The sequence below is a fragment of the Sulfitobacter indolifex genome (genome assembly GCF_022788655.1).
GTDB lineage: Bacteria > Pseudomonadota > Alphaproteobacteria > Rhodobacterales > Rhodobacteraceae > Sulfitobacter > Sulfitobacter indolifex.
In genome coordinates this window covers 56680-114056 of the sequence record NZ_CP084956.1, presented here as the reverse complement: position 1 = coordinate 114056, position 57377 = coordinate 56680, and the positions used below count along the sequence as shown (strand labels likewise).

The following is a 57377-nucleotide window of genomic DNA, read 5'->3' as shown; positions in this document are numbered from 1 at the left end:
TCACTAGCCGCTGCCAGTTCTTCTTCTCGTGCCATCAGAGCATTCTCTTCGGCCAGCAGGTCAGCATCAGGTTCAATGTCTTGTGGATAGACGCGCCCAAAACTCCGGAAGGCACCGTAATCGATGGACAAGTGCACTTCGACCCACTTCCAATCTGCTTCGTATACTTTTGCCGCGTCTTGAAGCTTTTCGACCGCAAGACGTTCCAGAAGCTCAGGGTTTTCCATATGGGCTGCCGCATTATCGTCGAAAAGGTCACGTAACAGGACACCACCTGCCGCTTCATAGGCCTCAATGCCGACAAAGCGCCCGATGCTTGAACTGGCAGAATGTGCCGTCTCGGTCAGCTGACGTTTGATGGACTGCGGATGAATGTGATAGCTGTCTTTGACTGCGTTCCAGACCGTCAATTGACGATCATGATCATCGGTCAAGGTGAACGCCATGACGCATTCCAGTGTCAGCTCACCGGCGCGGAATTGCTCGATAAGTTCTGGCGCGATACGGGCCAATTTGAGACGACGGCGCACCAGATCAACACTGACGCCAAACTTTAGTGCAATGTCGTCTTCTTTGCGGCCCTCGGCGATCATCTGCGCAAATGCTTCGAATTGGTCTGCAGGATGCATGGCCGCGCGCTGGAGATTTTCCGTTGTCGAAGTGACAATCGCGTTTTGCTCATCTTCGACCAAACACGAGACAGGATGATCGTTCGGGATGATACCATCAATTGCCAGCTGCTTGAGCGCCTTCAAGCGACGACCACCTGCATCCACTGCGAATTTCCCGTCAGGCAACACATGAACGACAAGGTTTTGCTTGATACCGTTTTCGCGAATACTGGCGAGAAGTTCTGCGTCGTCGGTCGCACTCGCCGCAACTTTGCGCACATTGAGCTGGCTAAGTTCCAACTGATCCAGCGGGATCATGCGGAGGTCCTGGGTCATTGCGATCGCGGTCGTGGCGGCGTCAGCAGTTTTAGTGGCCACCGGCGGCTTTGTAATCTTCGCTTTGGTTTGGGATTTTGCCATGGGTTTCGTCCTTTTGGACGGGCCCGGATGAGACTCTCTCAATCCTTTCAAGCCCGGCAATCGGGCTTCCCTTTCTCTGGCTCTTCTATAAGGGTAACACTGAGCACAGCTTCGAAATTGCTCGTGTCTATCGGCTATATGAATTATCCCATCGAGGATTCGTGTCCACGTGTCACATCTCTAAGGCAATCCGCTCCGATCGCTGTTGACTTCCCAGACGACTTCCATAGACTTCCATCTTAATCAGGGGGGTCTCATGAGCGGTAATTTCTACAATTTCGCAGCAATACGCGGCGTGCAGGCTGGAACCGAATATTATGTGATCATGGTGCCACTTAAGATGGTCCCAAAGATTTTCGAATTCGATAGCCAGGAACTGCCCGCAGACCTGCGCGCTCAACGCGTTTTGTCAAATGTCCGCGTTCCCCAGATTGCATCCTATCTGTCCGAAAACTTCGAAGAATATACCCTTTCGTCGCTTTGCGCATCTGTGGACGGTGATCTTGAGTTTTCCTCTGCCAACGACAGCCTTCAGTTTCGCAATGTCGGCGAACTCAGGCTATCGATGACTGCGAGCATCATCTTGAATGACGGACAACATCGTCGAGCAGCAATTGAAGAGGCTCTAAAAACACGACCCAAGCTAGAAAACGAAACGATTTCAGTTGTTCTCTTTGTGGATGAAGGGTTGGGGCGCTGCCAGCAAATGTTCGCAGACCTAAACAAAAATGCAGTGCGCCCATCTGGGTCGCTGAATGTCCTTTATGACCGCAGGAACCCATTAGCACGTTTGAGCACGCGAGTGCTGGAGGAAATCCCGTTTTTTCAGGAATTCATTGAGTTAGAAAAAACGTCGCTCTCAAACCGAGCCAAAAAGCTCTTCACCTTGTCCAGTCTGAATCAAGCCAACAAATGGCTGGCTGGGCAAGAAGCGGACCGGTTTGGTGAAGACACCGAAAGCACTGTGATCGCCTATTGGGATCAAGTCTCTGAAGTGATCCCAGACTGGCAAAAATTGATGCGAGGTGCGACAACAGCGGGCGATTTGCGCAAAGAAACTGTCCATGCCCATGGCGTCATGCTCCAAGCCTTTGGCGCTTTGGGGGCGCGGCTGATCGCAGCAAAGCCAGACGGGTGTGTTGGTTTTCATTGAGAACTGACCCGGTATTTTCACCGAGATTTGACCCACCCTTTATTGTTTATCAGCGGTCATGATTTGGTCAATGGCTGCGTCTCCTTTCGTGTTTTCTTTGCAGCTTCTGAGCTGGCCTTAAAGCGGTAGCTGTCGTTGCCGGTTTCGAGGATGTGACACCGGTGGGTGAGGCGATCGAGCAATGCTGTTGTCATCTTGGCATCGCCAAAGACCTGCGCCCATTCGGAGAAGCTGAGATTGGTTGTGATGATGACGCTGGTGCGCTCATAGAGTTTGCTCAGCAGGTGGAACAACAGCGCGCCACCTGATGCGCTGAACGGCAGGTATCCAAGCTCGTCCAGGATCACGAGATCGATCTTGGTCATCATTTCGGCCAGCTTCCCGGCCTTGCCGAGCGCCTTTTCTTGCTCGAGCGCATTGACCAATTCCACGGTTGAGTAGAAGCGCACCTTGCGCTTGTGATGCTCAATGGCCTGTACGCCGATGGCCGTTGCGACATGGCTTTTGCCGGTTCCTGGTCCACCGATCAGCACGACATTCTCAGCGTTGTCCAGGAACGCCCCGCGATGCAGCTGTCGTACAGTGGCCTCGTTGATATCGCTGGACAGGAAGTCGAAGCCAGCGAGGTCTTTGTAGGAGGGGAACCGCGCGACCTTTGTCTGGTAGGCGATAGAACGGACTTCCCGTTCAGCGATCTCAGCTTTGAGCAATTGAGATAGCATGGGTATTGCAGCTTCGAACGCAGGCGCGCCTTGGGCGACCAGGTCTTCCACTGCATTTGCCATGCCATAGAGCTTGAGGCTGCGCAGCATGATCACAATCGAAGCTCCTGCAGGGTCATGACGCATGGCGCTTCTCCCCATCCTGCCTCAGATCATCGTAGCGATCCACGTTTGCTTCTGGTGCCGTCTCAAGCGACAGCGCATCGGGTGGATCGATCTCGGGCAGATTACCCTGCTTTCCATCAACTAACCGGTGCAGCAGATTCAGGATGTGCGTCTTGGTGGGTACGCCTGCTTCTAGGGCCAGTTCCACAGCAGCCAGAACTGCATCCTCGTCGTGGTGCAGAACCAATGACAGGATATCGACCATCTCGCGATCTCCGCCTTCTTTGCGAAGCATGTGGCTTTGCAGTTGGCGGAAGGCATCTGGCATCTCAGCAAAGGGCGCGCCGTTGCGCAACGCTCCAGGTTTGCGTTGGATTACAGCGAGGTAATGACGCCAGTCATAGATAACGCGACCGGGCTTACGGTGTGATCGATCTATGATGCGCTCGTGGGAACAGACCGTTTGACCTTCTGCCACTATGACCAGCCGCTCTGGGTAAACATGCAAGCTAACACGCTGATTGGCAAAACTGGCCGGTACGCTGTAACGATTGCGCTCGAAGGTGATCAGGCATGTTGGCGATACGCGCTTGCTGTGCTCGACAAATCCATCAAATGCTGGCGGCAATGCCATCAACAGGGACTTCTCCGCTTCCCAAGCATCGGTAATAGTGCCGGGTAGATCCCGGTGCGGGGTCTCAGCCCACAGGGCGATACAACGATCCTCCAGCCAATGGTTCAACTCATCCATATCCTTGAACACCGGCATAACTTGCCACATGCGATTGCGCGCATCTTGAACATTCTTCTCAACCTGGCCTTTCTCCCAACCGGCGGCCGGATTGCAAAACTCCGGCTCAAAGACGTAATGGCTGGCCATCGCGTTGAAACGGGCGTTGATATCGCGTTGCTTGCCTTTGCCGACCCGATCTACCGCCGTCTTCATATTGTCATAGATTCCGCGTCCCGGTACGCCGCCGAAGACGCGAAATGCGTGCCAGTGAGCGTCAAACAACATCTCGTGCGTTTGCAGGGGATAGGCACGCACCAAGAATGCGCGGCTGTGCGACAGCTTGATATGGGCCACTTGCAGCTTGACCCGCTCGCCACCAACATTGGCCCAGTCTTCGCTCCAATCAAACTGGAAGGCTTCGCCAGGCTGGAACACCAAGGGCACATAAGTGCCGCGCCCCGCCGTCTGTTCCACACGATGTCGATCCGCGCGCCAACTCCGCGCAAAAGCGGCGACCCGCGCATAAGAGCCATCGTAACCCAGCTTCACCAGATCAGCGTGCATCTGCTTCAAAGTCCGTCGTTCCTTGCGAGACTTACGCGTCTGAGCCAAAAGCCAGGCCGACAAACGATCCGCATAAGGATCAAGCTTGCTCGGACGCGCAGGCGTTTTGAACTTCGGCTCACTGGCACCCTCGCGCAGGTACTTCCTGATGGTATTACGAGACAGCCCAGTGCGCCGTGAAATCTCGCGAATTGGCATTTTGTCACGTAATGCCCAACGTCGTATGACACTCAAAAATCCCATGTCGATCACTCCATATCTCCCTGATCAGAATCGTCAGGGCAATGTGTTCACATGGGTCAATTCTCAGTGAAAATTTATGGGGCTACCGGGTCAGTTCTCAATGAAAACCAACATTACCTGACGATGTTGCCGAGCTGAAGGCGATCATCCGTGCGCAACAGGATCAGAATGCGCGGCTTGAGGCCTTGGTCGCCTCCTTCAAAAAGGCGCTCTTTGGGACCAAATCCGAGAAGATTGACCCGGCCCAGTATGAGCTGGAACTCGAAGATATCGAGACCGCCATCGCGCAGGTGGAAGCCGAGATTGATGCAGACGAACGCACAGCAGCGGTCCGGCCAGAAAAACCGCGCCAAATCAACCGGGGGTCACTGCCCAAGCACCTGGAACGGGTTGAGGTGGTCATTGAGCCCGAGCGCGCCTGCGGATGTGGCACTGAGCGTCATGTCATAGGCGAGGATGTCAGCGAACGGCTGGACATCGTCCCGGCCCAGTTCCGGGTGATTGTCACCCGCCGTCCCAAATATGCCTGTCGCTCTTGTGAGGAGGGCATCACGCAGGCTTCAGCATCCGCCCACATCATCGCGGGCGGTATGCCAACCGAGGCCACCTTGGCCCATGTGATCGTGTCCAAATATGCGGATCACTTGCCCCTTTATCGACAAGCCCAGATCTACAGCCGCCAGGGGATCGATCTGGATCGTTCGACCTTGGCAGCGTGGGTCGGGAAATCGGCGTTCGAGTTAACCCCAGTCTACGATGCCCTGATGGCCGACCTGAAGCATTCCACCAAACTCTTCATGGATGAAACGCCCGCGCCGGTTCTGGCCCCGGGACGGAAAAAGACAAAAACCGGATACTTTTGGGCCCTTGCCCGTGATGACAGGCCATGGAGCGGTGAGGACCCACCCGGTGTGGCGTTTACCTATGCGCCCGGTCGTTCCGGCCAGTATGCAGACAACATCTTGAAAGGCTTCAGCGGCACCCTGCAGGTGGACGGCTATGCTGGCTATAACCGCTTGCTCAAACGGCCCGCTCAGGATGTGACACTGGCCTATTGCTGGGCGCACGCGCGGCGTAAATTGCACGATGTCACCCAGTCCGGCGCAGCCCCGATCGCGCAGGAAGGCTTGGCTCAAATCCAAGCGCTCTATCGCATCGAAAAAGACCTGCGCGGCCTGAGCGCCGACCAACGATGCGCTGTACGGCAGGAACACTCAAAACCCATTGTCGAAGCCTTCGGTATTTGGCTCGCCCAAAGCCGCGCCCGCGTCTCGGCCAAATCGCCGACCGGAGAAGCCCTGAAATATATCGCCAAATACTGGGACGGCCTGTGCCTGTTCCTCGACGATGGCCGCATCGAACTCGACAACAACCCTGTGGAGCGCACCATACGCCCCATCGCTCTGAACCGTAAAAACGCGCTCTTCGCAGGACATGATGCAGGCGCACAAAACTGGGCCGTCATCGCGTCCCTGATCGAGACCTGTAAACTCAACGGGATCGAACCGCATGGCTATTTGTCTGGTATCCTGACGGCCATCGCAGGTGGGCACAAACAGACGGACATCAAAGAGTTGCTGCCGTGGAACTACGCCAAATCCGTGTGAACGGCGCACCGCTTACCGACTGATTGACTGCAGCTAAGTAGGTCAGTCATGTCAATACATTTAACATAAACTTCATTATGCGAAAAAGAACAAAGAATGAACACGGGTCCTCTTACCCTCACCGTGAGCTGAACACTAAGCAACCGCCCCCCAAAATGAGGTCTTCTTTCCATGAGACTGTTTCAAGCCATCAAGATAAGCCTCATGCGTATCAAATTGTGCGAAGTCGTCAACTCTCGCGGCTAGGTTCTTGCACTCACGCAAGTGACGCGCAGCATGGCGATACCGTTTGACCCGTGAATTTTGCAACGCAAAATCGATCAAGCCGCGTTTCAAAAGTGTGGCGGCCAGTGGATGGCGATCCTCAAGGGCGTCGGACACCGGTCCCAAAAGCTCATAGTGATTTCCATCAATCTCTGCGGCACGGTTTGTGATAAGAACTGCAGCCTGCTCAATCGCGGGCCAAGTCATCAGAAAATGGAGAGCTGTCGTGAAACTCTCAAACCCAAGCGCGTGTTCAAGGGCTCGGCTCTCTGCTTCGACGTCTTCAAAATCAGGTAGTCCGCTGAGCCATGCGCGTAGATGGTCTGCATTTAGGCTGCGTGCAAAACACGTCCACATAAAGTCCCGCGCCACCTCGGGCTGCCCCATCGCGCGCATCACGCTGATCCGGGTCACTTCCCAGTCATAGGGAATCCATCCGCGATCTTTCTCATCGGGCGCATTGATGGCCTCCCATGCTTCCTCAACCCGCCCCGCTTCAAGAAGACGACGCGCGATTTCAGCAGCAACCTGTGGTGCCTTTCGTGCCAGATCACTTTGTTGGTCAATGTAGGCGTCTACATCACCTTCGACATCCGCAATCTGCTCGAGCGCCATGCGCAGCGCGTAGTTGTTCGACAGATCAATTCCCGAAGTGGTGATCCCAGCTTTAAGGTGCTGCAATCCTTCTGAACCCAAGACTGAAGCAAGACCTGATATCAAAGTTGGATAATGCCCATAATCATCATCGGCCAAGGCCTCCAGCAACTGGTCTGCCAGGACAAGCGGGTCCGGCGCGGCAACCTCGGCCATATCGATCAAGCCTTCACAGGCTTCGTAAAAAATCGACTGCACCTTGCCCGTACTGTCATCGCAACGTTCATAGACCCCATTCGCAAGAGCCACGAACCGCCAAATCAGATCAAACGCCCCTGCTGGATCGACCGGCCCAACTTGAGAAACGATGGCGCGTCTCTGCATGTCTAAGTCAGCCGCGAAAGCATTGCGGCCCTGCCAGTCAATAAACGATCGTGATCTTGCAATGCTACTGAGCCGCTTGCGGATCTCCCGAGCGACATCTCCGGAACCGGCTTCGCTTGCCAGCTCCAGCCTCAGCTGCCGCTTTGCGTCAGCATTACCTTTGGTGATATCAAGAAGAAGGTCGGCCAACCGCTCAGCGCCGAGCGCCGCAAGGTTCTTTGTATTCAATGTAGTCTTCGAAGCCATGCAGGAAATTTAGGTCAATATGCAGCTCGAATGCCAGCCCCCTCCTCAAGTTTATGACCATCGCAGATTTGGGAAGACCTGCCCTTCGCTGCATAGCGCATGAACTGACACAGTGCGGACGAAGGGTGAATTCGCTGCGGGTGCGCTAATAGCCGCTATTGGTCAGACTTCGAAATTTGAAATAAAATCGGCTGATCTGATGTGACCGAGATTCCGCGCCTCGTCTTCGGCGTTGGCATCGTCGTCACAAAGCGTCGTAACGGACCTGTCTGAACCAGCTTCAAGAAGCATGCGCATCGCCGTTTCGTCGTCCCGCATTGCCGCCAGATGCAGCGGCGTCCAACCGTTGATCCCACGTTGATTTAGATCGGCTCCCGCCTCAATCAGTAGTTCAAGGATCCGATGTCTGTTTTGAACCAAGTCGTCGAGGCATTCCATCAACGGTGGAAAGCCTCCCGTCTTTTTAGGGCTTAGATCTACGCCCTTTTCAATCATCCATTTAACAGATGCTACAGACCCGCTTCCAACTGCGTGACAAATCCAGCTGCTGTTAAGCCAGCTATCCTCGCCGTGTGGAAAACTGTCGACCACTTCCAACGCAAATTCGAGGTTAGACAAATCTCCCTCTGCAAGCCAGGCTCCAACCTCCAACAGTTCTTTGTATGAAGGGTCATCCTCCTTCTTAAATCCGTAATCTGCCCAACCTGTTCTGGCCATTTGTAGACTTGTCCCTACCGACGAATATGGTTCGATTTCAATTTATCTACTTTTGATAACAGACATTCGTGCGTAGCGCAGCATTGGTCAATTTGGGCTCACACCCGCCGTTCGCCGCGCGTATCATCAACGGCAGCTCAGGCCAAAACCTCACCCCCACCGAACGCCCCATTAATTAATTTTCCGTGACCAAAACCCCGTTTCAGCCAGTGCACGCTTTGTGCACGGGTTGTGCACGCTTTTCACCCCCCTGTTTCTGGCGATTTGGCCAAAGTTTAACGGGCGGTTTCGCAGCCTTAAGCACTCTGAAAACAAAAAATGCCGTTCCCCGTCAGCGCTTCGCCGTTGCCCAAGGGTGCGCAGCCGCTGCGCACCCTCTTCTCGCACAGGGCCTAGGCCGCCGCTGTCGCCTCGATCTCAAAGAGCAAACCCGGAAGAGCCAAACGCGTCACCCCCAGAAGCGTCATCGGCGGTGCGCAGTTTAGCGGCCCGAAACGCATGCCCAGCAGGTCGAAGTTCTTCAACGCCTCGTCCACATCCGTGGCATAGACCCCAAGCCGGATAACATCTCCAAGCGACATATCCGCTCCGGCCAGCACGGCCTCAAGGTTGTCCAGCGCCAAAGCAATCTGCGCGCGCATGTCGTTCGGATGCTGGGGCTTGCCCTGCCCGTCTACAGCCGTCTGGCCAGCACAAATAAGCTGCCGCCGCGGCCCTTCAATGACTTCTGCCTGATTGTATCCCAGCTTCAAGGACCAGTCCCACGGATTTACGGCTCTGCGTTGCATCTTTGATTTTCCTTTGTTGATTTCGATAAGAAAGCCCTATTGCCAATAAGTGCCAAATTTTGTCACCATATGTGCTAGAGTGGCAAAATGAATATCAGACAGAGACATGACGCCATCGTGCGCAGCCTTCGGCGCAACGGCACATCAACCGTCGCGGAGCTCGCCGAAGAGGTCGGCACCTCCAGACGCACGCTCCTGCGCGACATCGCCGCCTTGCGTGACGAAGGCTTTGTCATCCATTCCGAAAGCGGGCGCGGCGGTGGCGTGCAGCTTGACCCCCAGTCCATGCAAACAACCGCCCGCCTCTCTGTGGCCGAAGTCTTCGCGCTGCTGATCAGCGTGGCCGCCGTGCGCGCCGCCCAGAACCTGCCCTTCTCCGATCTCGCAGATGCAGGCCTCGCCAAGATCGAGCGCGCCCTGCCGTCTGACAAAGTGCGCGATCTGCGCCGCTTCCTCGCCTGCCTGCACATCGGCCAACTCTCGCCCAAACAGGACCTGTCTGACCTGGGCACAATCGACCCCGCCCTGCTGCCCGCTTTTGAAAAAGCCTTTCTGGCGCGCCAGCACCTCCGCTTTGAGTATCGGGATGCCAAAGGCGCGCGCAGCCTGCGCAATGTCGAGCCGCAGGCCATGCTCATCTTGCAACCGCTCTGGTATCTTGTCGCATGGGATCCGGCGCGCGAAGATTTCCGGCACTTCCGCATGGATCGCATCACAGGCCCTGAGCTTGTCAGCGGCCCGCCCTTCCGGCGCAGGCATGTGCCCTTTGAAAAAGATGTTTGTCCCTACAACGACCTGCCGCGCTGACCCCCAAAACCGCGCCACCCTCAGGCGCGCACACATCACGCTCAACATCAGAGGCTTTCGCAATGAAGGAGCGGCCGCCCCACAAGCATGCCCGGCACTCAAGACTGCGTTCCGCGCAAAGGGCAAACCGCAGAAACCACGAATTCGCTGCGTCCGCACCAAAGGCCCGCGGTGCGGTACTTTGTGAGCTTTCGCTGCGTTTGTGCCAATGGTTGCTTTAGCAGGCGTCGTCGACTCAGGGACCTACGCTGAGCGGCTTATGTCCAGTGCGTCCAGAATAGCCCTGCCAAGCTCTTCGACTGACACGTCTTCCGGCAAGACCGTATCTTCTTGGCCGCGAATACCCTCCCAATGGCCATGTCCGCGATAGCGCGTTGGCTTGATTGCGATCTTGCCGTCCCGCAATGTTAACGAAACATGGCCCGCACCGTTAAACAGCGCTTTCAAAGTCTTGACACCAGCGCGCGCCTTGTCTGCTTCCTCCCACGCCTTGAATTCTTCCTTTGTCGGAATCCGGATGACGTCGTCCCACTCTGGATGTTTTGGCGTGATGAACCGGCTGGCCAAAAGGGCGGCCCGCGCGTGGCCAGCGATTTCGAGCGCAGTTAGGTCTGGCGGTAGATACTCATGATATCCCTTGGGGTCCAAATGCGCGCTACCATACACCGCTTGTGAGGCGATTTCCGTGAATTTGCGATAGCTCGTAACAAAGGCACTTTTGCGTTCTTTGGGAGGCTTGGAGCGCTTTTTTCGCTCCGCCGCTTCAGCACGCCGTTTCGCAATCCATTCTTCTGTGGTCAGGACTTTTTTCATCGGATACGGCTCACTTCTACGTCGATCCCCAAACTCTCAGCGTAGTCTATCGCACGTTGAATTTGAGTAAACTGTTCCGGGGTGGTTCCGTCGGGCACGGCAAGTTCCAGGCGTTTGATGTCGATTTCGTCCGCGCTGATTTCAATGCCCTTCTTGTTGTCGTACTCGAAGTGGTCAATTTGGTCGATGTAACGCTTCAAAGCACCAAAAATACGACTGGGCCGGTCCACATATCCCGGCGCGCGGGTTTCGAGCGTCTTTGCGCTTGTGGCAAGGCCTCGATCTTCGTCGAAGAAATCGAACGTCTTGAAGTTGTCGGGCGTGCGCTCTCCCAAACCGCCCAATCGTTCCAGGTGATCCTACCACGGTCCACCCTGCTCCCTGATCGGCCCGCCCCAGGTGAGGCCGGAGTTTTCGATGACGTCCCAGTCAGGATCAGAGGGCAAGCGGCGCGCCTCTGCCGCCTCATGCAGAAGCGCGTCGCGCATGTCGTCCGCGTCCTGCGCGTCACAGCTCGGCCCGCGCCGCCGCAACGCACCAAAGCAACGAAGAGGCCGTCAACAAGAACGGAGTCTCGCCGGTCTGAAAGCCGCTCAGCAAAGGTTCACCCGAAGAAGCTCTTGGTTGAACGAGATTTGTAAAGATCAGCTCGCGTGACAGGCGCCACCCGGAAAATGTGTAGACAGGCCGACCCAAGTTTTTCCCGGATGGGAAAGGGTAAGAGTTCTGGCTTGTCGTTCCCCTGACTAGGCGGCCCCGTTTATGTCTGCGGCCAGTTCCTCCAGACTCTTTTTTGTGATCTGGATGATTTCTCGCACGTCATTCGCGCCCACTATCAATGGCGGACAAAATGCCATCGCGTCTGTCATATTACGTGAGATGAGGCCGTTGCGCAGCATGATTGCGTTCATTTGGGCGCCGAGTTTTCCAGGGGCAAAATCGCCTGATTTACCCTCTGGGGCGATCAATTCAAGTGCGCCTATGAGGCCAATGCCACGTGCCTCTCCAACGAGAGGGTGGGACGTCAGGTCGGTCAATCCAGCTTGCAATTCTGCACCGCGTTCGGCGGCATTGGCCACAAGATCGCGCTCTTCGATAATCTTGATGTTTTCCAGCGCTACGGCTGCGCCGACGGGGTGGCCACCGCCCGTATAGCCATGCCCCAGAACACCGATGCGCCCGCTTTCGTCGGCGATTGGCTGATAGACCCGATCGTTGATCATGAAAGCCGAAAAGGGGAAATAGCTGGAGGTGATCTGCTTGGACATGGTGAGAATGTCGGGCTTTATGTCAAAGGTTGTAGAGCCAAACATGTTGCCCGTGCGGCCAAAACCGCAAATCACTTCATCTGCGATAAGAAGGATATCGTATTTCGCCAGAACCGCTTGGATTTTCTCCCAGTAGGTCGCCGGAGGAACAACAACACCGCCCGCGCCCATGACAGGCTCGGCGATGAATGCGGCTACAGTTTCGGGGCCCTCTGATTGGATCATATCATCAAGATCTTGGGCACAGCGTGACGCAAAAGCTTCTTCGCTTTCGCCGTCCTGACCTTCGCGCCAGTAGTGCGGGCAAGTGGTGTGCAAGATGCCCTCCATCGGCAGATCGAAGGACTTGTGGTTATAGGGCAGACCCGTCATCGACGCGGCTGCGACTGTCACGCCGTGATAGCCGCGCAGGCGCGAGATGATCTTCTTTTTCTCGGGCTTGCCGAGCGCGTTCGAGCGATACCAGACCATCTTGACGATCGTATCGTTCGCCTCGGAGCCCGAGTTGGTATAGAAAACCTTGCTCATTGGCACGGGGGCTATTTCGATCAGCTTTTCAGCAAGATCAATCGCCGGACCATGCGAGCGGTGCGAGAAGTTGTGGTAGTAAGGCAGCTTTTGCATTTGCCGGCTGGCGACATCCACAAGGCGTTGTTCGTTGAACCCGACTGCCACGCTCCAAAGGCCGGACATGCCCTCGATATAGCGGTTGCCGTTTGAGTCGGTGACGTGGATTCCCTCGCCTGATTCAATGATCAGCGGACCAATTTTTTCATGCGCTTCGGCATTGGTATAGCTGTGAAAATGATAAGCGATATCACGGGCTTCGTCTGAATTTGGTCGCACATCCATGGCAGGCATCACTTCTTGTAAGTTGGCGTTTTTCACGCGGCAGGGGGCCGCGATTTGCCCTCAGTGCTATCGCCGCTTTCTTGCTTTTAGCAAGCAGTTTTGTTCCGAGCATCCTGTCTGCGGGCCAGCGAGGCCGCCCATTTGAAGCAGAAACGCCCGCCGGGATTTCGGTCGTGGTTTGAGGACACTTCCATCCTGTGATTCTGTTTGGATGCTTCGTTTTTTTGAAGCGCAGCGGCCGTGAATCTTGGGGAAAATGCGGCCCAATCCCGCTCAGGTTGTTGCCTTCGCAGCTTTCCGTTTCACAAAACCAAGACCCGATTTGGCGGTGTTCTCGCGCTGCAAATGGTTGGTAAAAATATGTTTTAGTTAGATATTTAGGATTTTCCAGGGCCTTTCTGGGCCCGATGAAAGAATCGCAAGTGCGCGAATTGACACGTGACACAAGAGTTTGTGCGTTTTTTGCCAAAGTGGTTGGCCGGAACGGTGCTACGATCATTTTAACACATGAGACAGTTGTGTTTTCGCCATTTGTGTTTTGGGGACGTTAGATGAATCAGAAGGACAAAACTGCAAACAAGCTCATGACTGCCACCCAGTGGCAGGCGGCTGTCTCAGATACGTTCTTTCCCCTAGAGACCACGATGGCGGATGACCAGTCCTTTTCAGGTGATCTCAATACTTGGAACCTCGGTATCGTCGGTCTGTCGCAGATGCGTTGCGATGGCATTCTCTACAAAAGGCACAAGCGGCACTTTCTGGACGAAGTTGAAAGCAGTCTGCTGATTACCATTCCAAGATTGGGGACGGTCGGCTTTGACCAGAATGCCCGCCAGGCGAAATGTTCACCGGGCGAGTTTCTGGTAGAACGGGGCGATTTGCCCTACGAGTTCTGGCATGAACAGACGAACGAGCTGTTGGTGCTGAAGGTGTCTTCCGAAAGCGTGCGGGCCCGCATCGGCCCAACAGACCGTTTGGGCGCGCTGAGTTTTGATGGCACAGCCGGCGTGGCCAGTTATTTTCTGGATACCGTCAAGACAACGGCGCTGCACGTCGATTTGCTTGATGAGCAGGCGCGCGCGGCCGCTGGCAAGCACATCCTTGATCTGCTGTGCCTCTCAATCCGCAAAGATGACCGTGTGCTGGACAGCGAAACCTCGACAATCCGCGCAGCACATCTGTACCGCGCAGAACAGTTTATCCGCAACAACCTCTTCAATGAGAATCTCTCCTCAAGTCTTGTGGCAGAGGCCTGCAATGTGTCGCAGCGCTATCTGCAACAACTGTTCTCGGAGTCGGGCAGGTCGGTTTCCGGGTTCATCCGCGAAAAGCGTCTGGTGCGCGCGCGAGGACCTGAGCGTCGTAGGGCCCATCACAATTGCCGAGATAGCCCATCGGTGGGGGTTTTCGGATCAATCCCAGTTTAACAAAGCCTATCGTGCGCAGTTCGGCTGCACACCGACCGAAACGCGCAAAGCCGCGCAGCAAGGCCAGAAGACGGCCCCTCCGTAACCCTTAGCTAAAACCGAAAACCCCCAAGTAGGGTCGGCTTTCGCCGGCGCCTTCCTGATTCCCTGTTGTCTTTTGAAGGATGTAGACATGAAGAACACAAGAGTTGCCGTAGATGTGGGTGGGACGTTTACCGACGTCGTCATTATGGACGAAACAACGGGTGCGATCCGCATCGAAAAGACGTCATCGACACCGGATGACCCGATGGTTGCCATTCTCAACGGGATTGATCAGGGCGGCATCGACCTCAGCGAGGTGTCGATGTTTTCGCACGGGACAACCGTGGCAACAAACGCGCTGATCACACGTAATTTGGCGCGCTCTGCGATGATCTGCACCGAAGGGTTCCGCGACGTGGTCGAAATCCGCCGGGCCAACAAGGAGGATCTGTGGGACACCTACAAAGATGTGGCCAAGCCCTACATCCCGCGTCGGGACCGTCTGACCGTCCGTGAATGCGTCGACGCGAACGGCACGGTTCTGGAAAAGCTGGACGAAAAAGAAGCGCTGCGCATCGCGCATGTTTTGAAGAAGCGCAAAGTCGCCTCTGTTGCTGTCTGCTTTATGAACTCTTACACCAATGGGGCCAATGAAGAGCGGATGCGAGACATTCTGCTGAGTGTGATGCCGGATGTGCCGGTGTCGATCTCTTCACAGGTCCTGCCGGAGATTTTTGAGCACGAGCGTTTCTCGACAACGATGGCAAACGCGGTCGTGTCGCCTTCGGTCGTTGATTATGTAGCGCGCCTTGAGGGTAAGCTGGCTGACGGCGGCTACGAACGCGATCTGCTGTTGCTGCACACGGGCGGCGGCGTGATGACCCCGGCCAGCGTTAAAGACTTTGCCGCGCGTCTGGCAGGGTCGGGCATTGCCGCGGGCGCGATTGCCAGCCGCTTTATTGGCAACCTTTGCGGGTTTGACAATTCTATCGGTTTTGACATGGGCGGGACCAGCACGGACGTATCCTTGGTGTATGAAGGCAAGTCGCGTGTCACCAAAGACTGGTATATCGAATATGGCTATCCGATCCGGTTCCCGTCGATCGAAGTGCTGACCATTGGTGCGGGCGGCGGATCTCTGGCGTGGAAAGACGAAGGCGGGTCACTGCGCAACGGACCGCAATCTGCGGGCGCCTTCCCTGGGCCTGCCTGCTACAAGAACGGCAATGAAGTGGCCACAAACACGGACGCCAATGTTGTGCTGGGCCGCCTTGGCACATCGCTCGCGGGGGGCAAGATTACCCTTGATCCCGCCCTGGCCGAAGCGTCGGTCAGAGAGACTGTGGCCGAGCCTTTCGGAATGGAGCTGCACGAAGCCGCCGAAGCCGTGGTTGCGGTTGCAAACGCAAATATGGCCAATGCGGTGCGTTTGCTGTCGATTAGCCGAGGTTATGACCCACGGGACTTCGCGCTTGTGGCGTTTGGCGGAGCCGGGGCGTTGCATGGTGCGGCAATTGCCAAGGAGTTGTCGATCCCGACTGTCATTATCCCGCCCAATCCGGGTGTGACATCGGCTCTGGGTTGCCTGCTGGTCGATATCCAGCACGACTTCTCAGACAGCTTCATGGCTGCTGCGGCTGATACCAAGCCGGAGGATTTGGAGGCCGCCTTCGAGCGGCTGGAGGCCATGGCCGCTGATCGTTTGAAGCACGAAGGCGTAGCGCCCAAGGACATTGTCATGCAGCGCACGGTCGAGATGATGTATCAGGGCCAATGGCGTGCCTTGGCAGTATCTGCGCCGTCCAAGGTCACCGATATTGAGGCCTTGATCGACGGGTTCCACAGCGAACACCAGCGCGAATTCAACTTCCGCCGGGATGACGCACCGGTGTCGATCTTCCGTGTGGGGCTGACGGCGACGGGTATGGTTCCCAAGGCCGAGCTGCAAAAGCACGAGGTGAGGAAGAACAAGCCCAAGACCGACAAGACACGCGATGTCTGGTTTGACGGCAAGGCCCACACGGCGATGATTTTCGAGCGTGAAAACCTGACCGCCGGTGCGACCTTTGATGGCCCCGCCATTGTCGAGCAGTTCGATTCAACCACCGTAATTCCGCCGAACACGACTGCTGAAGTCGATCAATACATGAACATTCTCATCCGAGTGCAGGAGTAATACTATGAGTGATTCAAAAGCCCTAGATCCCGTCACGTTTGAAGTTCTCAAGAACTCCTTCATCACATCCGTTGACCAGATGGCCGAGCAGATGCTGCGCACCTGTTACTCCTTTGTGATCTACAACCGAGACTTTTCTAACGCGCTGCATGATGCCGAAGGCAATTCGGTTGCGCAGGGCAACGATGACATCGCGGTGCACGTCGGCACGCTGCACTTTACCTGCAAAGACGTTATTCGCGTCTTCAAGGGCGACATGATGCCCGGCGATATCTACGCGATCAACGATCCTTACGCAGGTGGCACGCACTTCAGCGATGTCCGTCTGGTGCGGCCGATCTTTGATGAAGACGAGCTGATCGGGTTTTCGCAGTCAAACGGGCACTGGTCTGATCTGGGTGGCTCTGTGCCCGGTTCGTTTGATGTGACGGCGAAAGACATGTTCCGCGAGGCGGTTCGGATCACACCTGTCCGGCTATTCCGTGCCGGCGATTTTTGTTCCGACGTTGCCAACCTGATCGCAAACAACACACGCGACCCCGCGTCGATTATCGGTGACATCCACAGCCAGGCACAGGCCACGCAGGTGGCCGAACGTGAAATCCTGCGGCTGGTGCGAAAGTACGGGCGCGAGCAGGTCAAGCAGGGCATGAACGAGGTGCAGGACTACGTTGAACGCGCCGTGCGCCAGCGTATTGCGGCGCTGCCCGACGGCACATGGAAATCCGTCGACTACATCGACCGGGACCCGTCAGGTGGCGAGGGGATGATCCCGATCCACATCAAGATGACAATCAAGGGTGATCAGATTCACTACGATTTCGAAGGCAGCCACCCGACGATTGGTTCGATGTACAATTCCGCGCCGGGAGCCACATTCTCGGCTGTCGTCGCGGGGATGAAGACCTTCTTTCCTGACCTGCCGTTGAACTCCGGCTTCTATCGGATGCTCTCTGTCGCTGCGCCGGAAAATTCGGTGGTCAGTGCCCAGTGGCCCACGGCGGTCACCGGCTTCCTGATGCCGTTTGAAAAGATCATGAACTCGGTTTTCGAGATGTGGTCGGAGATCATGCCGGAGCGCGCCATCGCCTGTGCATTCAACCTTGAATACCTGTTGGCGGGGGGCACGGACAAGCGGCGCGAGGAGGACTCTACATTCATGTTCTACGAATGGCTCCCCGGCGGTTGGGGCGGACGGCGCGGTAAGGATGGCAGCGACGTCACCACAGCCTGCTTCGGAACCGGGCTCATGTCTCAGCCCAACGAAGGCAACGAGCGGGTCAACCCGACCCGGACGCTTGAATTTCAGATCAAAAAAGACAGCGCAGGCCCGGGCAAATGGCGCGGAGGGACAGGGGTGCAGAAAACCTCCCTGCTTCTGGAAAGTGAAAAATCCGTCATGTCCTATGTCTGCGACCGCGAACGCGCCGTCGTCTGGGGTGTTGATGGCGGTTTGCCCTCCATGCCGCATGGTCTGACCATCAAACGCGCCGGCTCGGACACGCACGAATGGCTTGGGTCTGTCTTCTCTGACTTCCCGATGTATTCGGGAGATGAGTTTGCGCGCCCGACCGCGGGGGGCGGCGGCTTTGGCGACCCACTTGAACGCAAGACAGAGGCTGTTCTGACGGATGTGGTGGATGACTATGTCTCTATCAAACGAGCCGCGTTGGACTATGGCGTTGTGATCAAAGAGATTGATGCGGACTTGTGTGAATATGAGGTCGATGAGGCCGAGACCGAGAAACTGCGGGCGCATATTCGTGAAAACCGCGTGGCTTGGGCCCGCATTGATCCTGAAAAGGTTGCCGAGATGTATCGCAAAGGCGAGATCGACGCGATGGACGCCGTGAGACGCTATGCGGTGATCCTGGATTGGGAAACCGGCGAGCCGCTGCCCAAGACGATCGAACAGTTCCGCGAGAGTTTCGAGCGGCGCAGCGTGGCGCACTGGACCTAGTGAGCATCACCAGGACCCACAGCCGCCATCGGTTGGCGGCTGTGGCGCACAACGGTCGGAACAGGAACGCGAAGGATAAGATTTTGTCATTGGAACTGGAATCAATCAGCGTTGCGTTTGGTGGCTTCAAGGCTCTGGATGACGTGACGATTTCGCTAAAGAAGGCGGAAATTGTCGGGTTGATCGGCCCCAACGGAGCAGGCAAAACCACCTGCGTCAACATCATCACAGGCTTTCAGGACCCCACGTCAGGCACGGTCATGCTGGATGGGCAGGACATCAACGCCAAAGCGCCCTATGACATTCGCCGCCGGGGTCTTGCGCGCACGTTCCAGGCCGGGCGCTTGTTTTCCGGGCTGGATGTACTGGACAATCTTGCAGTGACCGGGGTGGGCCTTGGCCATTCGCGGCGCGCCTCCGAAGACGAAGCGCTGCGCGTGTTGTCCTGGATGGGGGCCGGGCATCTTGCCGAACTGCCCGCAGCCGGGCTGCCCTATACGGACGAGCGCAGGGTCGGCATTGCGCGTGCGCTGATGTTTGCCCCCGATTACCTGCTGCTGGACGAACCCGCCGCAGGCATGTCCGAAACCGAAGCGGATGATCTGGCACAAATCATCAGGCGGATCGCGGATGAGCTGAACTGCGGTGTCCTGTTGATCGAGCATAACGTCGGGCTTGTCCTGTCATTGTCAAACCACGTCTATGTTCTGGACGCGGGCAAGATCATCGAAGAGGGCGACAAGACCGAGATCCTGGCCAGCCAGGCGGTACGCGAAGCCTATCTGGGCGCAGAGCATGCGCCAGAAAACATGGAGCACGCGTGATGTCAAAGCTGGGTGTTTTCGATGTCGCGGTTCGGTATGGCAAAGTGCCTGCACTGTCGGATGTTTCCTTTACTGTTCAAGAGGGTGAGAGGCTGTTCATCTCCGGGCCGAATGGGGCGGGCAAGTCCTCTCTGCTCAAGGCGATTTGCGGAGCCGTTGCCACGACCCATGGCCGCATTGAGGTGGACGGCGATGTGCTGAATGGCCGCTCGCCCGAAGCGATAGCGCGTTTGGGTCTGACTATGGTTCCGGAAGGCCGCGAGGTTTTCGGAACGCTGACAGTCGAGGAAAACCTGCGTGTGGGCACGGGCATCCGGAAGGACAAGGCGGCGATTGAAACGGATATCGACGGGATCTACCAGAGCTTTCCTATCCTGGGTGAGCGGCGGCATGCCAATGCCGGAGCACTGTCCGGCGGACAGCAACAGATGTTGGCGATCGGGCGCGGTTTGATGACCAATCCCAAACTGATGATGGTGGATGAACCTTCGCTTGGGTTGGCTCCGAATATTGTCGATCAGGTCTATGAAACGCTCGTCAATCTGCAGGCCGAACGCGGCTTGACCCTGATCATCGTTGAACAGAGCTCGGCCCGCGCGGCCCGGGTTGGCGGGCGCATGGTGTTGCTGCGCGGGGGTCATGTTGCCGGCGATGGCGATGCGGCAGGCTTTGCGGAAAGCGATCTGCTTAAGGAAGCCTACTTTGGGCAAAACCAGTCGGAGGATGCGACATGAACGCCGTTCCACAGCTGCTCTTTGATGCGCTGAGCCTTGGGGGCATCTATGCCATGGCCGCACTTGGGATTGCTCTGATCTTCGGGGTGATGAAACTGGTGAATTTCGCCCACGGCGAATACATCGCCTTTTGCGTTTTTGCATTGATTGTGCCCTCGACGGACGCAGTTGCCGTCATGTTCTTGGGCAAAGCGCCGGCGATTTTGCTGATCCCGCTGCTGCTGCTGATCGGCGCTGCAATCGCCGTCGCCTCCGAGTTCTTTGTCTTCAGGCACATGCGCAATGCCACGCCTGTGGCGATGATGATTTCATCTTTTGCCTTGGGGTTCGTGATCCAGAATACACTGCTGTTGGTCTACAGCAGCCGTCCCAAGGCAGTAAGCCTCTGGCCAGAGTTGAACCAGCCCGTCAGCATCGCAGGGGCCTCGATCCCTTTGCTACAGATCATCGTCATTTGCACCACTTTGCTCGTTGTTGTGACGCTTGCCTTGCTTTTGAAACGCACGCGGATCGGGCTGGAAATGCGCGCGGCGGCTGAGAATTTCACCATGGCGCGGCTTTTGGGTGTGCGGGCCAATGTGGTTATCACCGGCGCCTTTGCCCTGTCTGGCGCGCTGGCTGCCGCTGTGGCGCTGATCATGGTCACACAAACCGGTGTGGCAGACATTCGCATGGGCGGGCAGATCATGTTGGTTGCCTTCATTGCCACAGTGATCGGCGGTTTGGGCAGTTTGCCCGGTGCTGTAGCGGCGGGATTTTTGATTGGCGCTGCTTCGGTCATTTTGCAGGGGTTCCTCCCGCTCGAAGCACGGCCTTTCCGTGATGCGTTTCTTTATACGCTGGTCATTGTCAGCTTGCTGCTGCGCCCCGACGGATTGTTCGCTCCGAGATCTACGAAGCCGAGGGTTTAGCACATGGCACAAACACATAAACAAAAGCGCCTGAGTGCTTGGTCCACGCCAATCTTGCTGATCGCCATTCTGGTGGTGTTCACATTGCTGGTCACGCTTCTGGGTGACAAATCATTGGCGCGTATGGCGGCGCAAACCCTGATCCGCGTGACCTTTGTTGTCGGGCTTTGGATATTCGTTGGCAACTCCGGCCTCGTCAGTTTCGGACATGCCGGTTACATGGCGATCGGGGCCTATTGCTCTGCATGGCTGACCCTGAGGCCCCAGATGAAGGGGATGTTCCTACCTGATCTCTGGCCGTATCTGGCGACTGCTGAATGGCATGGTTTTCCGGCTGCTGTTGCTTCGGGCCTTCTGGCGGCTGTCATTGCACTGATTTCAGGTGCTGCGATCTTGCGGCTCTCCGGCATCGCCGCCTCTATCGCGACATTCGCATTTCTGGCAATTGTCTACACCGTTTATTCCAGCTGGGAAGGCGTCACGGGGGCCACGTCTTCTGTTGTCGGCCTGACACGATATGCCGATCAATGGGTTACTCTGGGGTGGGCCTCTGTCACAGTTCTGGCCGCTGCGTGGTATGCCAACTCCGCATCCGGACTGGCCTTGCGTGCCAGCCGCGAAGACGAAGTGGCCGCAGACGCCAGCGGTATCAACATGTATGGCCATCGGCTCATTTCTCTTGTGGTCTCTGCCTTCTTTGCGGGTGTCGCGGGTGCGCTCTTTGGCCATTCGCTTGGTGTTCTGAACCCCAACAGCTTCTACCTCGGCATTACCTTCATTACCCTTGCAATGCTTGTCGTGGGCGGCATTGGCAGCCTGACCGGCGCTGTCATGGGGGTCCTTGTTCTGTCCATCATCATCGAGGGGCTCGTGCGGATGGAGCGGGGCATGGAGATTGGCGAGACGACATTGGCTCTGCCAACGGGTGCTCAGGAAATCATCATCGGGATCATCATGATCCTGGTTCTCATTCTACGCCCTGCCGGTCTGACTGGCGGGCGTGAACTCCGGCTGCGGATCGGTGGCCGCTAACCGGAAAATCAAACACATCGAAACCTAAAGGGAGACGACTAATGAAACACTTCTTCACTGCAACAGCCCTCACGTTAGCGCTTGGCGCGCCCGCCATGGCCGATGACATAACAATCGGTTTTGCCATTGCAAAATCCGGTTGGCTCGAAGCCTATGACGCCCCTGCCGTCGCCGCGTCGAAACCTTCCGTCTCGCCGGCCGTTTCCGCGAAAGCGCGCTCCATCGCGGCTGCGAGATCGCCCTTGCGTTCGCGATTGCGATCCTCGGCGTAATCATCGCCGATGAGCTTGCGCGCCGTGGCCACCGCATGCCCCTTGTTGACGCGACCCCAGTAGTTCTGGGCACTCGGGCGCCAGCAGGCCGCCACATCGACGTCGAGCCGCGCACCAATCTCCTCAATGATGTGGGAGGGGCGATTGTCAGAGGAGAGCTGCGGCTTGACCGCGAGACCCGTCGCCCAGGCGAAAAGCGCCTGCTTGTCCGCAATGGGCAGGGCCGACATCGCCCGGAAGTCATCGGGTTTCTCCAGCTTCATCCAGTCGGTGGCGAGGTCCTGCTCCAACGCCTCAAGCATCTTCTGAGCGACGGTGTCCGCATGCAGCACCTCGCGGTTTTGCGCCTGGAAGGGCCGGATGGAGATATCGAGCGCCTCGTTGTTGTAGGACCGCCCCAAAGCCTGCTCGCAGAGCGCGTAGAGCATCGCATCGAAAGCCACCTCGAAATCCGCCGCCAGATGCGCCCGCAGGATGTGCTGACGCGTGGCGCGCAGATCGTCGGCCAGGCTCGCCGAAATCCCGTCCGCCTTGCGCAACGTCGCGGCCGGGTCGGAGCTCGGCACCGGCGTGGAGGAGGTCGGCGGCGTCACCTGTGGGCGGGCAGGGGAGGGAGCGCCATCCGGATCTGCGGTGGTATCGTCCGGTTCGGGCGCAACAGGAATGTCCTCGGGCCGCACCAGGCCTTTCTCGACGCGCAACACCCCGTCATGGCCGATGGTCAGGACTACACCGGCGATAGCGCGATCTGCCTCGGCATAGGGTTGCCGTTCGCGCTGCATGGCTTCAATTTCGCGCAAACGCGGCTCGATGGCGTAGTATTCTTCGGTCTCCGCGTCGGTCCAGTCCTCCCCGTCGTTCTGCGCCGCCAATTCTTCCTCACGCGCGATGAGACGTTCCTCCTCGGCCAGCATGTCCGCATCCGGTTCGATGTCCTGCGGATAGACCCGCCCGAAACTGCGAAACGCGCCATAATCCACCGAAAGATGCACTTCGACCCATTTCCATATCCCTTCGAAGGGTTTGGCCGCAGCCTGCAGTTTCTCAATGGCGAGACGCTCCAAGAGGTCGGGGTTTTCCATATGAGCGGTTGCCCGGTCGTCGAAGAGATCCCGCAGCAGAACCCCGCCCGCCGCCTCATACGCCTCGATGCCGACAAATCGACCAATTGCCGAGTTCGCCGAATGTGCGGCCCCGGTCAGCTGACGTTTGATGCTCTGCGGATGGATGTGATAGCCGCCCTTCACGGCGTTCCAGACCGCGAGCTGGCGGTCATGGTCGTCGGTCAGCGTGAAAGCCATCACGCATTCGAGGGTCAGATCACCGGCACGAAACTGCTCGATGATTTCGGGTGCGACACGGGCGAGTTTGAGGCGACGGCGCACCAGGTCGACGGAGACGCCGAATTTGAGCGCAATCTCGTCTTCGCTGCGACCCTCGCCGATCATCTTGTCGAAGGCCTCGAACTGGTCTGCCGGATGCATCGCCGCGCGCTGGAGGTTTTCTGTGGCCGAGGTAAGGATGGCGTTGCGCTCGTCCTCGACAAGGCAGGGCACTGGATGATCAGCGGGGATCACACCGTCCTCGGCGAGTTGTTTCAGCGCCTTGAGGCGACGACCGCCTGCGTCGACGGCAAAACGTGTCTCGGAAAGTGCGTGAACCACCAGGTTCTGCTTGATTCCCGTCTCGCGGATGCTCGCAAGAATCTCGGCATCGTCGCTGGCGCTTGCGGCCACCTTGCGGACGTTGAGTGGGCTCGGCTCCAGCTTGTCGAGCGGGATCATCCGGATGTCGGCACCGCCGTCAGGCGCGGCCGATCCAACGGCTTCGGTCTTTTTTGAGGTGGTGGGATTCGGGCGGGTCGTGGTCTTGGCCATGGTCAGGGTCCTTGTCTCGCCGGACCCGGATGAGCCTCTCTCTATCCTTTCAAGCCCGGCACCCGGGCTTCCCTTTCTCTGGCTTTCACTGTGCGTTGACGTGTGAAGTGGTCCCATCTTTTCGGACAGGTTTGCAGCGTTTCTAAGGTGTATCGGGTTTAGGTTTCATGCTGCGTGTCGCTCTTCCAAGCCTGCCCAATATGCGTCGTCCGGCGTCTGCCGATCAAGCGCGGAATGGGGTCGGCTGGTGTTATAGAATGCCATCCAGCCCTTGATGACACGACGGGCCCGGAAGCCTTCATTGATTTCTTCGAGATAGATGGCCTCCTGCTTCAGGGATCGCCAGAGGCGTTCGATGAAGATGTTGTCGAGGTAACGCCCGCGCCCGTCCATCGAGATGCGCACGCCCGCCTCGGTCAGCGTCGTGATCCAGGCCGATCCGGTGAACTGCGATCCCTGATCTGTGTTCATGATCTCAGGCGGGCCGTACCTGGCGATGGCCTCGCTCAGTGCTTCGACGCAGAAGTCGGCGTGCATCGTGTTCGACAACCGCCAGCTCAGCACCTTGCGCGTCGCCCAGTCCATGATTGCCACCAGATAGAGGAAGCCATTTCTGACTGGCACAAAGGTGATATCGGCGCACCAGACCTGGTTCGGTCGGTCAATCACCATCTTCCTCAGCAGATACGGGAAGACCGGGTGCTGAGGATGCGGCTGGCTGGTTCGTGGGCGCTTGTAGACCGCTTCAAGACCCATCTTCGCCATCAATCGCCTGACGCGATGGCGGCCAACAACAATGCCTTCCCGGCGCAGATAGGCCGCGATCTGGCGCGACCCGAAGAATGGGTATTTGGTGAACACCCGGTCGATCTCTTTCATCATCGACAGCGTGTCGGCGTCGATCCCGGCGGGCGTGTAGTAGAACGCCGACCGGCTCAGGCTCACCAGCTTGCACTGCTGGCTGATGCTCAGCTTGGGGTGATCCCGGTTGATCATCGCGCGTTTCTTTCCAGGGCTCATCGCTTCAGCCCTTCCGACAAAAAATCGTTCTCGACCGCCAGCCTCCCGATCTTGGCGTGAAGTTCCTTTACTTCCGCCTCGGTCGGGCCGCTCTGCTTGCCACCCGAGAACACATCGGCCATGCCCTCGATGGCCTGCCGCTTCCATGTGCTGACCTGATTTGGGTGCAACTGATGCTTCGCCGCGATCTCCTGCACGGTCTTGTCGCCACGCAGCGCTTCCAACGCCACCTTGGCCTTAAACTGATCTGTAAAGTTCCGGCGCTTTGCCATGTTCGTATCCCTTCAAAGGTTCGGGAAACACCTTAGCTGACTGTCCGGTTTCCTGGGACCACTTCAGACCTCATCCGCTGACCTTCGTCTCTGGCCGCGGCTTTTCAAAATGCCATTCTTGAAGGCCAGATAGAAATTTGCACTCGGTCACACGCAAACGGGGCGAAAAACCTCTTTGATTACAGGCGGCAACCTCAAAGGTTGCTAGCTCACTGTTTGATTTTCCGAACCCACTTCCGCGAGCAAAATCTGCCGAATTGAGCTTTCAATTTTGACTTTTCCAAATGTTGAAGCATCTCGGAAAACTGACTTCGTTTCGCATTCGAAGCAAATCAAGTCATGCTGACGGCCGACAACTTTTAGACCAACTGAACTTTCCCCGACATGGACCACATAGACCTCGCATGCTAGGTTCGCGCCTGCTTTCACCGGCGCATGGAATTGTAGGTCCATAGAGACAAAAGGCATGGCCGTGTTTCTTTCCGTGAGTAGAAAAAGCCAGCCCCGGCCTGAAAGCAAATCGTCCCAGAAAGTCTCGATCGCTTCCAGCGCGAAATTCGTGATCCGGCCAGTAAAGGCGATTCCCAGCTGGTCACAGTCGCCAAAGAAAATCCTGCGTTCGAAGGCAAATCGTGGTTTAAATTCTGTTTCTGGTACATTCATTGCAGCGTTACGGGCTCAACATTTCTTTGTCTCTGGTGCGTGACAGCGATAGGAAGGAATAGTTTTCCGGTAATTATGCCATGCGCCGGAATTCGGCGGGGGTCGCGCCTGTCATTTTTCGAAAAGTTCGACTAAAATGACTCTGATCTGCAAAACCGCAGTCAAGCGCGACCACTTTCAGGGGGGCATTACCCTTTCTCAGCATCTCCTGGGCCTTCGATATTCGCTTGCGCAAAACATATGCATACGGTGCCAACCCAAACTCCGCCTTGAACTGACGCGAAAAGTGAAACTGGCTGAAACCGATAGATGCGGCCATGTCTTCCAGACTGAGGTTTTCACCTAAGCAGCTTTCAACGAGATCGATGATTCTCTGCCTTTGAGCAGGGCTGAAGTTCGAGTTTGCGTCGCTGGTCAAAGAGACCTTGGCGTACTGACGCAGAAGGTGAACGGCGATCTGGATGCGCAGGGCGTCGATGATCAATCTCTGGCCGATTCCACCGTTCTTTAGCTCATTCTCTAGCAATTGGATGCAGTTCAGGATACAGGGGTCCTTCGCAGACAGACAATCATTGATCTCAATGGACTTCGGGTCACGATCAAAGACCGAAAGGGCCGTGTTTTCGAGTTCACTGTGACTGAGATAGACGTGTCTAACCGTGATAGGCTCGGACCAACTCCAAGTGGATTCCTCTGCACGCGTGAGCAAGGAAATCCTACCTTTCTCTACGCGCGCGCTTTGCCATGGGCCGCCACTCGTGCGGCGCATAGTGGTTGGCGCGCCATCATATGCAACAATCATATAGTCGCGCATGGGGGGAATTGCCGCGTCTTGTCGCTCATAACGATAGCCCTTCAGGGTAATGCCGTTCCAGTTGCACCCGGAACTGTCCAACGTAGTCGTGCCGGGAATCCATTCGGGTATCCGGTCCGGTGATATGAGCAGTCTTTCCATCTTGGCCTCCCTGAACTTTTTCACGATCGTCCGCTTGAGCTGAAATTTCGGCTTAGGTCGTCTCGCGCATCCGCGGTTCTTCTCGAACGATATTCGCTTGAGTCAATCTATCGATTTCAGCTTCTGTCAGTCCAGCCTCGCTAAGCAACTCCCTACTATGCTGCCCGAAGCGAGGCGGTGCCGCGCGAACCGCTCCGGGGGTACGCGACAAGCGTGCTGGCACGCCGGTGCCGCGGTAGGTGCCAACTGATACCACCATGCCGCGATGTCGGGTGTGTGGATGCTCCAACGCTTCATTCACATTCCGAACGACTCCGGCGGGAATCCCAGCTTTCAAAAGCACCGGCTCAAGTTTGAAGGCGTCATGTTGCACCAGGCACTCTGACAAGACCTCTGTCATCTCTGACCGATGCGCAAGACGCGCGGCATTGTCGGCAAATCGTGGATCGCAGGGCACCTCAGGTAGGCCAAGCACGTCACAGAGTTTTGCGAACTGACCATTGTTACCGATAGCCAGATAGAGTTTGCCATTACTTGTTTCGAACATGTCGTATGGTACGATATTTGGATGCCCATTGCCGGTCGCCATTGGTATCTGTCCGGACATGAGGGAATTAGCCGCTTGGGGATGCATCATGCTGATCGCGCAATCATATAGCGGCACTTCGATGGCTTGGCCCAATCCGGACCGGCCCCGTTCCAAAAGTGCGGCGAGAATAGCGTTACAGGCGATCAGACCGGTGCCGATGTCCACGATGGGCGTACCCATGCGTGTCGGGCCTTCGGAGGGATTGCCGTTGATGCTCATGAGGCCCGTCATAGCTTGTACCACGGCGTCATAGCCGGGAAAACCGCCAAGTGGGCCATCGGAACCAAATCCAGTCACATGGCAGAGTACCAGTCTAGGAAAACGTGCCCTGAGAACATCAGCATAACCAAGCCCCCATTTTTCAAGAGTACCAGACTTAAAATTGTGAACTAAAACATCCGCATCCTGAAGAAACCGCAAAATCAGGTCGCGCCCTTCCGGTTGCTGCAGATCGATAGCGATGGACCGCTTGTTGCGGTTGGCGCCAGAGAAATAAGCGCTGAGTTCATCATTGAAAGGCGGGCCCCAACTGCGGGTCTCGTCGCCCAGAGGCGGCTCCACCTTGATGACCTCAGCGCCATGATCCGCAAGCATTTGGGTGCAGTAAGGCCCGCCCAGCACGCGGCTGAGGTCGACCACCTTGATCCCGTCCAATGAGCCAGCCATCAAAGCGCCTCCTGATAGAGGCGCGACACATCTTCGGCTGTCATGTCGCGCGGGTTGGTCTCCAGCAATCGCGTGATACCGGTCACGACCTCATTAGCCATTCCGGGAATGGCTGCCTCGGTCACTCCGACACCAGAAAGTCGAGACTCAAGTCCGCTTTCGACTAGCATCCGTTCCATCTCGTCGATCAGGCCATGGGCCGCAGCCGCATCAGAGTTGAAAGGCCGCGAGGGCAGTAGTAACCGCGATAGACGAGCATATTCAGCTTCTGCAACGGGCATGTTGAACCTCATCACTGGTCCTGCGACCAGAGCGTTTGCGTGCCCGTGAGGAACCTTGAAACCTGTTCCAAGTGGGTATGACAAGGCATGAATCGCCCCCACGCTGGCATTAATGAAGGCCATCCCAGCCAGTGTCGCCCCCAACAGCATGGCCTCTCGCGCTGACAGGTCCGAAGGCGTTTCCATGACGATTGGTAAGTTCTGACCGAGAAGCACCAGCGCTTTGTCCGCCATTCCATCGGAAATGGGATTCTTTCTGGTGCGACTGGTTACTGCCTCAATGGCGTGAACCATTGCGTCTAACGCCGTGGCCGCTGTGATGTGACGAGGCATTCCCAATGTTAGCTTTGCATCTAGCAAGGCAACGTCAGGCAGAAGCTGCGGTGCATATACCGCTTTTTTTTCGTGGCTTTCCGAAGTCAGCACGGACACCCATGTTACCTCTGATCCGGTCCCTGCCGTGGTTGGCACCTGGATCAGTGGCAAGCGTTTATCGGTGACCTGATTAATCCCGATCATGTCCGTAATCGGTTGATCGTTGGCTACCGCCGCTGCGATGACCTTGGCAGTGTCCAGTGAACTGCCGCCGCCAAGTCCGATGATTCCGTCAGCACCAAAGGCCCGCGCGACCTCTACCGCGGCCTCGACGACAGCGATCGGGGGGTCCGCTTCGACTTTATGAAAAATCTCAACCTCGATGCCAGCAGCCCTAAGTGAGGCGGCTGCCTCGTCCGCAAAACCACAGGCCAATATGCCCGGGTCCGTCACGACCAGCGCACGGGTGCAAGACAAATCTTGCATCAGGCTGCCGATCCGGCCAAGCCCACCGCTCTCGCAGACGATCCTCGGGGTGGAAAGGAAATTGAAGTCCATAGTTTGTCTTCGCTCCTGTTAAGCTGCTGCAGTGCGGATCATATTCCGCGCGATCAGTATTTGCTGAATCTGGGTTGTCCCCTCGTAGATGCGGAAGAGACGCACATCGCGATAGAAGCGCTCGACCGCATATTCGGCCATGTATCCTGCACCGCCGTGGATTTGCACTGCGCGATCGGCCACTCGACCTACCATCTCACTGGCAAACATCTTGCAGCAGGCAGCATCAGTCGACACGTTCTGACCAGCGTCCTTGCGGCGTGCTGTTTCTTCGATCATGCAACGCGCTGCGAAGGCCTCGGCGCGACTGTCAGCCAGCATGGCTTGGATCAGTTGCTTTTCAGCGATGGGTTCACCGAATTGTTTGCGTTCCATCGCATAGGATAGGCTGTCACGGATCAGCCGTTCGGCGGCGCCCACACAGACGGCAGAAATATGCAGTCGGCCCCGGTCAAGGACTTTCATTGCTGTCTTAAAGCCCTTGTTCAGACGGTCCGGCCCGCCGATAATGTTCGCGGCAGGCACGCGGACATTGTCAAGGATGACGTCGCATGTGTGCGAGCCCTTCTGCCCCATCTTCCTGTCAGGCTGGCCAAGCGTTATGCCTGGCGTCCCTGCCTCGACGAGAAAGGCGCTTACGCCGGCAGAACCTTCCGCCTCTGGATTGGTCCGGGCAAAAACCGTGAATAGATCGGCACGCGGTGCATTGGTAATGTAGCGTTTCGTGCCGTTCAGAAGGAAATCGTTACCGTCACGCCGCGCCGTAGTGCGCAGACTGCCAGCATCCGACCCAGCATCTGGCTCGGTTAGGGCGAAGGATGCGATCATATCTCCGGACGCGAGAGCTGGTAGATACTGCGCCTTCTGCTCGTCGGTTCCATCGATGATGATTCCCTGAGAGCCGATCCCGTTGTTGGTGCCAACTAGCGACCGGAACGCAGGCGAAGCCTGGCCAAGAACGAAAGCGGCTTGCACTTCCTCTATCATCGACAAGCCGAGCCCGCCGAAATCTTCCGGGATCGACATGCCGAAAAGGCCCATCATGCGGATTTCATCGACCAGCATCGGCGGAATCACATCCTCGTCGGCGACGCGATCCTCGTAAGGGATTAGTCGCTCTTTCACGAAGCGGTCGAGCGCGTCGAGAAACTGGGAAAGGGTATCTTTATCAAGGGCCATGATGCTCTCTATTGTTCAGGGTGCGACCGCCGCAACGCGGCGGACAAGATCGACAAGGCGGTGCGCGACGTCGCTTTCGATCCAGTCGCGCGTAAGGGTTTGCGAAGGGCCACCGCAGTTGAAGGCAATAATGGGTGAGCCGTCCTTCGGCACGAAGGGCACCGCTACAGCGTTCACATCACGTTTCCACTCCGTGAAGGACGTGCAGTAACCGTGCTGTTGGTAGTCTGCGATAGCTGCTTCGATTCCGGGCTGCACATTCGGCCAGTTGTCGCCTTCATGTTCCTCCACAAGGGCCAGAATTCTGGCCCGCTCATCCGGGTCGTGCGCCGCTATGCAGGCGCGACCAACCGCGGTCGTGGCCAGTTTAATATGGGCACCAACCTCGATCGCCAGCGTGACGGCATTAGTGCCCTTGCACCGCTCCAGATAGACCATCGATAGCCGGTCACGACTGGCCATGGCCACCGGCATGCCTGTGTAATCAGCCAGCTCCTGCATAAAGGGCTTCGCCAGTTGCCGCAGCGGAATCCCTGCAAGGCAGGAGAAACCCAACGAAAGCACTGGAGGGGCCAGTCGATAACGTGCTGTATCCGGGTCGTAGCTGAGGTATTCCAGCTTGTTCAGTGTATAGGCCAGCCGGGAGACCGTCGATCTGCTCAGGCCAGTGCGCTCGGCCAACTCACCGTTCCCCAGAGCCTCCCCTTCCCGCCGAAAGGCCCGCAACAGCTCCAAGCCGCGCGCCAACGCCGTGACAAAATCGCGATCCTGTTTCTCGGCATCCTTGGTGCGGTCTTTCCTTGGTCTCACGATATCCCTCCTCGGAAAGAATTATGCGTCTTGAAACACACCTAAACGATCGATAACGTCCGAGTCAATACTGCGGTAAACTTTCCCGCTATGCGGAAAATTAAGGTCGTCCACCTAGTCCCATTCGTGCCGGATCCTGCGGATGACACAACTAAGCGAGGGCATAATGCCATGAAAGAAATGAATTATCCGACCATCCAGCACCTCATCGGACGAGACTGGATCGCTTCTCCCACGCCAGAGGATCGTGCAGTCATAAACCCTGCAAACGGGCAAACTATCGGACAGATTCCGCAGGCTAGCGCCGCAGATCTAGACCATGCGGTTCACTCGGCCGAATCAGCTTTTCGCCGATGGAAAAACAGCTCTCCCATGGAACGAAGTGCGATTTTGCGGCGGTTTGCCGACCTGCTGCGCCAAAATGACAGACTGATCGCTGGCTGGATCACTCTCGATGAAGGCAAGCCGCTGGCTGAGGCTTTGGCTGAGGTCCGCGCCTCGGCTGACCACGTTGACTGGCACGCCGAGGAATGTCGGCGCATTTATGGGCGCATCATTCCATCACGCAGCCCGCGGGTACAGCAGCTTGTCGTGCGCGAACCGATAGGCGTCTGCCTTGCCATCACGCCTTGGAATTTTCCGCTGAGCCAAGCGGTACGCAAGGTCGCGGCGGCGCTTGCGTCAGGTTGCACGATGATCTTAAAAGCCCCGGCAGAGGCTCCGGCGGGTTGCATGGCAATTGCTCGCTATCTGCTGGATGCAGGATTGCCCGAAGGCTGTCTGAACCTTGTCTGGGGTAATGCGGCCTTCATTTCGGAAACTCTAATTGCGCGCCCCGAGGTGCGCAAAATCACCTTCACCGGTTCGGTCGAGGTGGGCAAGCATCTGGCAGAATTGGCTGGCCGCCATATGAAGCGGGCGACGATGGAGCTCGGCGGTCACGCGCCCGTATTGGTGTTCGACGACACCGATGCCACGGCCGCGGCGCGCGCCTTGGCGGTCAACAAGCTGCGCAATGCAGGCCAGGTGTGCATCGCCCCAACCCGGTTTTACGTACAACAAGGCATCTACGATCGATTTCTGTCCGAACTAGTTTCAGCATTTGAGAGCGTAAAGGTGGGCGCTGGTTTAGCCGAAGGCACGCAGATGGGACCATTGTGTCATCGCGGACGCGTGAATGCGATGGAAAAGCTCGTCGAGGATGCCCGCGAAAACGGCGCACGGGTGTTGACGGGAGGCAAAAGGCTTGGAAATCATGGTAACTTCTATGCCCCGACAATCGTCGATACGCCCAACGACGACATTGACTTGATGCGCGAAGAACCCTTCGGCCCGATTGCTGTCGTCTCGTCTTTTCGTGACATAGAGGACGGACTGTCGCGGGCCAACGGGCTACCCTTCGGGCTGGCGTCCTATGTCTTTACCAATTCGTTAGAGCGTGCAGATAAAGCAGCTGCGGGTTTGCAGGCAGGTATGGTAAGCATCAACCAGTTCGGCCTCGCTCTGCCCGAGACTCCGTTTGGAGGCGTGAGAGACAGCGGCTATGGGACTGAAGGCGGGACGGAAACCTTCGAAGGCTATCTCATTACCAAATTTATCTCGCGCAATCGCGCGCCAGTGCTGTGAGGATGCCCATGCCTGTTGAATTAAGCTTCTCAAATGACGCAGCAATTCTGACCATAGACAATTCGCCGCTTAACCTAATCAACGCGGAGGTTCGGGCTGGAATACAACACTGTATCTTCAAAGTCCTCGAAACTGGGGCTACCAGGCTGATTATCACCGGCACAGGAACGACCTTCGTCGCGGGCGCGGATGCGAAGGAATTCGGTAAGTTGCCTGTTGATCCACAACTAAATGATGTGCTGATGCAACTTGCACACCTCCCGATTCCTACTATCGCAGCAATCAACGGGGCTGCGCTTGGTGGGGGACTAGAGATTGCTCTGGCTTGCTGCTATCGCATCGCCTCAACTTCTGCCAAACTGGGCTTGCCAGAGGTAAACTTGGGGATCGTGCCTGGCGCAGGGGGAACCCAAAGACTGCCGCGACTTATCGGTATTGAAGCTGCGCTTGACATGATTGTCACCGGGAAGGCTGTTTCCGCCGAGCAGGCACTGAAAATGGGACTGATCCAGCTGCTAGCCGATGACCCGCTTGGCGCGGCCATAGCTCTCGATGACGATGTACTTGAGGCGGCACAGGCACCCGACAATCTTCCTTCACCAAAGCCAAACCACGTCGCAGCGGAAGTCGCCCGAGCGCATGTAGCGCGGCGTATGCCTGGCCAGAATGCCCCGCAGGTTGCGGTGAACCTAGTCGCGACCAGTGCGACGACGCCGCTGCACGACGCACTAGCCAGCGAGCGCTCTGCGTTTTTGGACCTTCGTACCTCGGATCAGGCGCGGGCCCTTAGGCACGTTTTCTTCACCGAGCGTACCGCAACCAACAAGGGGCGCGCCTACCCCCGACCTTCCCGAGATGCTGAAACCGCCATCGTGGTCGGTGGTGGCAATATGGGCGCAGCTATTGCGTACACGCTGGCGACCGCAGGGATCTCGGTGACTGTCGTCGAACGTAGTGCCTCGTCCGCCGAGTGGGCCAGTAAAAACCTGCAAAAGCTGATTGATCAGGGTATCAGTCGCGGTATTCTGTCCGTCGATGCGGCAAAGACGGTTGAAGACCGGCTGGTTACGGTCTCAGGCTATGACGCTCTGCCACCAACCGATCTAGCAATCGAGGCGGCCTTCGAGGATTTTGCGGTTAAGACCGCGATCCTGACCGAACTCGAAGGCGCACTGCCACCCGAGACCATCATTGCCACAAACACATCCTATCTCGATGTAAATCGGCTCTCTGATGGGTTGAAACACCCGGCACGCTTTGTAGGGATGCATTTCTTCAGTCCTGCGCATATTATGAAACTTCTGGAAGTCGTCAGGAGCGACCGAACGTCAGACGGAACATTAGGTGCAGCACTTGTGCTGGCGCACAGGCTTGGTAAAATCCCGGTACTGTCTGGTGTTTGCGATGGCTTCATCGGAAACCGAATTTTGTCGAGCTACCGTCGCGCCGCTAATCGCCTTCTGGTGGAGGGGGCTAATGTCGACGAGATCGACGCGGCTATGCGCGGATTCGGTATGGCGATGGGTCCATATGCTGCACAGGACATGTCGGGGCTGGACATCGCCTACGCGAATATCCGTCGCAAGGCAGTTGCCGAAGGGAACTGCTGTGGTCACGTGCCCTTGGTCGAGCGGCTGGTCGAAAAGCACAAACGCCTAGGACGCAAATCGGGCGCCGGATGGTACGACTATGGGCCAGACGGCAAACCCTCACATTCGGAGCTGGTCGCTAGCGAAATACTCCGTGTCTCAGAAGAAATGAACTTCACTCGCCGCGAGTTCTCAGCTGACGAAATCGTAGAAAGGCTCTTGCTCACAATGGTGGCGGAAGCCTGCGATATCCTTGACGAAGGCGTAGCAGAAAAACCGCAAGACATCGACCTAGTAATGATTCACGGCTACGGATTTCCCCGCTGGCGGGGAGGCCTGATGCACCACGCCAAAAATATCGGCAAGGATCGGTTGACCGCGCTCTTCAGCGCGCATGTCAAAGAGGATCCTTGCGGCTGGAGGGTGCCTCGTTATTTAGAAAGAGTTTTCGCGACCGGGGAGGAACATGTCAGCATGTTTCCCACGATCACCGGCAGATAAGTTGTCTTTCTGTGGTAGAGGGAGTCTGTTTTGCAAATGGGGTGATGGCCGTGGTTGCCCTTTCCCCGGATAAACTTATCCCACAGCTTCCGTAACGGGTATGCCGAGTGCAGTGTATCCGTTCAGGACGGCGATGCGGACTGGGAGTGCCGCGACCTGACGGTCAAAGTCCCGCGCTATAAGGCGATGCCCCAGCGACATGACACAGTTCATTTTCGTCTCGACACTGCTTCGGCGGTGGTATCCGCTCCATCGTCGCCAGAGCGCGCGAGCCAGGCACTTCGCCGCGCGCAGGGCCTCGTTTCGCGCCACGGCTCCGGCGGTGATGGTCTTCCATGGCTTTGCGTTCTTGCGTGGCGGGATAACGGCGTGGGCACCACGGTCAGCAATTGCGTCGTGGCATTTCCGTGTGTCGTAGGCACCGTCAGCCATGACACTGCCGATCTACTGGTCCGCCGGGATCTGGTTGAGGAGGTCGGGTAAAACCCATGCATCGCCGATGTGGCTCCCTGTGACCTCGTCACTGCGCGAACCTCCAGTGTTTCCTCGTCAACCCCGAGATGGATCTCGGTCCAGACGCGCCGTTTGGGTCCACCATGCTTGCGGGCGTGCCACTCGCCTTCGCCCGCGACTTTGATACGCGTGCTGACAGCATGTTGGTTTTCATTGAGAACTGACCCGGTAGCCCCATAAATTTTCACTGAGAATTGACCCATGTGAACACATTGCCCTGACGATTCTGATCAGGGAGATATGGAGTGATCGACATGGGATTTTTGAGTGTCATACGACGTTGGGCATTACGTGACAAAATGCCAATTCGCGAGATTTCACGGCGCACTGGGCTGTCTCGTAATACCATCAGGAAGTACCTGCGCGAGGGTGCCAGTGAGCCGAAGTTCAAAACGCCTGCGCGTCCGAGCAAGCTTGATCCTTATGCGGATCGTTTGTCGGCCTGGCTTTTGGCTCAGACGCGTAAGTCTCGCAAGGAACGACGGACTTTGAAGCAGATGCACGCTGATCTGGTGAAGCTGGGTTACGATGGCTCTTATGCGCGGGTCGCCGCTTTTGCGCGGAGTTGGCGCGCGGATCGACATCGTGTGGAACAGACGGCGGGGCGCGGCACTTATGTGCCCTTGGTGTTCCAGCCTGGCGAAGCCTTCCAGTTTGATTGGAGCGAAGACTGGGCCAATGTTGGTGGCGAGCGGGTCAAGCTGCAAGTGGCCCATATCAAGCTGTCGCACAGCCGCGCATTCTTGGTGCGTGCCTATCCCCTGCAAACGCACGAGATGTTGTTTGACGCTCACTGGCACGCATTTCGCGTCTTCGGCGGCGTACCGGGACGCGGAATCTATGACAATATGAAGACGGCGGTAGATCGGGTCGGCAAAGGCAAGCAACGCGATATCAACGCCCGTTTCAACGCGATGGCCAGCCATTACGTCTTTGAGCCGGAGTTTTGCAATCCGGCCGCCGGTTGGGAGAAAGGCCAGGTTGAGAAGAATGTTCAAGATGCGCGCAATCGCATGTGGCAAGTTATGCCGGTGTTCAAGGATATGGATGAGTTGAACCATTGGCTGGAGGATCGTTGTATCGCCCTGTGGGCTGAGACCCCGCACCGGGATCTACCCGGCACTATTACCGATGCTTGGGAAGCGGAGAAGTCCCTGTTGATGGCATTGCCGCCAGCATTTGATGGATTTGTCGAGCACAGCAAGCGCGTATCGCCAACATGCCTGATCACCTTCGAGCGCAATCGTTACAGCGTACCGGCCAGTTTTGCCAATCAGCGTGTTAGCTTGCATGTTTACCCAGAGCGGCTGGTCATAGTGGCAGAAGGTCAAACGGTCTGTTCCCACGAGCGCATCATAGATCGATCACACCGTAAGCCCGGTCGCGTTATCTATGACTGGCGTCATTACCTCGCTGTAATCCAACGCAAACCTGGAGCGTTGCGCAACGGCGCGCCCTTTGCTGAGATGCCAGATGCCTTCCGCCAACTGCAAAGCCACATGCTTCGCAAAGAAGGCGGAGATCGCGAGATGGTCGATATCCTGTCATTGGTTCTGCACCACGACGAGGATGCAGTTCTGGCTGCTGTGGAACTGGCCCTAGAAGCAGGCGTACCCACCAAGACGCACATCCTGAATCTGCTGCACCGGTTAGTTGATGGAAAGCAGGGTAATCTGCCCGAGATCGATCCACCCGATGCGCTGTCGCTTGAGACGGCACCAGAAGCAAACGTGGATCGCTACGATGATCTGAGGCAGGATGGGGAGAAGCGCCATGCGTCATGACCCTGCAGGAGCTTCGATTGTGATCATGCTGCGCAGCCTCAAGCTCTATGGCATGGCAAATGCAGTGGAAGACCTGGTCGCCCAAGGCGCGCCTGCGTTCGAAGCTGCAATACCCATGCTATCTCAATTGCTCAAAGCTGAGATCGCTGAACGGGAAGTCCGTTCTATCGCCTACCAGACAAAGGTCGCGCGGTTCCCCTCCTACAAAGACCTCGCTGGCTTCGACTTCCTGTCCAGCGATATCAACGAGGCCACTGTACGACAGCTGCATCGCGGGGCGTTCCTGGACAACGCTGAGAATGTCGTGCTGATCGGTGGACCAGGAACCGGCAAAAGCCATGTCGCAACGGCCATCGGCGTACAGGCCATTGAGCATCACAAGCGCAAGGTGCGCTTCTACTCAACCGTGGAATTGGTCAATGCGCTCGAGCAAGAAAAGGCGCTCGGCAAGGCCGGGAAGCTGGCCGAAATGATGACCAAGATCGATCTCGTGATCCTGGACGAGCTTGGATACCTGCCGTTCAGCGCATCAGGTGGCGCGCTGTTGTTCCACCTGCTGAGCAAACTCTATGAGCGCACCAGCGTCATCATCACAACCAATCTCAGCTTCTCCGAATGGGCGCAGGTCTTTGGCGATGCCAAGATGACAACAGCATTGCTCGATCGCCTCACCCACCGGTGTCACATCCTCGAAACCGGCAACGACAGCTACCGCTTTAAGGCCAGCTCAGAAGCTGCAAAGAAAACACGAAAGGAGACGCAGCCATTGACCAAATCATGACCGCTGATAAACAATAAAGGGTGGGTCAAATCTCGGTGAAAATACCGGGTCAGTTCTCAATGAAAACCAACATGACAAAGGCACTCAAAGAATGACAAACGTCTATATCTGCGATTACATCCGCACACCAATCGGTCGCTATGGCGGCGCGCTTTCTTCTGTGCGAGCCGACGATCTTGGCGCAATCCCACTCAGGGCCTTGGCCAGCCGAAACCCGGGGCTAGATCTAGCGACCATTGACGAAGTGATTTTTGGCTGCGCCAACCAAGCGGGAGAGGACAACCGTAATGTTGCTCGCATGTCGCTTCTACTAGCTGGATTTCCGGATTGTGTACCGGGGACAACAATGAATCGGTTGTGCGGGTCGGGCATGGATGCGATAATCACGGCCGCCCGCGCTATCAAATCAGGAGAGGCCGATCTCATTGTCGCAGGTGGTGTGGAAAGCATGTCGCGTGCTCCGTTTGTGATGCCAAAAGCTACAACAGTATTCTCGCGCGAGAATAGTGTGGAAGACACCACCATCGGCTGGCGCTTCGTCAATAGACTGATGAAGAGCCAATACGGCGTCGACAGTATGCCTGAAACGGCCGAAAACGTGGCTGAAGTCTTCGGCATCAACCGCGCCGACCAAGATGCTTTCGCCCTACATTCCCAGCAAAAGGCGAGCGTTGCTATGGCGAACGGTCGTTTGGCCCGTGAAATTGTCCCGGTAGAGATTCCTCAGCGAAAGGGGGAGCCAAAGATCGTCGTACAGGATGAACACCCTCGCGCGAGTACGACTTTGGAAGCGCTCGCCCAACTGAAAACTTTCGTAAAAGCGGATGGCACGGTAACCGCAGGGAATTCTTCAGGCGTGAACGATGGTGCCGCAGCATTGATCCTTGCCACCAGCGACGTCGCAAAAAAATTTGGCCTCACGCCGGTCGCAAGGGTCTTGGGCGGCGCAACCGCCGGCGTTGCACCGCGCATCATGGGTTTCGGGCCGGCACCGGCGTCGAAAAAGCTGATGGCGCGACTTGGACTGAAACAAGAAGACTTCTCGGTGATCGAACTTAACGAAGCCTTTGCTTCGCAGGGTCTGGCCACACTACGGCACCTGGGGATCGCGGATGATGATGCCCGCGTGAACCCAAACGGCGGCGCTATTGCTCTCGGCCATCCGCTTGGCATGTCGGGTGCCCGCATCACCGGCTCAGCGATGCTGGACCTCAAACCTGGAGAAAAGTCGTTGTCGACCATGTGTATTGGCGTGGGACAGGGAATTGCAATCGCACTCGAAGCTGTCTGAGGTGCCGTGACAGCCTAAAAATTACCATAATCATGATTACGCGATTATTGGTCGACCCCAAATTTTCCGTGTAGAATTCGCCCTCTACCACCTCCCTGTGGGCGATACCCTGGCGGTACCGGAACCTCTCTCCGGTGCCGCCCTTTCCTGAAAGAACAATTGAACGGCCCATAATGTTTGCGAGACGGATCATCACGTGACCTGCGTTTCGGCAGGCATTCCATTCCGGCGATCTCGCGCCATCCCAAGATTTCTTCTCTGCACTTCCGAATGTAACATATATCGCGTGGCGATATTTCGCGCATCGTGTCCGTTTCAACGGCATGAACTTGCGGGACCGTGTAGCACTAAACATCCAGGAATTGAGACGCGCCCGCAGCCTCAGCCAGGAGGAGCTTGCTCATCGGGCCGATGTGAGTCGCGGCCATATGGGCAAGCTCGAGAACGCCAAGTTCGCGGCCTCCCTCGACCTTCTCGAACGTATCGCCAAAGCACTGAACGTAGATCCAGCAGAGCTCTTCACAAAACGCTAGCCAGTTTTTGCCAGCCCCTGATGCGTCCTGGAGCGGAACGTCTCAAGAGGTAGTCAAATGGAGTGCAGAGAGTTCGATGGGTAAGAAGAAGACAGGCTGGCCCTTCCAGAACGGGTTTCTGAACGACGGTGCGCAGGAGATTCACCTGTTCACCGATTACCGTTGGAATGATGGCTCGGTGAGCCGCCGCTGGCATGTCGATCCAGAACGCTTTGATGCTTGTCTGGTCGAGCTTCGCCCAGTTTCCCTGAAGGCATCAGACCGTTCGGATCAGTAGGAGAACCACTCCGAGTGGCCCATGTTGCCCTCGTAGTCGCCGTATTCAACCATGATACTGCGCAAATAGAAGTACGAGGAACCTCCGCCGGTCGGATAGGCGATCTCCTGACCGCCTTCCGATACGAATGCCTCGGGCCAGGGCGTGTGGGATCGGTAGACCCGCTGGATGTACCGGCAGGTGCGGTTCTCTCGGTCGCAGGAACGGAGAGACCAGTCCCAATACTGTTCACCTCCCCTTTCTCTATAGGCTTGACCGGTGAACCAGATCACATGGGTGCGGTTCAGCCATTCGTATTCGGGCAGAGTGGTGTCGAGCTCGCCCTCCCCGCCGGGCCCGCCCAGCTCGACCGGCACATGTGCGAAGGTGCAGACCCCGAAGGGCGGCAGGCTCGGCCAGGGCGTGATGCGGCGGATCATAGTGCGATAGGCCCGTGCACAGACTGCGCTCGGGGGGAAGCCGCCAGCCATGCAGAGCATGATGGCGCAGTCGATGTCATAGGCCTGCGCCTTCCCCGGGGCTCCGAACACCGCCATCACCCCCATCGCCGCTGCCATCGCCTGTCGCTTCATGTCGCTCTCCCGCAAAAGTTGCGCAGACTATCGCGCAATATGTAATTTTCTGCAATATGTCGTATTGACTCCATATGACTTTATGGCCTTAGTGTCGTGCAGTAGAAGGGCTCTCGTGGGGAGAGTCCGAACATGCCGATAGCGCGCAACCAGATCCTGATCACCATCGATGGTGTCAAAGACCTGTCCGAACAGGGCATCGCGTTCCGCTGCCGGTATGAACTCGTGGGGTTCACGGACGATGGCAAGCCGCGCTACCAGTGCATCTACCTGCGCGAGGGTGAGCCGGAAGCCATTCTGGTCTCGACCCGGATCACCCCGCACGGGCCTGAGCCGCGGTATTTCAACATATGGCCAGGGCTCTTCAAACATCATCTCGAGTTCGGTGACGGGCGCGATCTGCGCTTTGGTCCTGACTACAGCATCACCCTCGAGGAGCGCGGCTGACGTTATCGCCTTCGGCCGCGACGGCACAGCCCGGACTTCGGGCTGGACCTTTCACGGTGAGCGCCCTGCCTGGGCTGGTTTGGAACATAGCGCTGAAGCCGAGGTCGTTCTGGCCTCGTTGGACGCCACGCCGCCTTCCAGTCGCGACGACACCCTCTCCCTGATCCGCACGACTGCCGTCCGCCACCAGGGGAACCGTGCCCTGCGGCAGGTCAGCCTTGATGCGGACGACTGGCAAATTCTGTTCCGCGCCCTGGTCGAGGCTGAAAGCAGCTACAACCCGACCGCCGTCAGCCCGAAGGATGCCTATGGTCTTGGCCAGCTGATGCCGGATACTGCCCGTGCGCTCGGCGTCGATCCGCGCGATCCCTCCCAGAACCTCGACGGCGCGGCGCGGTATCTGCTCGCACAACTCGGAACGTTCAAGGACATCGACTTGGCGCTCGCGGCCTACAATGCCGGACCGCACCGGGTGGTCGAGTATTCCGGCATCCCGCCTTTCATCGAGACCCGCGACTACATCGCGCGCATCCACCGGATCCGGTCCCGACTTGCGGGTACACCTGTTTCCGCGCCGGACATCCGCGTCGCAGACCGGGTTCCAGCCCGCGCGCCGGTCCTCATCGATCTTCAGTAAAACAAGGGAACTTCGCATGCTTCGACATCGCCTCAGCCGCCTCTTGCCTGCCACCACAACCTTGGCGGCTCTCGCAAGCCCTGCCTTCGCGCAGGACTTGTCGCCGATCCAGACCATGCTGGAAACCGTCGAGGCCGCGCTGACCGGTCCGATTGGGATCGCGGTTGCCACACTCGCCGTCATCGGCACTGGTTTCATGTGCATGATGGGGCGGCTGAACTGGGGCTGGTTCGCCTCGGTCATCATCGGGATCGTGCTGATCTTCTCGGCCGGCACCATCGTCGACGGCTTCTCCTGAGGTTGGAGAATAGAGTTGGCAGAACGATCCCCCCTTTTTCTGGGCCTCGCCCGACCGCCCAAGTATCTGGGCCTCCCTGTCGGATACCTCGTGGTGCTGGCGACCGGGGTCGTTCTGCCGTTCATCTGGACCAAGTCCATGGTCTTCTTCCTGATCGGCCTCGTCGCCTATCCGATCCTCTGGTTCGTCGCCGACCGCGAGCCGCATTTCTTCGAGGTCCTGCGCGTTTCCTACGGCTCGGTGCGCCCGACGAAGAACCGCGCCCTGCATGGAGGCGACAGCTTTGGCGCTTGATGCGGGCACACTTTCCACTCACGGAACCGCTCTGCTTCAGGCTGGCGGCGGGGAGTTCGCGCGGGAGAGCTATCTCGCTGATCACCTGCCGTATTTCGCGCTTGCCGATGACGATGTGATGGTGCTGCGCGAGGGCGATCTGATGGCGACCCTGCGCCTTGATGGTCTGAACCCGATGACCAGCGAAGACGCACGGCTCGATGCGCTCAAGCGCGCGGTTGCCGCCATCGTCGCCCAGACCGGCAATGCCTTCGGCTTTTACATCCACCGCATCTCCGTGCCACAGGATCTGGGGATGCGCCCCATCGAGGGCGACAGCTTCGCCGCCGCGATAGATGCCCGCTGGCAGGCCCATGTGAAAGACCTGCGCCCGGCCAAGCGCCAACTCTATCTCAGCGTGATCCGGCGCCCCGATATCTCCGCGCGCATTCCATTCCTTCGGACGCTGGCCCGCAAAGCCTGGGTCAAGGACCGCGCGACGCGCCTGCAGGAGCTGAACGAGGTCATGGGCTTTTTCGAGGTGGCTCTGTCTTCGGCCAACCCTGTGCGCCTGACCCGCACGGGTGGTGAATGGCTGGGCTATCTAAACACGCTGAACGCGGGCAGCTTCTCCCCCATAGCCTTCGGACAAAGCGCTCTGCCTCTTTCACATATTTTGAGCAATTGCCGCGCGACCTTCGACGGCGACGTCGTCACCCTGACCGACGCCGTGACTGGGCGGGTCAAATACGGCGCGCTCTTTTCGATGAAGACCTACCCGGCATTGACCGATGTGACGCTGCTCGACGCGCTCGACCTGCCGCTCGACATCGTGCTCACGAACTCCTTCAGCCCGATCCCGAACAACATCATGGCCGAACGCATCCAGCGCATCATCCGCCAGATGCAGGCCTCCGACGATGCGGCCGTCTCCCTGCGCGAACAATTGGGCCAGGCTGCCGACGACCAGGAGGCAGGACGCATCGCCTTCGGGGACCATCACCTCTCCATCGCGGTCTACGCGCCGGACCGCGACACGCTCGAACGGGCCGCCGCCCAGATCAAACGCGTGGGTCAGGAGATCATGTCCGTCATCGTGCGCGAGAACATGGCGCTGAAAGCCACCTACTTCGCACAATCCCCCGGCAATTTCGGCTACCGCGCTCGCAAGACGCCGATTTCCTCCATCAATTTCGCCGACTTCGCAGCTCTGCATGGTAGCGTCGAAGGACGCGGTCCTGATCAGTCGCCCTGGGGTCAGACCATTTCGGTCCTGCCCACGGTCGGCACCTCTGGTTATCGCTTCAATTTCCACGAGGCGGGAGCCCCAGGCAAGGAACCGACCGTTGGCCATACGCTGGTTCTGGGGCGCACCGGGACCGGCAAGACGCTCACCACTGCCTTTCTCGCAGCGCAGGCGCAGCGGGTCGGCGCACGGCTTTTCTTCTTCGACAAGGATCGCGGCCTGGAGATGGCCGTGCGCGCCCTCGGCGGGCGCTATAACGAAATCCGGGCTGGCGTGCCGACAGGTCTGAACCCGCTCGCCACCGAAACCGACGAGCGCGGCCGCGCCTGGCTCTCGGACTGGCTTGCGACACTTCTCACACGGAATGGCACGCTCTCGGGCGAGCAATCCCGCCATATCCAAAGCGCGGTCGGCCAGAACGCCGATGCGGGGGCGGCGCTGCAGCGTTTCGCCAGTTTCGAGACCCTGTTCCAGTCACTCGATGATGATGGCGAGCTGCAATCCCGCGTTGCCGAATGGGCCCCCGGCGGGCGCTATGGCTGGGTGTTCGACGAGCCCGAGCGCGGCGCGGGCCTCAAGCTCACGGGCGACATCGTCGGGTTTGATATGACCGAGATCCTCGACATGACGACCGAGCGCATGGCGGTACTCTCCTACATCTTCCGCCAGATCGAACGCGTGGTCGAAGACCGCCGTCCCACCATCATCGTGCTCGACGAAGCGTGGAAGCTCTTGGACGATCCGTATTTCGGGGCGCGGCTGGAAAACTGGCTGGTGACGCTTCGCAAGATGAACTGCGTCGTCATCATGATGACGCAGTATCCGAGCCAGTTGCGCGACAGCCGCGTCGGCAAAACCATCGTCGAGACGGTGCCGACGCAGATCCTCTTCCCGAACGATCGCGCCACCGTCTCCGATTACGATTTTCTCCGCGTCAACGCCAAGGAGGCTGCCCTTCTCGTGCAGCCGACCATCGGCCAGCGCATCGCGCTTATCCGCTCGGCGGGCGACAGCGTCTTCGTCGATGCCGATCTCTCCGCACTTGGCGACCTCCTTCCCATCCTTGGCGGCGGCGCCACTGGCGAGGCCCGCGTGCCTGCCGATTGGCGCGCCAATCCCGATTTCTGGAGACATGTGATATGAGTTCGAAACCCCTCCTCGCGCTTTGCGCCGCCGCGAGCCTTCTTTCCGCTTGCGAGAAATACACCGAGAAAACCTCGCCCTGTTTCGGACGCAATGGCGAGCCGCAAGTGACGCGGTCCGCCCTGTCCTTCTCGACCATGGGCGCACCGGTGCAGGAGACGGCCAAGCCTGACTGCACCTTCGAGCCCCTGCCCCGTTCGGAATGAGCCGCGCCGCGATCATATCCGCCGGGCTCTGCCTCGGCCTCAGCGCCCTGCCTGCGCATGCCCAGGGCGTGCCGACACAGGACAATTCCGCGATCGGTCGCGCCATCGCCCGGGTGAGGGCATTGGCCGAGGATCTAAGCGTCCAGCAGGACAAGGATCGGACCGAGTCCACGCTGGCGGATGTGCAGGCCGACCAGCTGCGCGTCCTCGAGGAAATGACCGCTGCCATTACCGGGCCTGGCTTCGACATCCGTGCGCTCGAGGGCAATGCGGATTTCGGGGTGGCGGCGGTCTATCCCAATACCGATCCAAGCCCGATGAACAGCCGCCTCTTCGGCGAGGGCCGCGAGACGGTCGAGATGATGATCGTCGAGGTCGCCGGCGAGTTCGCAGGCGCGCCCGGTGTGGCCCGCGCCGGTCTCTCGGCCACCCAGTGGCGCTGCCTCTTCCAGGCTCTGATTAAACAGGAGAGTCGCTTCAACGTCGCCGCTGAAAGCCCGGTCGGGGCTTATGGCCTGACCCAGCTCATGCCTGGCACCGCCTCCGATCTCGGCGTCGACCGCTATGACGTGAAAGACAACCTCCGCGGCGGCGCGCGCTATATCACCACCCAGCTCAACCGCTTCGGCAACATACCCCATGCGCTCGCGGCCTATAACGCGGGGCCGGGTCGGGTCATCGAATACGGGGGCGTGCCGCCCTTTGCCGAGACCCAAGGCTATGTGCGCAACATCTCGAAATTCTACAACGAATACCTCGCTGTGGTGGGCGGTGCCGACGCGCTTGGCACGCTCTCGCCCTCGGATTTTGCGCTCGCCGAATATGCCAGCATCTCCGAGGCGGGCGTCTATTACGCCGCCGACAGTTCGGCAACGACCGAGCAAGTGATCAACCGCCTCCGCGCGATCATCCTGCAGATCGATGCGCAACCCAATGCCAAGGCGGCCTGGGAACTCAACACCTACGCCAAGGCCGAGATTGGCCGCATCCTCAACCTTCGCGTCCGGCTGATGGCCGCCAACCAGCAGCGCGAGGCGGTCTATGCGCAGCACCTCGTCGCAGACCGGTTGGCGGAGCGCGACTTCATGCAGATGGGAGTTCCCGAATGAGACAGCTTCTCCTGACCGTGGCCGCGGTCGCCACACTCGGGTTTACCTCGCCCGCAACGGCCCAGGGCGTCCCAACCTTTGATGGCTCGCAGCTTGGTCAACTCGTGGCGCAGCTCGAACACATGGCCGAGGACCTGAATGTCCAGATGCAGCAGCTCGCCACAATGCGGCTGGAACTGGAAACCCAGCTCTCGCAGCTCACGAACCTCGAGGCGCAACTGACCTCGCTCATTGAAGGCAGCGGGCTCGGAGAACTCTTCGCCACGGTCGAAGAATTCCGAGCGCTGCGCGGCAAGCTGGTGGCGCCCCTCAATACCGCACAATCGCTGGCAAGCGGCGATTTTCTCAGCGGCTTCAATCCGGGTGCAGAACTCTCGGCCTCGGTCGAACGGGTGCTTTCGGGCAGCGGGTTTACTTCGGAACGCCTGAGCACGCTTTCTGGCTCGGATGAGCCCGCCGATAACCGCATCGCCGCTTCCGCCGGGGCCAGCGCCATGCTCTCCGTCGCGGCACAGGAAAGCCACGAAGAAGCGGGCCAAAGCCTTGAGCGGCTCGAGACCATGGTCGGGCTCATCGACGATCAGGACGGGCTGAAGGCTGCCGTCGATCTCAACACCCGCGTCACCGCCGAGCTTGGCATCATCCTGACCCAGATTTGGCGGCTGGAAGCGGCGCAAGGCGTGAGTGCCGGCCAGCTTGGCGTTGTCGATGCCGCGACCCTCGCGGATGAGCGCAAGTTCCGCTCGATGGCGGTGGATCCATGAGGCAAACCATGACCCGCAGCTTGGCTCCAGGCCGGGCGCTCGGTCTCGCCGCCCTTGTCTTGAGCATCCTGCACAATGCTGCGTCGGCCCAGACCCCGAGCACGAACCCTTCCGGCGACACGCCCTTCAACTCGATGGCCATCGCGCGGGATCAAACGGATGAATGTCGTGTTCCGAAACCCCCTACCGATCTGGCCGAAACCGCCTATCTGCGCAATGGCTACCGCGCGATCTTGCGCATCCTGATTGCCGAAGAGGCGCTCGCTTCGGAAACCTGCACCTGCCTGCTGGATCAGTTCGCCTGGGATCAGGCGCTTGCCGCCCTGCCCCGGTTCCAGACCTCGGACAACCCGCGCCTGCCCTTCAACGTGCTCGAGCTCTACGCCAAGGCGGACGCGCTCGAGGCGCAAGTTGTGGAGGCCTGTGCGGAGTAAATGGGGGTCATTCGCGACATCCTTGGCCAAGTCGACGCCGCGGTGAACACCGTGGCGCAGGACGGCTTTATCTCCTCGGCGGCCTCGGTCGGTAATGTCATCTCGGCGGGCGCGACGCTCCTTGTCGTGCTCCTCGGGATCAACGCGGTCATGCAGCTCCGCCCCCTGCCCTTCGGAACCGGGTTTGCCTTCGGGATGAAAGTGGCCCTGGTCGGGATCTTCGCGCAGAGTTGGGATAATTTCAGCGTCATCTATGACATCGTCACGCGCGTGCCCGACTCCGTGGGCGCCTCGATCCTGGCGCTTACCGGCTCGGGCGACGAGGCAGGGGTCTATGAGAGCCTCGACAATATGGTCGCCCGCATCACCGCCTATGGCGATACGATCGGCGACCGCGCGGGCTGGGTCTTCGGCGCGGTTCTGGGTGCCATCTTCTTCGTCCTCTCCGCCGTCTTCGCCGCCGTCACCGCAGGGATCATCGCCTTCGCCCGCATCGTCTTCGCGCTGATGATCGTCATCGCCCCCTTCATGATCGTGACCTCGCTGTTCAAACCGACCCAGTCCCTCTTCGAGGCCTGGACCCGCGCCACCATTGGCTACGCGCTCATGCCGGTCGCCGCAGCAGGCGCCGCGGGCATCATCGTCGCCATCGCCGAAGCGATCGGGGACGCCTCCGCCGATCCGGGCGATGTCGAAACCGTCAGCCTGATCCTGCCCTTCCTCGTCATTCTGATCCTCAGCGCCGGGATCATGGCCTCGGTGCCCTACATCGCCTCCAATCTCACCGGTGTCGTCGGCATCGCGTCCAATGCCGTCGGTCTCACGGGCCTTGCGCGCCAGGGGTTCGTGAACACACGGGAGTATGGCGCGGGCGCAACCTCGCGCCTCGTCACCGGCAAGTCCCCGCATGAGCTGAACCAGATGGCCAATGCGGGTGTGGTGAAGACCGGCGAGCTGATCCGGCAAAGCCCCGGCGCGCTTCTCTCCGCCGCCAAGGCCTTCCGCAAACCCTGATGTGAAAGACGACGACTTTGAAGAAGCTTGTGACCAGTTCCTCCGCGCCTGACCGCGACGCTTTCGAGGCGGATTTCATCTACGGGCCAAGACGGCGTGAGCGTTTCGCCTGGTTCGTTGCGGCGGCAGGCGTGCTGGTTGGTGTTGCCGGCATGGTCGCGGGCGCGAGCCTCTTTCCACTCAAATCGACCGAGACCTTCGTCGTCGTGGTCGACAAGGAAACCGGAGAGATGGACCGGGTCGCCGCCGTACAGGCGCTGACGCTTTCCGAGAGCGACGCCATCATCCAGGCCAATCTCGTGGCCTATGTCGATGATCGGGAAACCTATGACCTGACCGATGGCGAGCAGCGTATCAACTCGGTGCTCAACCGTTCCGATGGCGATGCCGCCCGCACGCTGCGCGATCTCTGGTCCTCGACCAACGAAGACTACCCGATCACCGTCTATGGCCGCGACGCCAAGATCGAGGTGGTGATCAAGTCCGTGAACCAGATCGAGCGCGGCGTGGCCCAGGTCCGCTTCACCCGCACGCTGCGCCGTCCCCGCGACACCCGCACCGTCACCCGGTCCTATGTCGCTACCGTTGGTTATGACTTCCAACCTGAAACCCGCCAGCGCCTTCAGGACGTCTGGGCCAACCCCTTGGGCTTCGTGGTGACCTCCTACCGCGTCGACGCCGAGACTCTGGAGAACTGACCAAGATGAAATCTCTGCCCGCGCTTTTCCTGGCGCTTGCCCTTCCTGTTGCCGCAAACGCCGAGGCCACGCCGCAAGGCGGCCCGCTCGACATCCGCATCCGCACCGCCGTCTATAGTGAAAACCAGGTCTATCGGATCGAAACCGATCTGAGGCATTCGACCACGATCCATTTCGGGGCGGGCGAGCGCTTCGAGGCCGTGATCGTCGGCGACACCGAAAGCTTCCAGGTCGATCCGATCCCAGAGCTTGGCAATGTGCTGACCATCAAACCGCATGTGGCCAATGCCTCCACCAACATGACGGTGATCACCAACCGACGCACCTATTCCTTCCACCTGCGCGAAGGCTCGATCCCGAACCGCACCGGCATGTTCTTCGAAGTCCGCTTCCGCTACCCCGATGAGGAACGTCGAGCGACGGCGGCTACCCAGCCCAAAGGCTTTGAGGCGCCCCGCAACTACAACTACCGCGTCTCGGGCGAAGGTGATTTCCGCCCCAGCCATATCTATGACGACGGGCGCTATACCTACTTCGTCATCCCGGAAAACGGTCGCCAGCCCGCCCTCTTCAAGGCCGATGACCAGGGCCGTGAGCGCACGGTCAACTGGACCCAGCAAGGCAACACGGTCCGGGTGCTTGGGGTGAACACCTACTGGTCGCTGCGTATCGGCGATGAGGCGATCTGCGCCTGGCGCGACGAGAGCGCCATCTACGTGAGCAACTGACCATGGCCGAACAAACCCCTCCCGACCTTCAGGACCGTCTCGACCAGTTCAGCCAGCGCGGCAAGTCCAAGCCCCGCGGAAACAGCCTCGGGGTCGGCGCGCTCGCGGCCGCCCTCGCCCTTGGCGGGGCCGGGGTCGCGTATTTTCTGGCCACCGGTCTGCAGGAAGGTGACAGTGCGCTTGAGACCTCCGATGTCGAGACCTTTCAGGACCGCCGCCCCGGCTCCGGCGGGCGGCTGAAGTTTCCGCCCGACGAGACCGAGCAACGGGTCAATGACGCACTGATCGCCGTCGAGGAAGCGCTCGACGTGCCCGCCGCCCCTGCCCCGGAACCGAGCGCCGAGGTGCTGGCCGAAATCGCCAAGCTCCGCGAAGCCCTCGCCGCCAGCCAGGCTGCCCGCAACTCGGAAATCCAATCCGCTGTCGCGGACCTGCGCGAGGCCTTCGACGAGCAAAAGGCCGCGCTCGAAGCAACGCTCGCCGCAAAGGAAACCGAGCTGGCAAACCTCCAACGCCAGACCGAGACTCGCATCGAGGGGCTGCAGGCCATGCTCGATGCCGAACGGGCGCAGCGCGAGGGGCTTGAGGCCGAGCTCGATCGCGAAGGGGTGATCGCCGATCAGCGCCTTCTCGAACAACGCCGGCGTCAGGAAGAGGAGCAGCGTCTGCGCGAGGCCGAACGCATCGCCGAGGAGCTTCTGACTGCCCAGATCAAATCCCCCGCCGTGGTCTATGCGGACGGTCCACGTGGTGGTGCGAGTGGCGCGGCGGTGGCCGATCCTGCCGCCGCTGGCGCAAGTGGACCGGCCCTCTCGGGCAACGAGCAGTTCTTGCAGAGTGCGCGACCGCTCGAGGTGCAGGAGGCCGCCCGCCTCATCCATCCCGAACGCACGCTGACCCAAGGATCCGTCATCCAGGCGGCGCTGCAAACCGCTATTAACAGCGATCTGCCCGGCTCCGTTGTCGCGGTGGTCTCCGAGCCGGTGCTGGCGTTTTCCGGAGACCGGATCCTGATCCCCCGGGGCTCCCGCCTTTTTGGCCAATACCGCTCCGGGATCGAAATGCACCAGAAGCGCATCCTGATCCTTTGGACCCGCGTCCTGACCCCGGACGGCACCTCGATGGAAATCGCCGCTGTGGGCGGCGACCAGCTTGGCCGCTCGGGCCTCACTGGTCTCGTCGACACCAAGTTTGCCGAGCGCTTCGGCGGGGCGGCGCTGATTTCCGTGATCGGGGCGGCGCCTGCCGTGGCGGCGGAGAGTGCCAACAACGAGACGACAAGCATTGTCCTGGGCGATGTCAGCAGCGACCTGCAGGACGCTGTCGGGTCGGTCATCGCCGATCAGGTCTCGATCGCGCCGACGATCTATGTCGATCAGGGCGCCTCGGTCACCGTGCTCGTGGACCGGGATGTGGTGATCTACGGGGGTTCCGGTTCACAATGAAAAAGAAGCATCAGGTTTCGCGTTCGAGCCGCAGGCGAGAGGCAGCGAAACCAGGTTCAATATTACCGGAATCACCGAATTGATGGATCAGGCCTCGCCAGCCTCATACCTCGAGCGTTATCTCGACCCGTTCCGCGATCTCCTGCGGCGTGACGACGTGGTCGAGATCGCGATCAACCCCGACGGCAAGGTCTGGCTCGAGGTCGCGGGGGATGCCAGCATGCGCCACGAAGGTCAGACCGTGGATCGGACCACAGCCCTCAACATGGCCCAGACCATCGTCGGCGATGCCAAGGCCCGCGTCTCTGAAAAGAACCCCCTCGTCTCCGGCAAGGTGGAATATGCGGGCCGCCCGCTTCGGGTCCAGGTCGCCGTGCCGCCCGCCATCGATCGCGGTGCCTCGATCACCATTCGCCTCTTCGCCTCTGGCAGCATTAGGGACTACGCCCCGGCTTATCTCTTCGGCAAGGCCGTCTCGCTCGACGCCCTCCGCGCGGAGAAGATGAAAAACATCGCCAGTCTAGCGGAGGAGAACCTTGAGGCCGCGCTGCAGACTCTGGTCGAGGCGCGGCTCAACGTCCTGATCAGCGGCGGCACCTCGACCGGGAAGACCACGTTCGCCCGCCACCTCCTGACCCATGTGAGCGAGCACGAGCGGCTGATCACCATCGAAGACGCTTTTGAGCTCTTCCCCGGCCAGCCCAACACCGTCGCCCTCCTTGCCGACCGCGGTGCCGGTTCGCAACGCAGCGCCAACGCTCTCCTTCAAGCCTCCCTCCGTATGCGACCTGACCGGATCATCGTCGGCGAGCTGCGCGGTGCCGAGGCCCTGACCTACCTCGAGGCCATCAACACCGGCCATGGCGGGTCGGTTTCCACCATCCACGCGGAAACCGCAGAACTCGCAATCGATCGACTGGCGATCATGGTGCTGCAGGCCGGCACACCACTGACCTTTGCCGAGGTTCGGGAATACATCCGGAAATCCATCGATGTGATCGTCCAGCTCGGGCGGGCCGAGGGGAAGCGGGGGATTACGGAGTTCTATCTGCCGGGGTCGAGAAAACTACCGACATAGACGGCGCGATGCAGCCGTTTGCAACGCTGAACTGAACTTCCGCAAGGCGAAGTGTAGCGTTCACGCCAAAAGGAGACAGCTGACGTATTATCAACGGGCAGCGGTGACACTCCGGACCTTGGGGCGTTGAAGGAGTATCGCACAATTTCTTTGACCGCAGCGCGAAGAAAAACCTAACTATTTGAATTACGTATGATACTCTCTATGCGAGCAGCAGCGGGGTCGGCACAACCACCCTAAAACGAAAGGAGGCGACCACTGACTCAAGTACTTCCAGAAGATTTGGTTAATATAGTTTCGGGCGATCCAGAAGAGTTGGGTGTTCATCTCCAGCTTGTTAAACGGGACGTGCTCTTGAAAGATTGCGTGGCCCGTCTCCACTGTCATTGCCTGACTGTGGATGGGAACGGACGCGTCAAGCCGGAGCGTCTTGCGGAATTTATGCGCAACTCAATTATCGATTATGCCGTCCCGAAATCGCGGTTGGATGATGCGCGGGCGCGGGACGCCAGATTCAAGTCCGGAAGCGCGGTTGCAGCCCTGCACCACGAGGCAATCGGCACTTTTACGGACCTTGCCAATACTGGCGAAGGCGGCGAGATGCTGCTCTTCCTACTCGCAGAGCGCTTTCTCAAGGTTCCTCAGGTGCTCTGTAAGATGGACCTTAAGACCGACTCTCACATGCACTATCATGGTGCGGACGGCGTCTATGCTTCCGTAAACGAAAACGGCCTTCTCAAACTTTTCTGGGGCGAGTCAAAGGTGTATGGCGACCCTACAGCGGCCATAAGAGATTGCCTTTCATCACTTGCCCCTTTCCTCGTGGAGACGGACCACGAAGGCGCTGATCGCGAGCGGGATCTCGTGCTCCTCAGCGACAAAGCCGATCTCAGTGATCCGGAACTTACGGCCGCATTCCGGAAATATTTCGACCGAACCTCACCGCTATCGAACAGGGTCGAATATTGCGGGATCGCGCTTATCGCCTTCGATGCGGATTTCTATCCGAAAGATGATGCAAAAGGCATCGGGGAGGACATCCTGAAGGCGGCGAATGACGAAATGGAAAAATGGGTGAAGAATGTAAAGAACAGACTATCGGTGGAGAAACTCGACAAATTCGACATTCAGTTTTTCTGTGTGCCAGTGCCTTCGGCGGATGGGTTTCGCGCATCGTTCCTTAAGGCGCTGGGTATTAAGAAATGAAAGATACCGAACTCTTTGATTGGCTGTCGGGTGAGGCGCTTCGTGATGATATTATCAGGTTGACTCAGATCACAGTGGCGACTGAGATAACAAATCTGGACGCAATCCATGAATCCGCTGACCCAAAGAAGAGCTTTGACTGGCAGCAGCTTCTTTTGGCCGGAAGCCTTTTGGCCAGATCAACCGAACGAACGCATCAGGAGGCGGCGCTGCGGATCGCAACCGCTGCCGTCACACTCGAAACTTCGCCGGAAGTGCGGGATGCGGGGGCTGTCCTCCTCGAAAAGCTGTCCAATCGCAGGTCCGTCGAGCTGGCAATACTGCGAAACCGGATCGCTCCCGATCTTGAGGGCAGACTGGGCGTGTCGATGCGCCTTGAAGCCAACAGAAGACGTTTCGAGGACTCGATACTCCTTGAATCGAGCGGAAAATGGATAGGCGTCAACGATTTTCAGAAAGAACTATGGGCGGGCGCCTCTTCCGGCGCCGGCTGGCTTTCAGCGTCCGCGCCAACCGCGTCCGAAAAACTTACCTCGTTTTGCAGTGGCTGCTCGATCACGTTCGCACGAGCAAGACAAAGATCGCCGTTTACCTTGCCCCAACCCGGGCTTTGGTGAGTGAGATTGAACTCAGTCTGAAGGAGCTATGTCAGTCGGACACCGGCATCGAGATCACGTCGCTACCGCTGACGGAAGTTTATTTCTCATCTACGACGGGAGACAAGAAAGCCGTCTTCGTATTCACGCAGGAGCGTTTGCACCTGCTTGTCAATCTTCTCGGGGAGGACTTCAGTGTAGACCTTCTCATTGTTGATGAAGCGCACAAGATCGGAGACAATCAGCGTGGTGTAATACTGCAGGATGCAATCGAGCGGGTGTCTCGGCAGAACCCGATGATGAAGGTCGTGTTTGTAAGTCCTTCGACACAAAATCCCGGAGAACTGCTTGAGGATGCGCCGAACGATATGCCGAAAACGTCGGTCAATACCGATATGCCAACCGTTCTGCAGAACGTGATCCTAGCCGAGCAAGTGCCTCGGAAGCCCAAGGAGTGGTCGCTGGACCTTGTCTGGGGCGATTCACCCATACCACTGGGCACGCTTAAACTGTCAAACAAGCCTGCGGGCCTGAAAAAAAGGCTGGCGTTTATCGCAGCGGCGGCAGGCGGTCGCGGCGGCACACTGGTTTACTGCAACGGCGCGGCTGAAGCGGAGGACGTCGCGCTCCTTATCAGCCAGTTGGAAGGCTCGGAGAAGACAGATGATCAGGAATTGCTGGACCTGGCTGATCTGGCCCGCAAAGGGGTCCACCGTAATTATCAGCTCGCGCCGCTGGTCGAACGTGGTGTCGCTTTTCACTATGGAAACATGCCCTCTCTCATCCGCACCGAGGTTGAGAGGCTGTTCCGCGACGGCAAGATAAGATTTCTTGCCTGCACCTCGACGCTGATTGAAGGAGTAAATCTCTCTTGCAGGACCATCGTTGTGCGCGGTCCCCGGAAGGGCCGTGGGAACCCGATGGAGCCGCACGACTTCTGGAACCTCGCGGGACGGGCCGGTCGCTGGGGAAACGAATTCCAAGGCAATATTATCTGTATCGATCCAAAGGATGAAAAAGCATGGCCCGTCGGCGTGCCGAAGCGCTCACGCTACCCGATCAAGAGAGAAACTGACGTCGTTATATCTTCCACCGATGAACTGGCTGCGTATCTTGAGAACAGAAACATCGACTCTTTGGCCGATCTTGCGCAAGGCGAAGAATTCGAACAGGTCGGGGCTTACCTCCTCAATACATATATTCGTCTTGGTACGCTTTCCGATGCCGCATTTGCGAAACGGCATTCTCCAGATGCGCTCCGGAAACTCGATAGAAGCCTCGAAGGTATTTCGGCGCTGATCAATATTACGCAGGATGTTCTAGTAAGACATCCAGGCGTCAGCGCGGTGGGCCTGCAGCGTTTGCTGGAAGCTTTTCGAAAGTACGAAGGCAATATCGAAAATCTGCTGCTCGCGCCTTCGGAAAGCGTCGATGCGTACGACAGGTACGTCACCGTCATGCGACGGATTAACGCAAATTTGTATCCTGTCTTCCTGCCAGACAGTCTCATTCCCCTGCACGCGCTCGTGGTTGTCGAGTGGCTGAAAGGATTGTCTTTGGCTGCAATTATCAGGAAGCGTATAGAGTATCAGCAACGAAACAACAGATCGTTCAAGCTTCCAGTGCTCATTCGCGAAACGATGAGCATGGTGGAAGAGACAGCAAGATTCAAGGCACCGAAGTATATTTCCGCCTATATGGATGTCCTCCGCCTGTTCTTGACTGAAGCCGAGCGCGAGGACCTGATTGATGAAGACTTTGACATCGGGATAGCGCTTGAGTTTGGCGTCTCCAGCATCACGCTTCTCTCATTAATGGAACTAGGGCTTTCCCGCATGTCTGCGGTGGCCTTGTATGAGAAGATTGCGCGCGACGATCTGGACAAGGAAGGTTGCCTGGCCTGGATTAATCAGCATGGCCCGAATTTCGCCGGGATGGACCTGCCTAACCTTATCGTCAGGGAAACGCTGCAGGTATCGGGCCTTGATGATCCGGAAGCGGGCCACGAATTCAGCGAATAGAGTAGAGAGGAAGCGATTATGCCCGCAAAGCCAGTAGAGATCGGATCGCTCTCATTCGCGAGGAAAGGAGACGCAAACGACTTTTTTAGGGATATGCTGTACAAATATGAACTGGGTGACAAGGTAACCAATGAAGACGCCGAAATACTAACGCATCTCATGCATATGCATCCCGAAGCCGCCGAAAAGATCGGCCCGGGAATTGAAAGCTTCAGTGTAAGAACGGCGGATTACGGAACGCGCTGCTTCTGGGTCAACCGCGTCGATGGAACGACAGAAAAATTCTCCTTTCGAGCGTGTTACTGATCATCAACACAGAGCTGCCATCGGCTATCGCTCATTAATTGGCTCGTATTCGAGTTTATGCTCTTCCTGGTGTGCGGTGACCTGCCACTGGGCTCTGATCCAGCCATGACTGGTGCCCGGTTGGTCTTAAGCTGCCTACGGATTCTGGACCGCCGAAAGGTGGAGGATCCGGTTGCCGAAAACAAACGCGAAATACATGCTATGCGAAATCTTCTTCTCTAAAATTCAATCTTAGTTCTGCGCCACGGCTGCCCTATACCCTCGCTGCTTTTTGCTAGCATGGAGCTTCATGAGCGCCGTGACAGCCTTGCCCTCGTCATCATGAAATTCGATCATCATCTGCCCTCGAAACCCGATACGGCCCCATTCCCGCACGAGGCATGCGCCGCCAAACAGGTCTGGTTGAACACTCATTCTATAGAAGCGCCGCATGTTGATAGACAGGTCGACCCGCTTGAGATCGACTGTCGTCGGGAACACTTCCATTTGCTGCATCGTATCCAACATATTGGGCAATCCCTTCTCATGTGTCACAATATCAGGTAGACATATGTGTTTCCACTATGTTCTAATTTTTCCCGACTCGGGCGAAACATTTCCGCTGCACTCTCTCCTAGCTTGGCAGAACTGCTGCAGGTTTAGGATTTTGACTGTACTTCGTGTTCTTGAATAGGGCGACAAATGGTAAAGAACATCTGCATATTCTCGGACGGAACCGGCCAGATGGGTGGCGCCAGGCCAGACCAACGGCTGTCGAATGTTTACAAGATGTATCGAGCCATGCGTCCCGGCCCAGATTCACCAATTAGCCCTAAGGACCAAGTG

55 protein-coding genes and 2 pseudogenes (2 of these 57 only partly in view) are annotated in these 57377 nt (G+C 58.0%); 36 read left to right on the top strand and 21 right to left on the bottom strand.

The window, feature by feature from the left end; genetic code table 11:
• Positions 1-1031: the start of a ParB/RepB/Spo0J family partition protein gene (locus DSM14862_RS21120; RefSeq protein ID WP_007120565.1), read on the bottom strand. Its footprint begins 1150 nt before the window's first position; the window shows 1031 of its 2181 coding nt (coding positions 1-1031); it begins with the start codon at positions 1029-1031; the stop codon falls past the left edge of the window.
• A 256-nt stretch (positions 1032-1287) separates the two neighbouring features.
• Between DSM14862_RS21120 and dndB the strand changes: the two genes are divergently transcribed.
• Positions 1288-2184 carry a DNA sulfur modification protein DndB gene (gene dndB, locus DSM14862_RS21115; protein WP_007120566.1) on the top strand — a complete coding sequence of 299 codons (897 nt, stop codon included), beginning with the start codon at positions 1288-1290 and terminating at the stop codon, positions 2182-2184.
• Positions 2185-2240: 56 nt separating this feature from the next.
• Here dndB and istB (DSM14862_RS21110) read toward each other — a convergent pair whose 3' ends face one another.
• Positions 2241-3032, bottom strand: a complete 792-nt coding sequence (gene istB, locus DSM14862_RS21110) for an IS21-like element helper ATPase IstB (protein WP_007120567.1) — start codon at positions 3030-3032, stop codon at positions 2241-2243.
• Positions 3022-4551, bottom strand: coding sequence for an IS21 family transposase (gene istA, locus DSM14862_RS21105; protein WP_040701700.1), 1530 nt, complete (start codon positions 4549-4551; stop codon positions 3022-3024). Before istA (DSM14862_RS21105) ends, istB (DSM14862_RS21110) begins: the two co-directional genes overlap by 11 nt.
• Before the next feature lie 134 nt (positions 4552-4685).
• Here istA (DSM14862_RS21105) and tnpC point away from each other — a divergent pair, with 134 nt between their 5' ends.
• Positions 4686-6158: an IS66 family transposase gene (gene tnpC / locus DSM14862_RS21100; RefSeq protein WP_050770433.1), complete on the top strand. Its 1473-nt coding sequence runs from the start codon at positions 4686-4688 to the stop codon at positions 6156-6158.
• A 135-nt stretch (positions 6159-6293) separates the two neighbouring features.
• Here the strand turns inward: tnpC and DSM14862_RS21095 are convergent, their stop codons facing one another.
• From DSM14862_RS21095 to DSM14862_RS21085, 3 genes are all read right to left on the bottom strand, one after another.
• Complete coding sequence (locus tag DSM14862_RS21095) at positions 6294-7646, bottom strand: DUF6880 family protein (RefSeq protein ID WP_007120570.1); 1353 nt, start codon at positions 7644-7646, stop codon at positions 6294-6296.
• 162 nt (positions 7647-7808) lie between these two features.
• Positions 7809-8363, bottom strand: a complete 555-nt coding sequence (locus tag DSM14862_RS21090) for an ankyrin repeat domain-containing protein (RefSeq protein ID WP_208855124.1) — start codon at positions 8361-8363, stop codon at positions 7809-7811.
• Between the two features lie 392 nt (positions 8364-8755).
• On the bottom strand, positions 8756-9151 hold the full coding sequence (locus DSM14862_RS21085; RefSeq protein ID WP_007120572.1) for a RidA family protein: 396 nt from the start codon (positions 9149-9151) through the stop codon (positions 8756-8758).
• A gap of 87 nt (positions 9152-9238) precedes the next feature.
• Here DSM14862_RS21085 and DSM14862_RS21080 point away from each other — a divergent pair, with 87 nt between their 5' ends.
• A complete protein-coding gene (locus DSM14862_RS21080; protein WP_040701630.1) occupies positions 9239-9958 on the top strand; it encodes a helix-turn-helix transcriptional regulator in 720 nt (239 codons plus the stop codon).
• A gap of 243 nt (positions 9959-10201) precedes the next feature.
• Here the strand turns inward: DSM14862_RS21080 and DSM14862_RS21075 are convergent, their stop codons facing one another.
• The 4 genes from DSM14862_RS21075 to DSM14862_RS21065 all read right to left on the bottom strand — a co-directional run bounded on the left by DSM14862_RS21075 (position 10202) and on the right by DSM14862_RS21065 (position 12891).
• Complete coding sequence (locus tag DSM14862_RS21075; RefSeq protein WP_007120574.1) at positions 10202-10771, bottom strand: contact-dependent growth inhibition system immunity protein; 570 nt, start codon at positions 10769-10771, stop codon at positions 10202-10204.
• Positions 10768-11115 (bottom strand): endonuclease toxin domain-containing protein, encoded by a 348-nt coding sequence (locus tag DSM14862_RS21070; RefSeq protein ID WP_040701632.1) that lies wholly within the window; start codon positions 11113-11115, stop codon positions 10768-10770. The genes DSM14862_RS21075 and DSM14862_RS21070 overlap by 4 nt, the downstream gene beginning before the upstream one ends.
• A 15-nt stretch (positions 11116-11130) precedes the next feature.
• On the bottom strand, positions 11131-11259 hold the full coding sequence (locus DSM14862_RS21855) for a hypothetical protein (protein WP_007120576.1): 129 nt from the start codon (positions 11257-11259) through the stop codon (positions 11131-11133).
• 258 nt (positions 11260-11517) lie between these two features.
• Positions 11518-12891: an aspartate aminotransferase family protein gene (locus DSM14862_RS21065; protein WP_040701702.1), complete on the bottom strand. Its 1374-nt coding sequence runs from the start codon at positions 12889-12891 to the stop codon at positions 11518-11520.
• Positions 12892-13442: 551 nt separating this feature from the next.
• Here DSM14862_RS21065 and DSM14862_RS21060 point away from each other — a divergent pair.
• The 7 genes and pseudogenes from DSM14862_RS21060 to DSM14862_RS21030 all read left to right on the top strand — a co-directional run bounded on the left by DSM14862_RS21060 (position 13443) and on the right by DSM14862_RS21030 (position 21979).
• A pseudogene (locus DSM14862_RS21060) lies at positions 13443-14403 on the top strand (helix-turn-helix domain-containing protein).
• 87 nt (positions 14404-14490) lie between these two features.
• The gene (locus DSM14862_RS21055) at positions 14491-16518 is read left to right on the top strand and encodes a hydantoinase/oxoprolinase family protein (RefSeq protein ID WP_007120579.1); all 2028 of its coding nucleotides are present in this window, start codon (positions 14491-14493) and stop codon (positions 16516-16518) included.
• Between the two features lie 4 nt (positions 16519-16522).
• Positions 16523-18478 carry a hydantoinase B/oxoprolinase family protein gene (locus DSM14862_RS21050; RefSeq protein ID WP_007120580.1) on the top strand — a complete coding sequence of 652 codons (1956 nt, stop codon included), beginning with the start codon at positions 16523-16525 and terminating at the stop codon, positions 18476-18478.
• Between the two features lie 83 nt (positions 18479-18561).
• Entirely contained in the window at positions 18562-19302 is a 741-nt protein-coding gene (locus DSM14862_RS21045; protein WP_007120581.1) for an ABC transporter ATP-binding protein, read from the top strand.
• The gene (locus DSM14862_RS21040) at positions 19302-20036 is read left to right on the top strand and encodes an ABC transporter ATP-binding protein (protein WP_007120582.1); all 735 of its coding nucleotides are present in this window, start codon (positions 19302-19304) and stop codon (positions 20034-20036) included. The genes DSM14862_RS21045 and DSM14862_RS21040 overlap by 1 nt, the downstream gene beginning before the upstream one ends.
• Complete coding sequence (locus DSM14862_RS21035; RefSeq protein ID WP_007120583.1) at positions 20033-20947, top strand: branched-chain amino acid ABC transporter permease; 915 nt, start codon at positions 20033-20035, stop codon at positions 20945-20947. The genes DSM14862_RS21040 and DSM14862_RS21035 overlap by 4 nt, the downstream gene beginning before the upstream one ends.
• A 3-nt stretch (positions 20948-20950) precedes the next feature.
• A complete protein-coding gene (locus DSM14862_RS21030; RefSeq protein ID WP_007120584.1) occupies positions 20951-21979 on the top strand; it encodes a branched-chain amino acid ABC transporter permease in 1029 nt (342 codons plus the stop codon).
• A gap of 151 nt (positions 21980-22130) precedes the next feature.
• Here DSM14862_RS21030 and DSM14862_RS21025 read toward each other — a convergent pair whose 3' ends face one another.
• The 8 genes from DSM14862_RS21025 to DSM14862_RS20990 all read right to left on the bottom strand — a co-directional run bounded on the left by DSM14862_RS21025 (position 22131) and on the right by DSM14862_RS20990 (position 31436).
• Complete coding sequence (locus tag DSM14862_RS21025; protein ID WP_007120586.1) at positions 22131-24128, bottom strand: ParB/RepB/Spo0J family partition protein; 1998 nt, start codon at positions 24126-24128, stop codon at positions 22131-22133.
• A 165-nt stretch (positions 24129-24293) separates the two neighbouring features.
• A protein-coding gene (locus DSM14862_RS21020) for an IS3 family transposase (RefSeq protein WP_369924169.1) occupies positions 24294-25420 on the bottom strand; the annotation gives its coding sequence in 2 pieces (ribosomal slippage) (positions 24294-25174 and positions 25174-25420; 1128 coding nt in all).
• Positions 25421-25624: 204 nt separating this feature from the next.
• Positions 25625-26083, bottom strand: a complete 459-nt coding sequence (locus tag DSM14862_RS21015) for an acyl-CoA thioesterase (RefSeq protein ID WP_007120589.1) — start codon at positions 26081-26083, stop codon at positions 25625-25627.
• 73 nt (positions 26084-26156) lie between these two features.
• Positions 26157-27038, bottom strand: a complete 882-nt coding sequence (locus tag DSM14862_RS21010; protein WP_232272173.1) for a helix-turn-helix domain-containing protein — start codon at positions 27036-27038, stop codon at positions 26157-26159.
• 52 nt (positions 27039-27090) lie between these two features.
• Positions 27091-28293 carry a CaiB/BaiF CoA transferase family protein gene (locus tag DSM14862_RS21005; protein ID WP_007120591.1) on the bottom strand — a complete coding sequence of 401 codons (1203 nt, stop codon included), beginning with the start codon at positions 28291-28293 and terminating at the stop codon, positions 27091-27093.
• On the bottom strand, positions 28293-29447 hold the full coding sequence (locus DSM14862_RS21000) for an iron-containing alcohol dehydrogenase (protein WP_007120592.1): 1155 nt from the start codon (positions 29445-29447) through the stop codon (positions 28293-28295). The genes DSM14862_RS21005 and DSM14862_RS21000 overlap by 1 nt, the downstream gene beginning before the upstream one ends.
• Before the next feature lie 18 nt (positions 29448-29465).
• Entirely contained in the window at positions 29466-30626 is a 1161-nt protein-coding gene (locus DSM14862_RS20995; protein WP_007120593.1) for an acyl-CoA dehydrogenase family protein, read from the bottom strand.
• Between the two features lie 15 nt (positions 30627-30641).
• Positions 30642-31436: an IclR family transcriptional regulator gene (locus tag DSM14862_RS20990; RefSeq protein WP_007120594.1), complete on the bottom strand. Its 795-nt coding sequence runs from the start codon at positions 31434-31436 to the stop codon at positions 30642-30644.
• Positions 31437-31607: 171 nt separating this feature from the next.
• Between DSM14862_RS20990 and DSM14862_RS20985 the strand changes: the two genes are divergently transcribed.
• Together DSM14862_RS20985 and DSM14862_RS20980 are read left to right on the top strand one after the other, a co-directional pair.
• Positions 31608-33062, top strand: a complete 1455-nt coding sequence (locus DSM14862_RS20985) for an NAD-dependent succinate-semialdehyde dehydrogenase (RefSeq protein ID WP_232272174.1) — start codon at positions 31608-31610, stop codon at positions 33060-33062.
• Between the two features lie 8 nt (positions 33063-33070).
• On the top strand, positions 33071-35152 hold the full coding sequence (locus DSM14862_RS20980; protein ID WP_197918802.1) for an FAD-dependent oxidoreductase: 2082 nt from the start codon (positions 33071-33073) through the stop codon (positions 35150-35152).
• A 75-nt stretch (positions 35153-35227) separates the two neighbouring features.
• Here DSM14862_RS20980 and DSM14862_RS20975 read toward each other — a convergent pair.
• Positions 35228-35799 (bottom strand): annotated as a pseudogene (locus tag DSM14862_RS20975) (IS5 family transposase); the annotation flags it as partial.
• A gap of 120 nt (positions 35800-35919) precedes the next feature.
• Between DSM14862_RS20975 and istA (DSM14862_RS20970) the strand changes: the two are divergent.
• The 5 genes from istA (DSM14862_RS20970) (at position 35920) to DSM14862_RS20950 (ending at position 40331) form a co-directional block, all read left to right on the top strand.
• Positions 35920-37449 carry an IS21 family transposase gene (istA, locus tag DSM14862_RS20970; protein ID WP_040701700.1) on the top strand — a complete coding sequence of 510 codons (1530 nt, stop codon included), beginning with the start codon at positions 35920-35922 and terminating at the stop codon, positions 37447-37449.
• Positions 37439-38230 carry an IS21-like element helper ATPase IstB gene (istB, locus tag DSM14862_RS20965; RefSeq protein ID WP_007120567.1) on the top strand — a complete coding sequence of 264 codons (792 nt, stop codon included), beginning with the start codon at positions 37439-37441 and terminating at the stop codon, positions 38228-38230. The genes istA (DSM14862_RS20970) and istB (DSM14862_RS20965) overlap by 11 nt, the downstream gene beginning before the upstream one ends.
• 91 nt (positions 38231-38321) lie before the next feature.
• Entirely contained in the window at positions 38322-39521 is a 1200-nt protein-coding gene (pcaF, locus tag DSM14862_RS20960; protein ID WP_007120599.1) for a 3-oxoadipyl-CoA thiolase, read from the top strand.
• 323 nt (positions 39522-39844) lie between these two features.
• Entirely contained in the window at positions 39845-40054 is a 210-nt protein-coding gene (locus DSM14862_RS20955; protein ID WP_007120600.1) for a helix-turn-helix domain-containing protein, read from the top strand.
• 76 nt (positions 40055-40130) lie between these two features.
• Complete coding sequence (locus tag DSM14862_RS20950; protein WP_007120601.1) at positions 40131-40331, top strand: hypothetical protein; 201 nt, start codon at positions 40131-40133, stop codon at positions 40329-40331.
• Here DSM14862_RS20950 and DSM14862_RS20945 read toward each other — a convergent pair.
• Positions 40325-40903, bottom strand: coding sequence for a hypothetical protein (locus DSM14862_RS20945; protein ID WP_007120602.1), 579 nt, complete (start codon positions 40901-40903; stop codon positions 40325-40327). The two genes, DSM14862_RS20950 and DSM14862_RS20945, sit on opposite strands and share 7 nt — an antisense overlap.
• A gap of 132 nt (positions 40904-41035) precedes the next feature.
• On the opposite strand from DSM14862_RS20945, the gene DSM14862_RS20940 reads away from it, so the two are divergent.
• From DSM14862_RS20940 to DSM14862_RS20860, 18 genes are all read left to right on the top strand, one after another.
• Positions 41036-41350: a hypothetical protein gene (locus DSM14862_RS20940; protein WP_007120603.1), complete on the top strand. Its 315-nt coding sequence runs from the start codon at positions 41036-41038 to the stop codon at positions 41348-41350.
• A gap of 79 nt (positions 41351-41429) precedes the next feature.
• Positions 41430-41987, top strand: coding sequence for a lytic transglycosylase domain-containing protein (locus DSM14862_RS20935; protein ID WP_007120604.1), 558 nt, complete (start codon positions 41430-41432; stop codon positions 41985-41987).
• A gap of 16 nt (positions 41988-42003) precedes the next feature.
• Positions 42004-42285: a TrbC/VirB2 family protein gene (locus DSM14862_RS20930; RefSeq protein ID WP_007120605.1), complete on the top strand. Its 282-nt coding sequence runs from the start codon at positions 42004-42006 to the stop codon at positions 42283-42285.
• A 15-nt stretch (positions 42286-42300) separates the two neighbouring features.
• Positions 42301-42579, top strand: a complete 279-nt coding sequence (locus DSM14862_RS20925; RefSeq protein WP_038070148.1) for a type IV secretion system protein VirB3 — start codon at positions 42301-42303, stop codon at positions 42577-42579.
• A complete protein-coding gene (locus tag DSM14862_RS20920) occupies positions 42554-44947 on the top strand; it encodes a VirB4 family type IV secretion/conjugal transfer ATPase (protein ID WP_007120607.1) in 2394 nt (797 codons plus the stop codon). Before DSM14862_RS20925 ends, DSM14862_RS20920 begins: the two co-directional genes overlap by 26 nt.
• Positions 44944-45153 carry a hypothetical protein gene (locus DSM14862_RS20915; protein ID WP_007120608.1) on the top strand — a complete coding sequence of 70 codons (210 nt, stop codon included), beginning with the start codon at positions 44944-44946 and terminating at the stop codon, positions 45151-45153. The genes DSM14862_RS20920 and DSM14862_RS20915 overlap by 4 nt, the downstream gene beginning before the upstream one ends.
• A complete protein-coding gene (locus tag DSM14862_RS20910; RefSeq protein WP_007120609.1) occupies positions 45150-46262 on the top strand; it encodes a lytic transglycosylase domain-containing protein in 1113 nt (370 codons plus the stop codon). The genes DSM14862_RS20915 and DSM14862_RS20910 overlap by 4 nt, the downstream gene beginning before the upstream one ends.
• On the top strand, positions 46259-47026 hold the full coding sequence (locus DSM14862_RS20905) for a type IV secretion system protein (protein WP_007120610.1): 768 nt from the start codon (positions 46259-46261) through the stop codon (positions 47024-47026). The genes DSM14862_RS20910 and DSM14862_RS20905 overlap by 4 nt, the downstream gene beginning before the upstream one ends.
• Before the next feature lie 8 nt (positions 47027-47034).
• Positions 47035-47460 (top strand): hypothetical protein, encoded by a 426-nt coding sequence (locus tag DSM14862_RS20900; protein ID WP_007120611.1) that lies wholly within the window; start codon positions 47035-47037, stop codon positions 47458-47460.
• Positions 47461-48474 carry a type IV secretion system protein gene (locus DSM14862_RS20895; protein ID WP_007120612.1) on the top strand — a complete coding sequence of 338 codons (1014 nt, stop codon included), beginning with the start codon at positions 47461-47463 and terminating at the stop codon, positions 48472-48474. It begins immediately after the preceding gene.
• Between the two features lie 17 nt (positions 48475-48491).
• Positions 48492-49172 (top strand): virB8 family protein, encoded by a 681-nt coding sequence (locus DSM14862_RS20890; RefSeq protein ID WP_007120613.1) that lies wholly within the window; start codon positions 48492-48494, stop codon positions 49170-49172.
• A 5-nt stretch (positions 49173-49177) separates the two neighbouring features.
• Positions 49178-49900 carry a TrbG/VirB9 family P-type conjugative transfer protein gene (locus tag DSM14862_RS20885; RefSeq protein ID WP_007120614.1) on the top strand — a complete coding sequence of 241 codons (723 nt, stop codon included), beginning with the start codon at positions 49178-49180 and terminating at the stop codon, positions 49898-49900.
• Positions 49901-49902: 2 nt separating this feature from the next.
• On the top strand, positions 49903-51345 hold the full coding sequence (locus tag DSM14862_RS20880) for a TrbI/VirB10 family protein (protein WP_007120615.1): 1443 nt from the start codon (positions 49903-49905) through the stop codon (positions 51343-51345).
• A gap of 82 nt (positions 51346-51427) precedes the next feature.
• Positions 51428-52423, top strand: coding sequence for a P-type DNA transfer ATPase VirB11 (virB11, locus tag DSM14862_RS20875; protein WP_007120616.1), 996 nt, complete (start codon positions 51428-51430; stop codon positions 52421-52423).
• Positions 52424-52681: 258 nt separating this feature from the next.
• Positions 52682-53629, top strand: a complete 948-nt coding sequence (locus tag DSM14862_RS20870) for a HamA C-terminal domain-containing protein (protein ID WP_037210173.1) — start codon at positions 52682-52684, stop codon at positions 53627-53629.
• Positions 53626-54246 carry a hypothetical protein gene (locus tag DSM14862_RS21905; RefSeq protein ID WP_007120618.1) on the top strand — a complete coding sequence of 207 codons (621 nt, stop codon included), beginning with the start codon at positions 53626-53628 and terminating at the stop codon, positions 54244-54246. The genes DSM14862_RS20870 and DSM14862_RS21905 overlap by 4 nt, the downstream gene beginning before the upstream one ends.
• Positions 54168-56246, top strand: a complete 2079-nt coding sequence (locus DSM14862_RS20865; RefSeq protein ID WP_208855125.1) for a DEAD/DEAH box helicase — start codon at positions 54168-54170, stop codon at positions 56244-56246. The genes DSM14862_RS21905 and DSM14862_RS20865 overlap by 79 nt, the downstream gene beginning before the upstream one ends.
• A gap of 18 nt (positions 56247-56264) precedes the next feature.
• Positions 56265-56552 (top strand): DCL family protein, encoded by a 288-nt coding sequence (locus DSM14862_RS20860; RefSeq protein ID WP_007120620.1) that lies wholly within the window; start codon positions 56265-56267, stop codon positions 56550-56552.
• Positions 56553-56783: 231 nt separating this feature from the next.
• On the opposite strand, the gene DSM14862_RS20855 is transcribed toward DSM14862_RS20860, so the two are convergent.
• A complete protein-coding gene (locus DSM14862_RS20855; RefSeq protein ID WP_007120621.1) occupies positions 56784-57059 on the bottom strand; it encodes a WGR domain-containing protein in 276 nt (91 codons plus the stop codon).
• Positions 57060-57233: 174 nt separating this feature from the next.
• Between DSM14862_RS20855 and DSM14862_RS20850 the strand changes: the two genes are divergently transcribed.
• Positions 57234-57377, top strand: partial view of a phospholipase effector Tle1 domain-containing protein gene (locus DSM14862_RS20850; protein ID WP_040701697.1) — the 5' portion only. 1278 nt of this gene lie beyond the right edge of the window; only the first 144 of its 1422 coding nucleotides appear in the window; its start codon is at positions 57234-57236; its stop codon lies beyond the right edge, outside the window.

Coding starts and splice junctions, on each gene's coding strand:
- DSM14862_RS20920 (WP_007120607.1), top strand. CDS start 42,554: ATGGAGGCGACAGCTTTGGCGCTTGATGCGGGCACACTTTCCACTCAC.
- DSM14862_RS21025 (WP_007120586.1), bottom strand. CDS start 24,128: ATGGCCAAGACCACGACCCGCCCGAATCCCACCACCTCAAAAAAGACC.
- DSM14862_RS21040 (WP_007120582.1), top strand. CDS start 19,302: ATGTCAAAGCTGGGTGTTTTCGATGTCGCGGTTCGGTATGGCAAAGTG.
- DSM14862_RS21080 (WP_040701630.1), top strand. CDS start 9,239: ATGAATATCAGACAGAGACATGACGCCATCGTGCGCAGCCTTCGGCGC.
- DSM14862_RS21035 (WP_007120583.1), top strand. CDS start 20,033: ATGAACGCCGTTCCACAGCTGCTCTTTGATGCGCTGAGCCTTGGGGGC.
- DSM14862_RS20930 (WP_007120605.1), top strand. CDS start 42,004: ATGCTTCGACATCGCCTCAGCCGCCTCTTGCCTGCCACCACAACCTTG.
- istA (WP_040701700.1), bottom strand. CDS start 4,551: ATGGGATTTTTGAGTGTCATACGACGTTGGGCATTACGTGACAAAATG.
- DSM14862_RS21095 (WP_007120570.1), bottom strand. CDS start 7,646: ATGGCTTCGAAGACTACATTGAATACAAAGAACCTTGCGGCGCTCGGC.
- DSM14862_RS21905 (WP_007120618.1), top strand. CDS start 53,626: ATGAAAGATACCGAACTCTTTGATTGGCTGTCGGGTGAGGCGCTTCGT.
- DSM14862_RS21010 (WP_232272173.1), bottom strand. CDS start 27,038: ATGGAAAGACTGCTCATATCACCGGACCGGATACCCGAATGGATTCCC.
- DSM14862_RS20910 (WP_007120609.1), top strand. CDS start 45,150: ATGAGCCGCGCCGCGATCATATCCGCCGGGCTCTGCCTCGGCCTCAGC.
- istB (WP_007120567.1), bottom strand. CDS start 3,032: ATGCGTCATGACCCTGCAGGAGCTTCGATTGTGATCATGCTGCGCAGC.
- DSM14862_RS20855 (WP_007120621.1), bottom strand. CDS start 57,059: ATGTTGGATACGATGCAGCAAATGGAAGTGTTCCCGACGACAGTCGAT.
- DSM14862_RS21050 (WP_007120580.1), top strand. CDS start 16,523: ATGAGTGATTCAAAAGCCCTAGATCCCGTCACGTTTGAAGTTCTCAAG.
- DSM14862_RS20950 (WP_007120601.1), top strand. CDS start 40,131: ATGGGTAAGAAGAAGACAGGCTGGCCCTTCCAGAACGGGTTTCTGAAC.
- DSM14862_RS20955 (WP_007120600.1), top strand. CDS start 39,845: ATGAACTTGCGGGACCGTGTAGCACTAAACATCCAGGAATTGAGACGC.
- DSM14862_RS21015 (WP_007120589.1), bottom strand. CDS start 26,083: ATGAATGTACCAGAAACAGAATTTAAACCACGATTTGCCTTCGAACGC.
- DSM14862_RS21055 (WP_007120579.1), top strand. CDS start 14,491: ATGAAGAACACAAGAGTTGCCGTAGATGTGGGTGGGACGTTTACCGAC.
- DSM14862_RS21090 (WP_208855124.1), bottom strand. CDS start 8,363: ATGGCCAGAACAGGTTGGGCAGATTACGGATTTAAGAAGGAGGATGAC.
- DSM14862_RS21855 (WP_007120576.1), bottom strand. CDS start 11,259: ATGCGCGACGCGCTTCTGCATGAGGCGGCAGAGGCGCGCCGCTTGCCC.
- DSM14862_RS21065 (WP_040701702.1), bottom strand. CDS start 12,891: ATGGATGTGCGACCAAATTCAGACGAAGCCCGTGATATCGCTTATCAT.
- DSM14862_RS20905 (WP_007120610.1), top strand. CDS start 46,259: ATGAGACAGCTTCTCCTGACCGTGGCCGCGGTCGCCACACTCGGGTTT.
- dndB (WP_007120566.1), top strand. CDS start 1,288: ATGAGCGGTAATTTCTACAATTTCGCAGCAATACGCGGCGTGCAGGCT.
- DSM14862_RS20985 (WP_232272174.1), top strand. CDS start 31,608: ATGAAAGAAATGAATTATCCGACCATCCAGCACCTCATCGGACGAGAC.
- DSM14862_RS21085 (WP_007120572.1), bottom strand. CDS start 9,151: ATGCAACGCAGAGCCGTAAATCCGTGGGACTGGTCCTTGAAGCTGGGA.
- DSM14862_RS20900 (WP_007120611.1), top strand. CDS start 47,035: ATGACCCGCAGCTTGGCTCCAGGCCGGGCGCTCGGTCTCGCCGCCCTT.
- DSM14862_RS20885 (WP_007120614.1), top strand. CDS start 49,178: ATGAAATCTCTGCCCGCGCTTTTCCTGGCGCTTGCCCTTCCTGTTGCC.
- DSM14862_RS20940 (WP_007120603.1), top strand. CDS start 41,036: ATGCCGATAGCGCGCAACCAGATCCTGATCACCATCGATGGTGTCAAA.
- DSM14862_RS20915 (WP_007120608.1), top strand. CDS start 44,944: ATGAGTTCGAAACCCCTCCTCGCGCTTTGCGCCGCCGCGAGCCTTCTT.
- DSM14862_RS20860 (WP_007120620.1), top strand. CDS start 56,265: ATGCCCGCAAAGCCAGTAGAGATCGGATCGCTCTCATTCGCGAGGAAA.
- DSM14862_RS20945 (WP_007120602.1), bottom strand. CDS start 40,903: ATGAAGCGACAGGCGATGGCAGCGGCGATGGGGGTGATGGCGGTGTTC.
- DSM14862_RS20980 (WP_197918802.1), top strand. CDS start 33,071: ATGCCTGTTGAATTAAGCTTCTCAAATGACGCAGCAATTCTGACCATA.
- DSM14862_RS21005 (WP_007120591.1), bottom strand. CDS start 28,293: ATGGCTGGCTCATTGGACGGGATCAAGGTGGTCGACCTCAGCCGCGTG.
- DSM14862_RS21000 (WP_007120592.1), bottom strand. CDS start 29,447: ATGGACTTCAATTTCCTTTCCACCCCGAGGATCGTCTGCGAGAGCGGT.
- DSM14862_RS21075 (WP_007120574.1), bottom strand. CDS start 10,771: ATGAAAAAAGTCCTGACCACAGAAGAATGGATTGCGAAACGGCGTGCT.
- DSM14862_RS20880 (WP_007120615.1), top strand. CDS start 49,903: ATGGCCGAACAAACCCCTCCCGACCTTCAGGACCGTCTCGACCAGTTC.
- istA (WP_040701700.1), top strand. CDS start 35,920: ATGGGATTTTTGAGTGTCATACGACGTTGGGCATTACGTGACAAAATG.
- DSM14862_RS20995 (WP_007120593.1), bottom strand. CDS start 30,626: ATGGCCCTTGATAAAGATACCCTTTCCCAGTTTCTCGACGCGCTCGAC.
- istB (WP_007120567.1), top strand. CDS start 37,439: ATGCGTCATGACCCTGCAGGAGCTTCGATTGTGATCATGCTGCGCAGC.
- DSM14862_RS21030 (WP_007120584.1), top strand. CDS start 20,951: ATGGCACAAACACATAAACAAAAGCGCCTGAGTGCTTGGTCCACGCCA.
- virB11 (WP_007120616.1), top strand. CDS start 51,428: ATGGATCAGGCCTCGCCAGCCTCATACCTCGAGCGTTATCTCGACCCG.
- pcaF (WP_007120599.1), top strand. CDS start 38,322: ATGACAAACGTCTATATCTGCGATTACATCCGCACACCAATCGGTCGC.
- DSM14862_RS20895 (WP_007120612.1), top strand. CDS start 47,461: ATGGGGGTCATTCGCGACATCCTTGGCCAAGTCGACGCCGCGGTGAAC.